This is a genomic window from Paraburkholderia sp. J11-2, from assembly GCF_905220185.1.
Lineage (GTDB): Bacteria > Pseudomonadota > Gammaproteobacteria > Burkholderiales > Burkholderiaceae > Paraburkholderia.
The window spans coordinates 55,871-109,591 of the sequence record NZ_CAJMYY010000030.1 but is presented as its reverse complement, the minus strand read 5'-3'; the positions used below and the strand labels follow the sequence as shown (position 1 = coordinate 109,591).

Sequence of the window (53,721 nt, the reverse complement as noted above, 5' to 3'; positions counted from 1 at the left end):
GGGCTTGCACAGCTACGGCAAGCTGTAACCGAATCGGCCCGCAAGACGAACTAACCGTCGGATGCCTCGTGCTCCGACGGTTTTTTTTCGTCCGCCGGGAAGTTTTCTGCGAATCGCGCGTTTGCCCGCTTGAGGCCATCCAGTCGATCCACTTCGTGCGAGGCACGGCAGGGCGGGTCGGGATACGATCAATGTGCTGGCGGCGCACGCCACGCGAGAAGCAGGAGCTAAGCGATATGTGGACCAAGCGGAGCAGCAGGATCTTGCTCAACGGCGACGACATTCCCGCGAGTGAAATCACGCCGCAAAAGGTGTACGAACAGCGTCGGCGCATTCTGCGGGCGGCGGGTGCGCTCGCGCTCGGTGGCATGGCGGGGCCGTTCGGCGCGACGAGGGCATTCGCCGAATACGCGCCCGGCGACCCGAAGGCGCAGAAGCTCGCCGCGCAAACGAACACGAAGTTCGTCGCACTCGACAAGGTCACGCCCTACAAGGACGTGACGACCTATAACAACTTCTACGAGTTCGGCACGGACAAGGGCGATCCGGCGCAAAACGCGCACACGTTGCGGCCGCGTCCGTGGAAGCTGAGTGTCGAGGGCGAGGTGAAGAACCCGAAGGTCTACGACATCGACGAAATTCTCAAGCTCGCGCCGCTCGAAGAGCGCGTGTACCGCCACCGTTGTGTGGAGGGCTGGTCGATTGTCGTGCCGTGGATCGGTATTTCGCTCTCCGAACTGATCCGCCGTGCGCAGCCCACGGGCAACGCGCGCTACGTGCAGTTCATCACGCTCGCCGACCCCTCGCAAATGCCGGGCCTCGCCGAGCCGATCCTCGACTGGCCGTATTCCGAAGGCCTGCGCATGGACGAGGCGATGAATCCGCTCACGCTGCTCACGGTGGGCCTCTACGGCCAGGTGCTGCCGAACCAGAACGGCGCGCCGGTGCGTGTGATCGTGCCGTGGAAGTACGGCTTCAAGAGCGCGAAGTCGCTGGTGAAGATCCGCTTCGTCGCGAACCAGCCGCCCACGAGCTGGAACAAGTACGCACCGACCGAATACGGCTTTTATTCGAACGTGAACCCGAGCGTCGATCACCCGCGCTGGAGCCAGGCTACGGAGCGGCGCATCGGTGAGGACGGTTTCTTCCAGCCCAAGCGCAAGACGCTCATGTACAACGGCTACGGCGACCTCGTCGCGTCGATGTATCAGGGCATGGATCTGCGCAAGAACTTCTGAGCAAAGCGCTTGATGGAGCGAGAGATGGAATCGACGACGACACCACAGGCCGCCGCGCGCGTGGGGCCGGTTCAGGCGCGTCCTGCGCGCAAGGCGGGGGTGGCGAGCGCGGCGGGCCCGCGCTGGCTGCCGTGGACGAAGGTGGCGGTGTTCGTCGCGGCGTTGTATCCGCTCGCACGCCTCGTGCTGTTCGGCTTCACGGATGGGCTCGGTGCGAATCCGATCGAGTTCATCACGCGTTCCACGGGGCTCTGGACGCTGGTGTTCCTGTGTATCACGCTTACTGTCACGCCGCTGCGCCGCCTGACCGGCTGGAATACGCTGTTGCGCTTTCGACGGATGCTGGGCCTCTTCGCATTCTTCTATGCGACGCTGCACTTCACGACCTACATCTGGTTCGACAAGTGGTTCGATGTCGCGGCGATGTTCAAGGACGTCGGCAAGCGGCCATTCATCACGGTGGGTTTCGCGGCGTTCGTGCTGCTGATTCCGCTTGCCGTGACGTCCACGCGCGCAATGGCACGCCGGCTCGGCCGCCGTTGGCAGACGCTGCATCGGCTCGTCTACGCGATCGGCGTGCTGGCGATCCTGCACTTCTGGTGGATGAAGGCGGGCAAACACGACCTCGTGCTGCCCAAGCTTTACGGCGCGATCATGCTTGTGCTGCTGGGCTGGCGCGCGGGCGCATGGCTGCTTGCGCGATGGCGCGCCTCGCGCCCGGGTGCGGGTGCGGGTGCCGCATAGGCGAACACTCACACCTGAAGACAACAAAAAAGCGACGCCTTGGCGTCGCTTTTTTTGTGGCAGAGCGAACGAAAAGCTCAGTCCGGCAACACGCGCTCACTCGCGAACAACTGCGCCACGTTTTCGCGTTCGCGCGCGAGATGCACGCGCGTGCCGTCGACCATCACTTCGGCCGCGCGCGCACGCGTGTTGTAGTTCGAGCTCATCACGAAGCCGTACGCGCCTGCCGAGCGGATCGCGAGCACGTCGCCCGGTTCGATCGCGAGCGAGCGTGCGCGGCCCAGCCAGTCGCCGCTTTCGCACACCGGGCCGACCACGTCGTAGGTCTGCGGCGCCGACTGGCGTGCAACGACGGGTTCCATCGCGTGATACGCGTCATACATGGCGGGACGTGCGAGGTCGTTCATCGCGGCGTCGACGATCGCGAAGTTCTTTTCCGAGCCCGGCTTCAGGAACTCGACCGTGGTGAGCAGGATGCCCGCATTGCCTACGAGCGAGCGGCCCGGCTCGAAGTACACCTCGCGGGTCTTGCCCGTTTTCGCGCCATACGCCTCGATGCGGTCGAGCACCGTGCGCACGAATTCGCCGATGTCGGGCGGCGTTTCGTCGTCGTAGGTGATGCCGAGGCCGCCGCCCACGTCGATGTGGCGGATGCTCACGCCGTCGGCTTCGATCTGATCGACGAGTTCGAGCAGCTTGTCGATGGCGTCGAGATACGGCGCGATTTCGGTGATCTGCGAGCCGATGTGACAGTCGATCCCGACCACGTCGAGGTGCGCCATGGCTGCGGCGGCGCGATAGGTTGCGCGCGCTTCTTCGAATGCCACGCCGAACTTGTTCGCCTTCAGGCCGGTGGAAATGTACGGATGCGTTTTCGGATCGACGTCGGGGTTCACGCGCAGCGAAACCGGCGCCTTCTTGCCGAGCTTGCCCGCCACATCGTTCAGGCGGTCGAGTTCGGGAATCGATTCGACGTTGAAGCACTTCACGCCCGCTTCGAGCGCTTCGCGCATTTCGCCGGCGGTCTTGCCGACGCCCGAGAACACCACGTCCTGCGCTTTACCGCCTGCCGCGAGCACGCGGGCGAGCTCGCCCGCCGAAACGATGTCGAAGCCCGCGCCTTCGCGCGCGAACACGTTGAGCACGGCGAGGTTGCTGTTCGCTTTGACCGCGACGTGCACCTTGGCGCGGCGGCCGGCGCAGGCGTCGGCGTAGGCGTGCCACGCGGCGGTGAGCGCCGCGCGCGAGTACACATAGAGCGGCGTGCCGTACTGTGCGGCGAGATCGGCGGCCGACACGCCTTCTACGAAGAGCGTACCGTTATCGCGGTGAAAAGCGGACTGGGTCATGCGAGCGTTTTACTGGGTTGGCGTAGCGTCGGAAGCCGTTTGCGGGCTACCGGTCGCGGGTGTGGTGCTGAGTTCGGAGTCGGGGGACAACGAGAGCGGCGTGCCCGAAGTGTCGGGAACGGTGCCGACCGGTGCCGAAGCCGACTCGGGCGCGCTGGCGGGCGTCGCCGCGCCGTTTTCCGGCTGGGCGGTTTCGAAATTGGGCTTGGGCGGAAGCGGCGGCACGTTGGGCATGTAGAGCGCGCCGCGCTGGCCGCAACCTGCGAGCGCGACGGCGCTGATCGCAAAAGCCGCTAGAATCGCGCGGGGCGTCCATGCGCTGGGGGCCGCTGCGCGCGTCCGGGAAATGACACGCATAATTGTCCCTGAATGAATAACCGGTGGAGTTTAGCATGCCAGACAATGACTACCTGAGCCGCGCGGAGGCCGTGCTGGCGGCCGTGGAGCGGGCCGTAGACGATGCCGAAGCGGACATCGAACTCGAACGCAGCGGCAACGTTCTGACGCTCGAATTCGAGAATCGTACGAAGATCATCGTGAATCTGCAGCCGCCGATGCGCGAAATCTGGATCGCGGCGAAGGCTGGCGGTTTCCACTATCGCTTCATCGACGGCGAGTGGCGCGACACGCGCACGGGCACCGAATTCTTCTCGGCGCTCACGGCCTACGCGACGGAGCAGGCGGGCGAGCCGGTGCGGTTCGAGCCGTAAGCGCGCGAGCGTGAGCACGTAAATAAAACGGGCGCCAGTTAAAAGCTGGCGCCCGTTTTTTTCATTGCTTCGGCTCCGGCGAGCTTCAGTGCCCGCGGAACAGATTCATGATGTCTTCCTTTTCCTTCGCGTTCACGTGCTCGGGCGTGGGCGCGGCGTTCGCGGAGTCAGCGCCGCCCGAGCCCGACGCGCCGCTCGCCGAAGCCTCGAGCGCTGCCTGGCTGATGCCGACGGTCGAGACGAAACCGTGCCCCGGCGTGGCGTCGGCGTAGTAAAGCTCGTCGCCGAGCGTGACGACGCCGTCCGGCATCGCCATCTTGTACTCGGGCACGCCATTGAGCGCCTTCTGCATGTAGTCGATCCACACCGGTAGCGCGAGGCCGCCGCCCGTTTCCTTGTCGCCAAGGCTGCGCGGGTTGTCGTAGCCGATCCACGCAATCGCGGCCAGCGTGTGCTGGTAGCCCGCGAACCACGCGTCGCGCGAGTCGTTGGTTGTGCCGGTCTTGCCGCCCAGGTCCGTGCGCTTGAGGACGTTCGACTTCGCGCCCGTGCCGCGCTGCGCCACGCTCTGCAAGAGGCTGTTCATGATGTACGCGTTGCGCGGGTCGATCGCGCGCGGCGCGTTTTGTTCAGCCACGAGCGGCTGCGCCTGGGCGACCACCATGCCGCGCTGGTCGGTGACCTCGGCGATCAGGTACGGATTCACGCGATACCCGCCGTTGGCGAACACCGAGTAGCCGGCGGCCATTTGCAAAGGCGTGACGAGACCCGCGCCGAGCGCCATCGGCAGGTAGGCAGGATGGCGGTCGGCGTCGAAGCCGAAATGCGTGATGTACTGCTGCGCGTACTTCGTGCCGATGTGGTTGAGGATGCGGATCGACACGAGGTTCTTCGACTTCATGAGCGCCGTGCGCATGCTCATGGGGCCGTCGAAACCGCCGCCATAGTTCTTAGGTTCCCACGCCTGACCGCCCGTTTCAGCGGCGCTGAAGAAGAGCGGCGCGTCGTTGATGACGGTCGCCGGCCCGAGCCCCTTGTCGAGCGACGCCGAGTAGATGAACGGCTTGAAGCTCGAACCCGGCTGGCGCCACGCCTGGGTGACGTGGTTGAACTTGTTCTTGTTGAAGTCGAAGCCGCCCACGAGCGCGCGGATCGCGCCGTCCTGCGGCACGATCGAGATGAATGCGCCTTCGATTTGCGGCAACTGCGTGATCGACCACTCGCCTGCATTGTTGCGCGCCAGACGGATGATTGCGCCCGGCCGGATTCTCTGCGACGGCTGGGCTCGCGTGCTCAGCGCGAACTGCGCGAAGCGCAGCCCGTCGCCGGTGATGCTCGTGGTGTTGCCGTCCATGAACGTGGCCCGCACTTCCTTCGGACTGGCCGACGTCACGACGGCTGCCACGAGTTCGCCGTTGTCGGGGTGCTCGACGAGCGCGTCGTCGATGGCCTGCTCGCGCTCGTCGGTATCCGTGGGCAAGTCGATGAACGCCTCGGGCCCGCGATAGCCGTGGCGCCGCTCGTAGTCCATCAGCCCGCGGCGCAGCGCGCGATAGGCGACATCCTGGTCGGCGGAGTCGATGGTCGTGACGACGTTCAGCCCGCGCGTGTACGCCTCCTCGTGGTACTGCGCGTACATCATCTGGCGCACCATTTCCGCGACGTACTCGGCGTGGACGCTGAACTCCTTGCCCTGACCCTTGACCACGAGCGGCTGCTGCGCCGCGTCGTCGTATTGCTGCTGGGTGATGTAGTGCAGCTCGAGCATGCGCTGGAGGATGTACTCCTGGCGTACCTTCGCCCGCTTCGGATTGACTACGGGGTTATAGGCCGACGGCGCCTTTGGAAGCCCTGCCAGCATCGCGCATTCGGCGAGCGTGAGATCTTTCAGATCCTTTCCGAAGTACACGCGCGCGGCGCTCGCGAAACCATACGCGCGCTGTCCCAGATAGATCTGATTCATGTACACCTCGAGAATCTGATCCTTCGAGAGCTTCGACTCGATCTTGTAGGCGAGAAGCATCTCGTAAATCTTGCGCGTGTAGGTCTTTTCGCTCGAAAGGAAGAAATTGCGCGCCACCTGCATGGTGATCGTGCTGGCGCCCTGGGTGGCGTGGCCGTTGGTGAGCGCGACGAATCCCGCGCGCGCGATGCCGGCGAGGTCGACGCCGCCGTGGTCGTAGAAGCGCGCGTCTTCGATGGCCAGAATGGCCTTCTTGAGGTTATCGGGCACGTCCCGGAAATGAACGACATCGCGCCGCTCCTCGCCGAACTCACCGATCAGGACGTGGTCGCGCGTGTAGATGCGCAGCGGCACCTTGGGGCGATAGTCGGTGAGCGCCTCGAGCGACGGGAGGTTGGGCGTGGCGACGACGAGCGCGTAGCCGAGCACCAGCGCCGCGCATACCACGCCCGCGAAGATGAGGCCGAAAAAGGCGATCAGCAGCGTGGCCCACCACGGGCGCTTGCGCCGCCGGGGCGGCTCGGGCGGCGTGGAAGGCGGTACGGACGAAGGAAGCTGATCTTGCATACGAACACCAGAAAAACGGTCCCGCGATTATAGCCGCCGCTCGCCCGCGGGCTTTCGAGATGCTTACATGGACGGCACGCGCGAGCACGCAACCCGCTGTTCCTGACGCTGTTATTCACGCTGCTTCCGATATTGGCACTGTAGTCGCGCCCCTCGCGCGTGGATAGCGCTTACATCGACCGTTGGCCGTTCGGCCGAGTATTCGAGCGCAGCCCCTATTCGCACAATTTCCCCTCGACGAGCTGCGAACGGGTTGCGGCGCGCGCACGTATGGGAGAAATGCGATGGGTTTCGGGAATCCGGTGTTGTTGGGCGCGCGCCGCTTTGCTGCGGGCGTCGATCTGGGCGCGCGAGGCGTCACGCTGGTGGTGTTGAGCCAGCGCATTGTCGGGGCGGGGCCGGTTCGCCTCGAATGGCTGGCGAGCGCACCGCTTGCACGCGAGGCGATGGCCGGCGCGGAGATCGTCGACCGGGCGGCCATCGTCGCCGCGCTTCGCAGTGTGTTTGGCGAGTTGCCGCGCGCCAGCGCCGCGGCGTCGCTGCGTTGCGCCATGGCGATGCCCACGAGCGCGACGCTCATCGCGACTGTGCCGCTCGCACGTCTTGCGCCGGCGGGCGCGGTGGACGAGTCCGGCATTCACGCGGCGCTCGAACCGCTCGTGCTGGCGGAGGCGGAGCGCGTGGCGGGCATGGAGCGCGGCGAGCTGGCGGTCGACTGGAGCGTGCTTCCGGCCACGCCTCGCGGCCACGAAGCGCAGGTGACGATCGCCGCGACGGCACGGCAGCATCTCGAAGCGCGCATCGAATGCGCGGCAATGGCGGGCGTCACGCTGTGCGCCGTCGACGACGAGGCGCACGCCGCGTTACGCGCCATGCGGCACGCGGCGGCATACGAACTGCCGCCGCACGAACCCTGGGTGGCGATCTGGGTCGGCCCAGAAGGCGTGCACGGCTGGTTGCTTGTCGACGACTCGGTCATGCGGCACATGCGCTTTCCTGCGCTAGAGCATGCCGATCTCGTGGAGGCGCTGCGCGACCTCGTCGACGGCGAGCAGCCCGGCTGCGTCCAGGTCGCGGGCGAGCTTGCCATGCTGCGCGGCGTGAACTTCACGCTGGCCGACATTGGCGACGCGCTGGGCGCGCCGGTGCTGCCCTTCGAATGCGGACCGCTAGCCGATATCGAGTGGCCGCTCGCGGCAACGCTTTTGCACGATCCGGCGTGCGCGGTGGCATTCGGACTCGCGTTGCGCGGGGTGGCGGAATGACGCTCGCGCGCGCCGTGCGCGTGCTGCCGGGCCGGGCCATAGGCGGATTCAATCTGCTTCCGTGGCGGCAGCGCGCCATACGCAGGCTGCGTCGCCGGCGCTTGCTCGAATGGGGCGCCGCGGCGCTCGGCGGCTGCGTGTGCTCGCTTGGCATCGTGCTGTGGCAGCACGTCGAATGGCGCGGGCTCGAGGCTCGGCGCGAGGCGCTCGAGCAGCCGCTCGCGCAGTGGCGCGCGCCGCTCGCCGAGGCTCAGCGCCTTGCGCGCGAAAGCGAAGCGCGGCGCGTCGGCGAGCAACAGGCCCGGCAATACGCACGGGCTACGACGCGCTTTTTCGCCCTCGCGGATGCGTTGTCGAGCGATGTGCCGCCTCGTGTCGGCTTGCAGCAGCTCTCGCAATCCGCCGACGAGACCGATCTGCAGGCGAGCGCGGCGGACGAAGCGGCAGCGGCGGCCTGGCTCGGCCGGCTACGCTCGCTGCCAGGTGTAGACGCTGTGAGCGTGCGCGAGCTCAAACGCGGCGCACCCGCTGGAGCCGCACGCGACAGTGCGTCCGCCGCCGAACCGATACGCGTGGCGGCGCATCTCGTCTGGCAAGGCGCGAGCGCTGTGCCGCGCGCTGGCGTACCGCATGCGCGCGAGGCGGCGCGAGCGTCGAGCAGTGCCACGGCGAAGGGGGCGACATGAGCACGCTCTCTGCACACGGCGGTCAGGAACGGGGGCTTGTTTCGGCACAGGCAGGCGTGGGCAACGCGTTGCACGGATGGTCGCCGCTTCATGCGTGGAGCGCGCGCCGCCGGCTGGCTGTCGCGCTAACGATAGCAGTGCTCGCGTTCGCCGCGGCGAGCGGCGCTTGCATCGTCGGAGATCCGCTTGGCGTGCATGCGGCACGCACCGCGCTGAAGGACGCTCAAAAGCGGTACGACGACGCCCGGCAAGTCCTGGCGGGTCTGCCCGCGCTGCGCGAAGCCGCCGCGCGAACGCCTTCATCCGCGCCCCGCGCCGGCAATTCCGCGGACGACATTCGCCGCATCTCGCAACTCGCCGCGCAATCGGGCCTCGTTCTGCATGTACTAGAGCCAGGCGCCGCGGGCGGCGCGCAAACCGAGGCGTTCCGCTCGATCAAGCTGGTCGCACAAGGCAGCTTCGCGCAACTGTACGGGCTGCTCGAAGGGTTGGTGCGCGAGCCGGCACTGACGGCGCCATCCGAGCTGGCCATCCGGCGCACGGGAAGCGCGTTGTCGGTCTCGGCTACGTTGCGTGTGTACGATGCGCTTCCCGCTGTGCCGCTGGCGGCGGCGGCGTCCGAAACGGCGTCTCCCCCGGCGCCGGCTCGCGATCCTTTCGCCCATGCGCCAGCGGCCGGCGGCGCGCAAGACGGGTGGCGCCTCGCGGGCATCCTCCAGGATCGGCAGCGCACTGTCGCGCTCGTGGAAACACCCGAGGGCGTCGTGACTGCGCGGGCGGGCGAGACGATCGGCGATGCTCGCGTGGTGGAAGTCGGGCCGGCGCGGGTCGTCGTCGCGGCAGGTGGGGTGACGCGCGCGCTCGGCTGGGCGGAGGCAGTGAAATGAGCGCGCTAAAGTGGGGCGTTCGTGTCCTCGCCGCGTTGACGGTGAGCGCTGCGGGATATGCTGCATGGGCCGCGGTGCCGTTGCCGCAACCCGCCTGGGCGCGTTCGCCGGTGTCGCTCGCGCGCTACGAAGCACCGCCGTTACCCGATGGGGCGGCCGAGCCCGCAGCAACCCAGTGGATCGCCAATCCGTTCACGGGCGGCGATTCGCCTGCACCGGAAGCCGCGCCCGAAGACCGTTTGCCCACGAACGCAGACGGCGCCCCCGGCGCGACGCCGCCCGTCGCCCGGCCTTCGCGTGAACCCGCTAACGACGCGCCAGCGGCCGCGCCGCTTGAAGGACCGCCCGTACCCATGCACGCGCCGCTGCGCCTTGGCGACGCCTCGACAGCGAACGACGGATTGCCGCCGGATCGGCCGATCACGCTCGATTTCCAGCGCGCCGAGCTGACAGCCGTTCTGCACGCGTTCGCCCAGTTCACGAAGCTCAATATCGTCGCGAGCGAACGTGCGCGAGGCCAGGTGACGCTGCGCCTCGAGCGTGTGCCGTGGCGCACTGCGTTCGACCTGCTGCTGGAGGCGAACGGCCTCGCAATGTCGCGTATCGGCGATGTGATCTGGGTCGCGCCTGCTGCTGAGGTGGCGGCGCGCGAGCGGCAGCGTTACGAGGCACACGCCAGGGCTGCTGAGCTGGAGCCGCTCGCAAGCCGCACGTTCGAGTTGCATTACGCGCGCGCCGAGGATTTGCGCCGGTTCCTGACGGGCTCGGGCACGCAGCGCGCACTGTCAAAGCGCGGCACGGCGGTGGCGGACGCGCGCACGAACCTCCTGTTCGTCACCGACCTGCCGGCGCGGCTCGACCAGATCGGCGAGCTGGTGCGGCGACTCGATGCACCGGCGCGCCAGGTGCTGATCGAGGCGCGTATCGTCGAGGGTGACGAGGGGCTCTCGCGCGAATTGGGCGTGCGTCTTGGCGTGACGCCAGTGAATGGGGACGGCACTCCGGCCCGCGGCGTGACCACAAGAGCGGACGGCACGGTCTACGATCTCGCAGCGGGCCCGATCTCCGGCTTCGAGGCCGCGGGCCTTGGCCTCACGCTGCTGGCTGCGCGCGCCACGCGATTGCTCGACATCCAGCTGAGCGCGCTCGAAGCCGAAGGGCGCGGGCGCGTGGTGTCGAGTCCGCGCGTCGTCACCGCCGACCGCACGAAGGCCGTCGTCGAGCAGGGCACGGAGCTGCCCTATCAGGCCAAGGTCGGGCAAGGCGTGTCGGGCGTGCAGTTTCGGCGCGCAAGCCTGAAACTCGAAGTCGAACCGCAGATCACACCCGATGGCCGCGTGATTCTCGACCTCGACGTGGCGAAGGACAGCGTCGGCGAGCAAACGGCCGCCGGGCCTGCGATCAACACCAAACACGTGCAGACGCGCGTGGAAATCGAGGACGGCGGCACGGTCTCGATCGGCGGCATCGACGCGACGGATGACCGCGAAGATGTGACGCGTGTGCCACTCCTGGGCAAAATACCGGTTCTGGGCGCGCTTTTTTCGCATCGTGCGCACCGGGACAAGCGCAGCGAGCTGGTGGTTTTCATCACGCCGCGTATCGTGGAGTCGAATTGACCCTCATTCGCCGAGCGAGCCCGCCGCACGTGCGCAGGCAGGTGCTTGCGGGGCCGGAACGCCGGGGATGCAGGCTCGACAACGCCGCCGCTTTGCCAGTAAGCTGCGGCACCAACCTTTCGTAGGAAACGCTGCAAGTGCGGGACGCAAACGCCAATGTATTTTTCGTAGGGCTCATGGGCGCCGGCAAGACGACCGTGGGCCGGGCGGTCGCGCGCCGGCTGGAGCGTCCGTTCTTCGACTCCGATCACGAGATCGAGGCGCGCACGGGTGCGCGCATCCCGGTGATCTTCGAGCTCGAAGGCGAAGCGGGCTTTCGCGACCGCGAGGCCCAGGTGATCGAAGAGCTCACGGGCCGCGAAAACATCGTCCTCGCCACGGGCGGCGGCGCCGTGCTGCGGCCTGAAAATCGCGCGGCGCTCAAGGCGCGCGGCTTCGTCGTGTATTTGCGCGCGCATCCGCACGATCTGTGGCTGCGCACGCGGCGCGACAAGAACCGCCCGCTGCTGCAAACCGAAGACCCCAAGGGGCGGCTCGAAGCGCTCTACGAGGTGCGCGACCCGCTTTATCGCGAAGTCGCGGACTTCGTGATCGAAACCGGCCGGCCCTCCGTCAACGGACTCGTCAACATGGTGCTGATGCAGCTCGACATGGCCGGCGTCGCGCGGGCCACGGCGCGCGAGTAGGGCGCAGGTCGCGCGGTATCTCGCAGGCCAGGCAACCCATCGGAAACCCACAAGATTCAGAGCATGATTACCGTCAACGTCGAACTGGGCGACCGCGCCTACCCCATCCATATCGGCTCCGGCCTGATCGGCCAGACGGCGCTCTTCGCGCCCCATATCGCCGGCAAGTCGGTGACGATCGTGACGAACACCGTCGTCGACCCGCTCTATGGCGAGACGCTGCGCGCCGCACTCGCGCCGCTCGGCAAAGACGTCAACACGGTCGTGCTGCCCGACGGCGAGGCGCACAAGAACTGGGAAACGCTCAACGAGATTTTCGACGCGCTGCTCACCTCGCGCGCCGACCGCAAGACCACGCTCATCGCGCTGGGCGGCGGCGTGACGGGCGACATGACGGGCTTCGCCGCCGCCTGCTACATGCGCGGCGTGCCGTTCATCCAGGTGCCGACCACGTTGCTTTCGCAGGTCGACTCGTCGGTGGGCGGCAAAACGGGCATCAATCATCCGCTCGGCAAAAACATGATCGGCGCGTTCTACCAGCCGCAAGCCGTGATCGCCGATATCGGCGCGCTTGCCACGCTGCCGGAGCGCGAACTGGCGGCGGGCATTGCCGAGGTCATCAAGACCGGCGCGATTGCCGACGCCGAATTCTTCGACTGGATCGAAGCCAACGTCGAGGCGCTCAACCGCTGCGAGCCGCAAGCGCTCGCGCACGCGGTCAAGCGCTCGTGCGAGATCAAGGCCTCGGTCGTGGCCGCCGACGAGCGCGAAGGCGGCCTGCGCGCCATCCTCAACTTCGGCCACACATTCGGCCATGCGATCGAGGCCGGGCTCGGCTACGGCGAGTGGCTGCACGGCGAGGCGGTGGGCTGCGGCATGGTGATGGCGGCCGATCTCTCGGTGCGCGTGGGCATGCTGGACGAAGCGTCGCGTGCGCGCCTCGTGCGCGTGGTCGAGGCTGCGAAGCTGCCGGTGCGCGCGCCCGCGCTCGGCGCGGACCGTTACGTCGAACTGATGCAGGTCGACAAGAAGGCCGAGGGCGGGGCGATCAAATTCATCCTGCTCAAGCGCTTTGGCGAGACCCACATCGGCCGCGCGCCCGACGAAGCCGTGCAGGCCACGCTCGCAGCCACGACGCAGAGCTGACACACCGCCGGCGATAACCCCTTGCGGAGGAACGGTGAGCGACACCCGCAGCGATAACCGTAGTGATCCCCGTAGTGATGTCCCTTCTCAAACCGCCGACGCGAGCGCCGCGCTAGTCGCGTCGTTCGAGGCGGGCCTTGCGCCTTACGCGGCGCACGCCTCGCGCTCGCGCGGGCGGCGCTATCCGGAGCCGCCGCCTGCCGCACGCAGCGAATTCCAGCGCGATCGCGACCGCATCGTCCATTCCACGGCGTTTCGCCGCCTCGAATACAAGACCCAGGTCTTCGTGAACCACGAGGGCGATCTCTTTCGCACGCGGCTCACGCACAGCCTGGAAGTCGCGCAGATCGCACGCTCGGTCGCCCGCAACCTGCGCGTGAACGAGGATCTGGTGGAGGCGATCTCGCTCGCGCACGACCTTGGCCATACGCCGTTCGGCCATGCGGGCCAGGACGCGCTCAACGAGTGCATGCGTGAGCACGGCGGCTTCGAACACAATTTGCAGAGCCTCGCGGTCGTGGATGAGCTCGAAGAGCACTACGGCGCGTTCGACGGCCTGAACCTGTGCTTCGAGACACGCGAAGGCATTCTCAAGCACTGCTCGCGTGAGCATGCGCGCCGGCTAGGCGATCTGGGCGAGCGCTTTCTGCTTGGCCGGCAGCCGTCTATCGAAGCGCAGATCGCCAACATCGCCGACGAGATCGCGTACAACAACCACGACGTCGACGACGGTTTGCGTTCCGGCCTGCTCACCATCGAGCAGCTCGCCGAGGTCGAGCTCTGGCAGACGCACTACGACGCCGCGCGCGACGAATATCCGCAGATCGAGGGCCGCCGCCTCGTTCACGAGACGGTGCGGCGCATCATCAACACGCTGATCGTCGATCTGATCGGGCAGACGCGGCGCAATCTCGCCGAATACGCGCCCCAGTCGCTCGACGACGTGCGCGCAGCGCCGCCGCTCGTCGCGCACAGCGAGCGCGTGGCCGCGCAGGCGGCCGCGCTCAAGCGCTTCCTGTACCGCAACCTGTACCGCCACTATCGTGTGATGCGCATGGCCAACAAGGCGCGGCGCGTGGTGAAGGGATTGTTCGATGCGTTCAGCGAAGACCCGCGCCTGTTGCCGCCCCCGTACCAGACGCAGGACGCGGCTTTGCAGCCGCGGCTGATCGCGCATTACATCGCGGGCATGACCGACCGCTATGCCCTGAAGGAGTACCGCCGCCTCTTCGTCGTCGCCGACGACGCTTGAGCGCGCGACGCATCCCACCTTGCTGCCCCTGCCGATTTCGGAGCCCATTTGATCAAGTCCTGGCCGTATCCGCGCGTGGCCGCGCACCGAGGGGGTGGCACGCTCGCGCCCGAAAACACGCTGGCGGGTCTGCGCACCGGCGCGAGCTTCGGCCACAAGCTGGTCGAGTTCGACGCCAAGCTGTCTGCCGACAACGTCGCTTTCCTGCTGCACGACGACACGGTCGAGCGCACGTCGAACGGTCGCGGCGCGGCGGCGCGCATGCGCTATGCAGAGCTTGCCGCGCTGGACGCGGGCAGCTGGCGGGACGCGCGTTTTGCCGGCGAGCCGATGCCAACGCTCGCGCAAGTCGCCGCGTGTTGTCATGAACTGGCGCTTGCGGCGAACGTGGAGATCAAGCCCTGCACGGGCCGCGACGTGGAGACGGGGCGCATCGTCGGCGCTGAAACGGCGCGTCTATGGATGCAGGCGGAGAAAACGGCGCAGGCGGGCATGCCGCCTTTGCTCTCGTCGTTCTCCTATGCGGCTCTCGAAGCGGCGCGCGAGAGCGCGCCGGACCTGCCGCGCGGCCTGCTGTTCGAGCACGTGCCCGCGGACTGGCGCGAGCAGACCGCCGCGCTCGACTGTGTCTCGCTCCACGCGAGCCATCGACACCTGGATGAGGCACTCGTCGAGCGCATCAAATCGGCGGGGCTCTTCATCCTCGCCTATACGGTGAACGACCTCGAGCGCGCGCGCCAGCTCGTGAACTGGGGCGTCGATACGGTCTGCACGGACCGCATCGACCTGATCGGGCCGCACGCGCTCGACGCCTGAGGGGCGCCTGCGGCTAAGCCGGGCGGCCCTGCGCCCGGACCGTCGTTCAGCGGGCGCGTGCGAGCAGCGCGCCGGCCACCAGCGCCACGCCGCCGACGATCGCGATGGCCTGCCACGGGTTGCGGTGCACGTAGTCGTCCGCGCCGGCAATGGCCGCGTCGGTATGTTCGCGCGCGGCGGCGCGCGCCACTTCGAGCCGCTCGCGGGCGGCGTCGAGACGTTTGCGGATGTCGGCGCGCAGCGCGGCGGCATCGGCCTGGGTTCCTTCGCCCAGCGTGTTTTCCAGCTCGGCGAGCAGATCACGCAACTCGTCGGTGATATCGGCGGCGGCACTGCGGCCGCGGCGCGCAATGCGCCGCGCATGGCGGCTCGTGCGCGTCCAGGAATCTCCGAGGGCTTCTCGCGTGTTCGGAAAGGCGCTCATGTATGGCTCCGTCGTTGAAAAGTCACAGGTAAAGGGCTCGCCGCGGTGCGCACGAAAAAAGGCGCGGGAGGGCGAGGACCGGAGTGCAAGTATTGCGCAATTCCGATGCCCGGGACTTGTACGCGCGCAGCAAGCCGGGCGCAAACGCCCGCCAGGCGGGGCTTCGCTCTCTGGTGACAAAACAGGTGATTACGGGGACAGCACGCTTTTTCGCAGAGGCATAGAATCAGGATAAGCCCATGCGAAGGCGGGGAAAATTTGATGGAGACGCGAAGGCGGGAAGGGCGTGGCCGGGTGGAAAACGCCGCCCTTCGCCCGGTGCCGCAGGGGCGAGGCGAAGGGCCGGCGCGAGGTCGTGCGGGGCGCTGGAGCGCGTTAGAAGTTGTAGCCGACCTTCAGGTACGTCACGAGCGGGTTCAGGTGAATCTTCGATTCCGCGACTCGCTGGGTGCCGAGCTGGTTGTTGACCGTCGTGTTGTACGTGGCGGTCACGTTGATCGGAATGTACGAGAGGGAGAAACCGGCGAACCAGTGCTTCGTGAAGTTGTAGTTGAAGCCCAGGTTAAACACGGGTGCCCAGGAACGATCCGTCGAAACGCTGGTCGGACCCCCAAGTACGCCCTGTTCGAAAGCGCCGTTGGTGATGTGAGCGTCGGTGAACCAGGCGTAGGTGACGCCAATGCCGAGGTAAGGACGGAATTTTGCTTCAGGGCTGTTGAAGTAGTACTTGAACAACAGCGCCGGGCTCCACAGCTTCGCCTCGCCGACCTTGCCGAAGCTGCTGAAGGTGCCGCCGCCGGAAATATCGAACTTCGGCGGGATGCCCAGTTCGGCTTCGGCGGCGAAGTGATCGGTAATGTAGTAGCCGATGGAGACGCCCAGGGTGTCGGCCGAGCCGACACTGGCGCCCGTGTTCGGAATGGACATGTTGACGGGCGTGCCGCCTGCGCTGTCGATCTTGAGCGGATCGCTGGTGTCCTGCGGCATGAAGCGGAACCAGCCGGTAGTGACGTAGAACGTATGTGCGGATTGTGCGTGTGCTGCCGTGAAACTGGCGAGCGCGGCGACCCCTGCCAGCGCCTGTTTTAATTTCATATTAATGCTCCTCCATGAAAGGCCCGCTCATTATGAACACAACGTTTGCAACAAACCATACGCGACCGTTAGAGCTTTTTTACTAAGCGCCGCGAGCTTTCCGCCGAAGCCGCATGCCAGCGAGAACTAGCGCTGGTGGGGCCTGGCGGGTCTGCGGGTATTCACCAACGGAACCAGGAAAATCGAGCATGGCACGGCTTGCACGTCTTTATGTTCCCGATCAGCCGCAGCATGTGATCCTGCGCGGACTCGATCAGCAGCCCGCGTTCGTCGATGACCAGGATTACGAACTGTTCATCGACTGCCTGAAGGCCGCGGCGCGCGATCATCATCTGGCGGTTCATGCGTGGGTTTTAATGCCCGGCGCGGTGCAACTGCTCGTCACGCCCTCCGACGAATCCAGCCTGCCTAAGGCAATGCAGGCGGTCGGCCGGCGCTACGTGGCGCATTTCAACCGGCGCTATGCGCGTCGCGGCACGCTCTGGGAGGGGCGCTACCGCGCGACGGTCATCGAGGGCGAGCGCTTCTTCCTGCTGGCGAGCCGCGTCGTCGAGCTCGCGCCAGTGCGCAACCATCTCGTCACGGCGCCCGAGGACTATCGGTGGTCGAGCTACCGCCATCACATCGGTCTCACCGTCGACAGCCTCATCACCGACCATCCCCTGTACTGGGCGCTCGGCAACACGCCGTTCGAGCGTCAGCGCGCGTATCGCGAACTCTGCGAGCAGGCGCTCGACGAACGCGAAACCACGCAGCTCATGCAGGCCACGCTCAAGGGCTGGGTGCTCGGCAGTGACACTTATCGCGATTGGGCGTCGCGCACAGCGAACCGGCGCGTCTCGCCGCTGCCGCGCGGGCGCCCGCGCAAGGTACGCGAAGCGCCCGCCCCTGCGGCGGCTCCAGGCGCAATGGGTGCGGCGGCCACAGCGAGCGCGGCTTCGGCACCTGCGGCCGGATCGGGCGGCGGTGGAGGTGGTGGAGGTGGTGGAGGTGGTGGAGGTGGTGGAGGTGGTGGAGGTGGTGGAGGTGGTGGGCAATCTGTCCCCCATTCACCCTCGCACGCTAGTGTCAATCCGGCCGGCTCGACGTCGGCGCATGGGAGTGGTCACGCCGGGAGTGGTTCAGCTACAACACCGGGTGCAAATCCTGGGGGACCGAGCAGCCATTCCGGTGGTTCGCAGGATTCCGGTGGCGGTGGTTCGGGGGGGCCGAGTTCGGAGCATGAGGAACGGAAGCCGGGCACCGGCACCCACTGATTGCTTTTCGGATCAAGTGTTTACGAGATAAACGGCATCTTCGGATGCCGTTTTCTTTTGCCCCAATTTGATATGGCACCATTAAAAAAATGTGCGAATGCACCAACTCGATAATTGGGGTTCGAACATCACGTTTTATTTGCATCCCCTTGATTCGTCGCGTATATTCGCCTTTCGGCTCTCCTGGGCGCATAACGCGGGAAGCACGTACTACCCCGCGCAACGCCGTACAGCGGTCACGCAAGCGGCGGGAATCAAAGAACACAACGGCTGGCAACAGCCTCACTCTGACGGTGTCCCCATGAACGATCACCAGCAGCGCGCCGCGGTGCCCGCCGCGCAAGGTCTCTATGACCCGCAAAACGAACACGACGCCTGCGGCGTTGGCTTCGTCGCCCATATCAAGGGCAAGAAGAGCCACGAAATCATTCAGCAAGGCCTGAAGATTCTCGAAAACCTCGATCACCGGGGCGCCGTGGGCGCCGATCCGCTGATGGGCGACGGCGCGGGCATCCTGATCCAGATCCCGGACGCGTTCTACCGTGAAGAGATGGCCAAGCAGGGCGTGACGCTGCCGCCGTTCGGCGAGTACGGCGTCGGCATGATCTTCCTGCCGAAGGAACACGCCTCGCGTCTCGCCTGCGAGCAGGAACTCGAGCGCACGGTGCGCGCCGAAGGCCAGGTCGTGCTGGGCTGGCGCGACGTGCCGGTCGACCACACCATGCCGATTTCGCCGACGGTGAAGGCGAGCGAGCCGCTGATCCGTCAGATCTTCATCGGCCGCGGCAAGGACGTGATGGTCACGGACGCGCTCGAGCGCAAGCTGTACATCATCCGCAAGACCGCGAGCCACCGCATTCAGGCGCTCAAGCTCAAGCACGGCAAGGAATACTTCGTGCCGTCGTGCTCGGCGCGCACGGTCGTCTACAAGGGCCTGCTGCTGGCGGGTCAGGTCGGCGTGTACTACCGCGACCTGCAAGATGAGCGCGTCGTCTCGGCACTGGCGCTCGTGCACCAGCGCTTCTCCACGAACACGTTCCCGGCGTGGGAACTGGCTCACCCGTACCGCATGATCGCCCACAACGGTGAAATCAACACCGTGAAGGGCAACGTGAACTGGCTGAACGCCCGTACCGGCGCGATCGCCTCGCACGTGCTCGGCGACGACCTGCCCAAGCTCTGGCCGCTGATCTACCCGGGCCAGTCCGACACCGCTTCGTTCGACAACTGTCTCGAACTGCTGGTGATGGCAGGCTACCCGCTCGTCCACGCGATGATGATGATGATCCCGGAAGCCTGGGAACAGCACACGCTGATGGACGAGAACCGCAAGGCGTTCTACGAATATCACGCCGCGATGATGGAGCCGTGGGACGGCCCCGCTGCGATCGCCTTCACCGACGGCCGTCAGATCGGCGCGACGCTCGACCGTAACGGTCTGCGTCCGGCGCGCTATATCGTCACCGACGACGACCTGGTCATCATGGCGTCGGAAGCCGGCACGCTGCCGATTCCGGAGTCGAAGATCGTCAAGAAGTGGCGCCTGCAGCCGGGCAAGATGTTCCTGATCGACATGGAACACGGCCGCATCATCGACGACAAGGAGCTGAAGGACAACCTCGCCAACGCCAAGCCGTACAAGAGCTGGATCGACGCCGTGCGCATCAAGCTCGACGAGATCGAGCCGAAGGCGGAAGACGTCGCGACCGCGCGCGCCGAAGCAGCCGCGCTGCTCGACCGTCAGCAGGCGTTCGGCTACACGCAGGAAGACCTCAAGTTCCTGATGGCGCCGATGGCGATGTCGGGTGAAGAGGCGGTTGGTTCGATGGGCAACGACTCGCCGCTGGCGGTCATGTCCAACAAGAACAAGACGCTCTACAACTACTTCAAGCAGCTGTTCGCGCAGGTCACGAACCCGCCGATCGACCCGATCCGTGAAAACATGGTGATGTCGCTCGTGTCGTTCATCGGCCCGAAGCCGAACCTGCTCGACACGAACAACATCAACCCGCCGATGCGTCTCGAAGTGTCGCAGCCGGTGCTCGACTTCAAGGACATCGCGAAGATCCGCGCAATCGAGCAGTACACGGGCGGCAAGTTCAGCAGCTACGAGCTGAACATCTGCTATCCGGTGGCCTGGGGCAAGGAAGGCATCGAAGCGCGTCTCGCGTCGCTGTGCGCGGAAGCCGTCGATGCGGTCAAGTCGGGCTACAACATCCTGATCGTGTCGGACCGCCGCGCGGACCGCGACAACGTTGCGATTCCGGCGCTGCTCGCCACCTCGGCGATCCACTCGCACCTCGTGCAGCACGGGCTGCGCACGAGCACGGGTCTCGTCGTGGAAACGGGTTCGGCGCGTGAAACGCACCACTTCGCGCTGCTCGCCGGTTTCGGCGCGGAAGCCGTGCACCCGTACCTCGCCATGGAAACGCTCGCGCAAATGGCGCAGGGCCTGAAGGGCGATCTGTCGGCGGACAAGGCTGTCTACAACTTCACCAAGGCGGTGGGCAAGGGCCTGCTCAAGGTGATGTCGAAGATGGGCATCTCCACGTACATGTCGTACACGGGCGCGCAGATTTTCGAAGCGGTGGGTCTCGCTGACGATCTCATCGCCAAGTACTTCAAGGGCACGGCGTCGAAGGTCGGCGGCATTGGCCTCTTTGAAGTGGCGGAAGAAGCGATCCGTCTGCACCGCGACGCATTCGGCGACAACCCGGTTCTCGCCAACATGCTCGACGCAGGCGGCGAGTACGCCTACCGCGTGCGCGGCGAAGACCACATGTGGACGCCGGACGCGATCGCCAAGCTCCAGCACTCGGCGCGCAGCAACTCGTATCAGACCTACAAGGAATACGCGCACCTGATCAACGATCAGACCAAGCGCCACATGACCTTCCGCGGTCTGTTCGAATTCCGTCTGGACCCGGCGCGCGCGATCTCGATCGACGACGTCGAACCGGCCAAGGAAATCGTCAAGCGCTTTGCGACTGGCGCGATGTCGCTCGGCTCGATTTCGACCGAAGCGCACGCCACGCTCGCCGTCGCGATGAACCGCATCGGCGGCAAGTCGAACACGGGTGAAGGCGGCGAAGACGAGAAGCGCTACCGGAACGAGCTGCGTGGCATTCCGATCAAGAACGGCGACACGATGCGTTCGATCATCGGCGAAGAAGTCATCAAGGACATCCCGCTGAAGGATGGCGACTCGCTGCGCTCGAAGATCAAGCAGGTCGCGTCGGGCCGCTTCGGCGTGTCGGCGGAGTACCTGTCGTCGGCTGACCAGATCCAGATCAAGATGGCGCAGGGCGCGAAGCCGGGCGAAGGCGGTCAGCTGCCGGGTCACAAGGTTTCGGAGTACATCGGCAAGCTGCGTTACTCGGTGCCGGGCGTGGGCCTCATCTCGCCGCCGCCGCACCACGACATCTACTCGATCGAAGACCTGGCGCAGCTCATTCACGATCTGAAGAACGTGAACCCGGTTTCGTCGATCTCGGTGAAGCTGGTGTCGGAAGTGGGCGTGGGCACGGTGGCAGCCGGTGTGGCGAAGGCCAAGGCCGACCACGTCGTGATCGCCGGTCACGACGGCGGCACGGGCGCGTCGCCGCTCTCGTCGCTCAAGCACGCTGGCACGCCGTGGGAACTGGGTCTCGCGGAAACGCAGCAAACCCTGGTGCTGAACCAGCTGCGCGGCCGTATCCGCGTGCAGGCCGACGGTCAGATGAAGACGGGCCGCGACGTGGTGATCGGCGCGCTGCTCGGCGCGGACGAATTCGGCTTTGCGACGGCGCCGCTCGTCGTCCAGGGCTGCATCATGATGCGCAAGTGCCACCTGAACACCTGCCCGGTCGGCGTCGCGACGCAAGATCCGGTGCTGCGCGCGAAGTTCTCGGGCCAGCCTGAGCACGTCGTCAACTTCTTCTTCTTCATCGCTGAAGAAGTGCGCGAAATCATGGCGCAACTCGGTATCCGCAAGTTCGACGACCTGGTCGGCCGCGCGGACCTGCTCGACACGCGCCGTGGCGTGGAACACTGGAAGGCGAAGGGTCTCGACTTCTCGCGCGTGTTCTATCAGCCGCAAGTGGGCGCCGAAGTCGCACGCATGCACGTTGAGTCGCAGGACCACGGTCTGGACCGCGCGCTCGATCACACGCTGATCGAGAAGGCGAAGGCCGCGATCGAAACGGGCGAGCATGTGTCGTTCATTCAGCCGGTGCGCAACGTGAACCGCACGGTCGGCGCGATGCTTTCGGGCGTCGTCGCGAAGAAGTACGGCCACGACGGTCTGCCGGAAGACACGATCCACATCCAGTTGAAGGGTACGGCGGGGCAGAGCTTCGGCGCGTTCCTCGCACGCGGCATCACGCTGGACCTCGTGGGCGACGGCAACGACTACGTCGGCAAGGGCCTCTCGGGCGGCCGCATCATCATCCGTCCGACCAACGACTTCCGCGGCAAGTCCGAAGAAAACATCATCTGCGGCAACACGGTGATGTACGGCGCACTCGAAGGCGAAGCCTTCCTGCGCGGCGTGGCGGGCGAGCGTTTCGCGGTGCGTAACTCGGGCGCGACGGCGGTTGTCGAAGGCACGGGCGACCACGGCTGCGAATACATGACGGGCGGCACGGTGGTCGTGCTCGGCGAAACGGGTCGTAACTTCGCGGCAGGCATGTCGGGCGGTATCGCCTACGTGTACGACGCGGACGGTACCTTCGCCGGCAAGTGCAACAAGTCGATGGTCGCGCTCGACCCGGTCCTGCAACAGGCCGAACAGGAACGCACCGTGGATCGCGCACTGTGGCACACGGGCCAGACCGACGAAGCGCTGCTCAAGGGACTCGTCGAGCGTCACTTCCAGTTCACGGGCTCGCCGCGTGCGAAGGCGCTGCTCGAAAACTGGGATGCGGCGCGACGCCAGTTCGTGAAGGTGTTCCCGACGGAATACAAGCGCGCACTGGGCGAACTCGGCGCGAAGAAGGCAAGCCAGGAAGAACTGGCCGCTTAAGCCGCGACGAAGCGATTCCAAGACGACGAAGCGCCCGCCGCGCGACAAGGTACGCGGCGGCGGGCGCGGTCCCCTCACCGAATAGATAGAGATAGACGAGAACCCTATGGGTAAGGCAACCGGTTTTCTCGAGTTCGAGCGCCAGCATGAGGCGTACGAAGCACCGCTCACGCGCGTGAAGCACTACAAGGAATTCGTGGCGGCGCTCTCCGACGCCGACGCGAAGGTCCAGGGCGCGCGCTGCATGGACTGCGGCATCCCGTTCTGCAACAACGGCTGCCCGGTCAACAACGTCATTCCGGACTTCAACGACCTCGTGTTCCGCCAGGACTGGAAGAGCGCGATCGACGTCCTGCATTCCACGAACAATTTCCCCGAGTTCACGGGCCGCATTTGCCCGGCGCCGTGCGAAGCGGCGTGCACGCTCGGCATCAACGACGATCCCGTCGGCATCAAGTCGATCGAGCACGCGATCATCGACAAGGCCTGGACCGAAGGCTGGGTCGAGCCGCAAGTCGCGAAGCACAAGACGGGCAAGAAGGTTGCCGTGGTCGGTTCGGGCCCGGCAGGCCTCGCTGCCGCGCAGCAACTCGCGCGCGCTGGCCATGACGTGACGGTGTTCGAGAAGAACGACCGCGTCGGCGGCCTGCTGCGCTACGGCATCCCCGACTTCAAGCTGGAAAAGTGGCTGATCGACCGCCGCATGCGCCAGATGGAAGCCGAAGGCGTGACGTTCCGCACCAACGTGTTCATCGGCAAGGGCGAACTGCCTGCCTGGATCGGCAACACGGCGAAGGAAACCATCTCGCCGGACGAGCTGAAGGAACAGTTCGACGCGGTCGTGATCGCGGGCGGTTCGGAAACGCCGCGCGACCTGCCGGTGCCGGGCCGCGAACTCGAAGGCATCTACTACGCCATGGAGTTCCTGCCGCAGCAGAACAAGGTCAACGCCGGCGACAAGCTGCCGAACCAGCTCGTCGCGAAGGGCAAGCACGTCGTGGTGATCGGCGGCGGCGACACGGGCTCCGACTGCGTGGGCACCTCGAACCGTCATGGCGCGAAGAGCGTTACGCAGTTCGAACTGCTGCCGCAGCCGCCCGAGGAAGAGAACAAGCCGCTCGTGTGGCCGTACTGGCCGATCAAGCTGCGCACGTCGTCGTCGCACGAGGAAGGCTGCTCGCGCGACTGGGCGGTCGCGACCAAGCGCCTTGAAGGCAAGAACGGCAAGGTCGAGAAGCTGATCGCCGCGCGTGTGGAGTGGAAGGACGGCAAGATGGTCGAAGTGCCGGGCTCGGAGTTCGAAATGAAGGCCGATCTCGTGCTGCTCGCCATGGGCTTCACGCAGCCGGTTTCGCCGGTGCTCGAAGCATTCGGCGTGGAGAAGGATGCGCGCGGCAACGTGCGTGCCTCGACAGAAGGTGAAAAGGCGTACTACACGTCGGTCGACAAGGTCTTCACCGCCGGCGACATGCGCCGCGGCCAGTCGCTCGTGGTGTGGGCGATCCGCGAAGGCCGTCAATGCGCACGTTCCGTCGATGCCTACCTGATGGGCAGCTCGGAGCTGCCGCGTTAAGGCCGGATCTGGGACCAGAGTAAGCGCTAAAGCGCTAACTCTGGTCGACACGTGAGGGTCGTCAATGCGCACGTTCCGTCGATGCGTATTTGATGGGCAGCTCGGAGCTGCCGCGCTAAATCCGGTGTGCCCCGCAATAGACGGGACACACGGGAGACGGCAGGAGACGCAACGACAGAAGCCGGGCACCCGCGAGGGTGACCCGGCTTTTTTACGTACGCGCCACTCAGGCTGACAGACAGGGTTACCATGACGCGATTGCCCGACCGAACGAGGCCCGCCGATCATGTCCGAAGCCCGCGAGACCGATCGTGACACGCAGCAATGGCGGCGCTGCTTCATCGCGCTTGCGCCCACTGCGGCCTCGCGCGATGCGCTCGCCGCGCTGGACGTGCCGTCCAACGCACGGCGCGTGCCTTACGCCCAGCTCCATCTGACGGTGACGTTCATCGGCGCGATGTCGTTCGACCAGGGCCACGTGCTCTCGCGGCGGCTCGCGGAGCACGCGCTGCTCATTCCGCCCGCGCCGGTCACGCATATCGAATGCTGGCCGGGACGCGCGCATCCGCGCCTCATGGTCGCCGTGCTCGCGATGTCGGACGCATTCACGGCGCTCGACTGGGGCGTGCGCTCGCTAATGGGAGATGTGGGATTACCGCTCGACGCGCGCGCGTTCCGGCCGCACGTGACGCTCGCGCGATTCGCTCGCGACGCCGTGGGCGCGCCGGCGGCAAGCGGCGGCGAAGCGCTGCCGCCGTTGTGCTTCGAGTCGCTGGTGCTGTATTCGAGCACGCTCGCGAAGCAGGGCGCGCGCTACGAGGCGTTGGCGAGCGTTGCGCTCGAGTGAGACGCCGCCGCGCGTTGGCCTGCCTGCCGCCGCTTGGTGGCGACTTATTGACGATACCGCGCGAGCGTCAAACCATCGAGATCGATTTCCGGCGAGCGCTGCGTGACGAGGTCCGCGAGTACGCGGCCCGAGCCCATCGACATCGCCCAGCCGGTCGAGCCGTGCCCGACGTTCAGCCACAGGCCATCGACGCCCGACGTGCCCAAGAGCGGCGCGCCGTCCGGCACCATGGGCCGCCTTCCCACCCAGAATTGCGCCGACGAAGGCGTTGCCGCATGCGGGAACCAGTCGTCGAGCACTTTCATGAGCGTCTGCAGCGCCTGCTCGCGCAGCGTCGCGCGGTGGTCGCCCAGCTCCGCAGTGCCCGCCACGCGCAGGTACGGGCCGAAGCGCGTGATCGCCGTCTTGAGCGATTCGTCCATGAGCGCGGCGCGCGGAGCCTTTTGTTCGTCGACCACGGGCAGCGTGGCTGAATACCCTTTCACCGGATACAGCGGCACGCGCACGCCCAGCGGCGCGACCAGCGCCGCGCTCTCCACGCCCAGCGCGACCACTACGGCGTCCGCGGCGAGCGTGTAGGGCGTATCGTCGGCGGGCTCGTTGCGCTCGGCCGGGCGCAGGACCTCGGCCGGCGCGCGGCGCTGCTCGCGCCGGTCCTTGCGGTTGTTCGCCTTGCGCCGGCCGGGCACCGCCCGCACGCGCACGCCGTTCACCTTGCCGCCTGCGGCTTCGAGCGCGAGCACCTCGGTATCGAACAGAAACGTCACACCGCGCGCTTCGCACACGGAGCGCAGCTCGCGCGTGAAGCGTGCGCAGTCGCCAGCCTCATCTTCCGGGAGATAGACGCCCGCCACCGGTTTCACGCGCGACCATGCGAGCCCCGGCTCGACCTGCGCGCAGGCGGCGGCATCGAGTTCGCGATAGACGATGCCTGCATCGCGCAACACGCCGAGCGCCGGTTGCGCGAGTTCGAGGTCGTACTCGCTGCGAAAGAGCTGCAGATAGCCCTGGCTGCGCCCGTACTCGAACGCGTGCGTGGCGCGAAACGCGTGCAGGCATTCGCGGCTGTAATAGGCGATGCGCTGCATGCGCTGCTTGTTCACGCGAAAGCGCGCGAGATCGCATTCGCGCAGCCAGCGCGCGATCCAGCGCCACTGCGCGGCGTCGAGCGTCGGCCGGAAGATGAGCGGCGAGGTGGGCTTGAGCAGATATTTGATGAGCTTCGCGGGCATGCCCGGCGCGGCCCACGGCGTGACATAGCCGGGCGCGATGACGCCGGCGTTGCCGAAGCTCGTGCCGAGCGCGACGCCCGGCTCCCGTTCGACGACGGTGACGTCGCAGCCTCGTTCGCTCAAATAATACGCAGTAGCGACGCCGATCACACCGGCGCCGAGGACGATCGTTTTCATGCCGGTCGCACAACAGGGGGGGACGTTCGGTATTGCAGCATGTTCGCGCTCATCGTGCAGTGGACTCCGCAGCCGGGCGCTCGCCCGCAGCAGCAGGCACTTCCTCGGTCAGCACTTTGCCCTTCGTTTCCGGCAGACACAGCGCCGCGACGATCACGAGCAGATAGCCTGCGCCGGCCACCACGCCGATCGATTTCACGAGCGAGGTAGTTTGCGCGAACACACCCACCAGAATGGGGAAAAACGAGCCGAGGCCGCGCCCGAGGTTGTAGCAGAAGCCTTGGCCCGAGCCGCGGATCGCGTTCGGGTACAGCTCGGAGAGATACGCGCCCACGCCCGCGAAAATGCCTTGCACGACGATGCCGAGCGGAAAGCCGAGCAGGAGCATGGCGGTGTCGGTAATGGGCAGCATCGTATAGGCCATGCCGAGCGCAAACGAGCCGATGGCGAACAGGACGAACGAGGCGCGCCGGCCGATCTTGTCGCAGAGAATCGCGCCGACGATATAGCCCGTGAACGAGCCGACGATCAGCACGATCAGATAGCCGCTCGTGTTGAACACCGAGAGGTGGCGCACCGTCTTGAGGTAGGTGGGCAGCCACGTGGTGATCGCGTAGTAGCCGCCGAGCATGCCGGTGCACAGCGCACTGCCGAGCACGGTGGTGGCCAGATGCGCGGGCGAAAAGATCTGCATGAAGTGGCTGTGCGTCGCGCCGCTTTCGCGCGCGCGGCGCGTGGCGACGAACACGTCGGGGTCGCTCACGTTGCGGCGCACGTAGAGAATCCACAGCGCCGGCAAGATGCCGATCCAGAAACACGCGCGCCATGCGTATTCCTCGGGGAGCAGGGCGAAGAAGGCCCAATAGAGGATGGCGGCCGCGCCCCAGCCGACCGACCAGCTGCTCTGCACCGTGCCCACGGCCTTGGCGCGATGCTGCGGCGAGCGGATCGTTTCGGCCATCATCATCGTGACGACCGTCCATTCGCCGCCAAAGCCGATGCCTTGAAGCGTGCGCGTGGCGAGCAGTTGCCAGAACGAATGCGTGAAGCCGGAGAGGCAGGTGAAGACCGCGAAGGTGGCGATGGTCCACTGCAGCACGCGCACGCGGCCGTAGCGGTCGGCGAGGATGCCCGCGAGCCAGCCACCGATTGCCGAAGAGATCAGCGAGCTGGTCGCGATCATGCCGGCCTCGCTCTTGGTCATGCCCCAGGTCGCGATGAGCGTGGGGATCAGGAACGAGTAGATCATGAAGTCGAACGCGTCGACGGCGTAGCCGCCGAAACCCGCGTAGAGCGTGCGCCGCTCGCGCCCGTTCAACTCGGTGAACCATTGAAAGTAGCCCATCGCGTGTCTTCCCCCATATTTGTTGTGCGCGCAACGAGCTGCGTGAGCGGCGTGTGCGGCGCTTGCGACCCGGCTGGCGCAAACGCCCTGGGTGGCGGGTGCGCTCGACGCTGGCGGGCTGCGCGGTGCAACGCCGCCCGTCTCCGGTGTGCTGGATGGGTATTTTACGGTGCGAAAGCGTACTGAGGCGAGGGGCAATTTGGGGCGCCCGCTATCGTCTTGTACCGATGTTTAGTTCGATAGCAAGCGAACGATGGCGCGCGAGGGCCGCACGGCGCTACAACGTGAGCCCGCCATCGACGTGGATCACCTGGCCCGTGATGTGGCGCGCGGCGTCTGAAAGCAGGAAGGCGATGAGTTCGGCGACATCGGCGGGGTCGGCCACGTGGCCGAGCGGCGTTTCCTGCGCCGCGCGCTCCCACACCGGCGCGTTTTCTGGCGTGGGGCCTTTGTCCTTGCGCGTATAGCCGGGCGCGACGCAGTTCACGGTCACACCGTGCGGCGCCAGCTCCGCGGCGGCGGTTTTCGCCAGCGACTCGAGCGCGGCCTTCGCGGCGGCAGTCGCGGCGAACGGCGCGCCGGCGCGGTAGCGGTGCGCGACGAACGAACTGAGCGCGACCACGCGGGCGCGCGCCGAGCGTTCCAGCGCCGGCTGCGCGCGTTGCACGAGCGCAGCGAACGCGGCGGGCATGGCCGCGAACGCGCCTTCGAGCGATGCGGCGTCGAGCGCGGCGAGCGTCTGGCGCTGTGCATGCCCGGCGTTGGCCACGATCTGGTCGAGCGCGCCGAAGTGCGCAAGCGTGGCATCAACGAGTGCCGCTGCGTTGCCGCGCTCCGCGAGATCACCGCAGGTTGTGGCGCAGATCGCGCCCCGTTGCTCACAAACCGCCATGACGGTCATGAGACGGGCACGCGACGCCTCGTCCGCGCCGCGCGCATGCAGCATCAACGAAACATCTGGCGCTGCGATGCGACGCGCGAGCGCCGCACCGATACCCGAGCCCGCGCCCGTGATCAGGACGACGCGCGCCGCGCTCGCGCTCACGCGGCAACCCGCTCTTCAGGCATACGCTCGATCTCGAGCGTTTCGTGGTGGTACGCCGCAAGCGACTCGCGGTGCGCGACGCTCACGATCGCTGCCTTCGGCAGGCGCTCCACGAACAGCTTGTAGAGACGGCTTTCGTTATCGGGGTCGAGCGCGCTCGTTGCTTCGTCGAGGAACAGATAATCCGGTTTGTGCAGCAGCACGCGCGCGCCCGCAAGGCGTTGCTGCTCGCCCGGCGAGAGCACGCGCGACCAGTGCGCCGATTCGCCGAGACGATCCGCATATTCTTCGAGGCGGCAGGCGCGCAGCGCGTCGCGGCAGTCCTCGTCGCTATAGTCGTCGGCGGGCGAGGGGTAGGTGAGCGCCGCCTTGAGCGTGCCGATGGGCAGATAGCTCTGCTGCGGGATGAACATCATGCGTGCATCGACAGGCGCGTCGATCGAGCCTTCGCCGAACGGCCAGAGGCCCGCGAGCGCGCGCATGAGCGTGCTCTTGCCTGCGCCCGAGGGGCCGCGCACGAGCCAGCGCGAACCCGGCTTGATGGCGATGTCGCGCACTTCGGAAAGCGGCATGCCGTTGGGCAGCGCGAGCTTGAGGTGCTCGGTGGCGAGTTCGTTGCTGTCGATGAAGTGCAGGTTGATGCCGCCGTGCTCGGTGGCGGGCGAGACCGATTCCTTCAGTCGCGGCGAGTGCACCACACGCACGAATTCGCGCAGACGATTCACGGTGGCGCGCCATTCGACCAGCGTGGAGTAACTGTTGATGAACCACGAGAACGAATCGCTCACGGTGCCGAACGCCTGCGAGATCTGCATGAGCACGCCGAACGTGAAGGCGCCCGCGAAGTAGCGAGGCGCGGCCACGACGAGCGGGAAGATGATGGCGATCTGGCCGTAGAAGCTCAGCACGAAGGTCAGGCGCTTCGTGTACTTCATCACGCGCCACCAGTTGTCGCGGATGTGCTGGAAGAGGCCTTGCGCGTTGCCGCGCTCGGTGTCCATGCCGTCGTAGAGCGCGATCTGCTCGGCGTTCTCGCGCAGGCGGATCAGGCCGAAGCGGAAGTCCGCCTCCACCTTTTGTTGCTGGTAGTTGATCGACACGAGCGGGTGGCCGACCTTCTGGATCACGACCGAGCCGAACACGGCGTAGAGCGCGGCGGCCCAGACCATGTAGCCCGGAATCGCGAGCGGCGTGCCGCCCAGCGTGATCGTGAGCGCACCCGCGAGCGTCCACAGGATCGTGATGAACGAGATCAACGTGACGACCGTGGAGAGCAGGTCGAGCGTGAGCGAAAGCGTGGTCGTGGCGAACGACTGGAGGTCGTCGCTGATCCGCTGGTCGGGGTTATCGGCGAGGCGGTCGCGCTCGATGCGGTAGAACGCGCCCTTGCCGAGCCAATCGCTCAGAAAGCGCGTGGTGAGCCACTGGCGCCAGCGAAACCCGAGCATCTGGCGCAGATACCGGCCATACACCGCGAGGATGATGAAGCCGAACGCCAGTTCGGTGAAGGTCATCAACAGAGGCGGAAAGCGCTTGACGTCCTTGGCCTGCAACGCGTTGTAGAACTCCGCGCTCCAGCCGTTGAGCCGCACGTTGATCCACACGACGAGCAGGTTCATCACGATGATCGCGACGAGCAGCCCCCAGGCGATCCAGCGTTCCTCGGAGACCCAGTAGGGCTTGATCAGGCTCCACGCGGTGATCTTCTGGTGCTCGTTCTGATCGGGCGTGGCGCGGGCAGGTTGATTGGTCATGTGCATCCTGAAGGTGTGGCCGCCCGTTGGGGGCATGCGCTGCATGCCGCATGGCGGCTGCGGTGCAGCGATTTTTGCAGCGATTCTGTCGCCGGGCGCTTAAGTGAGTCTTAATGGGCAAAAAGCGGAGACAAAAGCGCACGCCGGCGCCGCCGTAGCGTGGCGGTCATTGTCTCACCGCGCGGGCTCGTGAGGCGAAAGCGGCGGGCTCAGGCCATTGTGCCAGAGCAGGCGTCCCGCTCCGCCGAGGTTTGCGGGCCGCGCGCCTTTTGTGGTCTAATCGACCTTGACGAAACAGGGGTGCTTCACCGGTATGCGGGGCATGCCGTACTGAGGCTGAGAGAGACCCTTCGCACCCGATCCGGGTAATACCGGCGCGGGAAGTTTCCAGAAAGTCTTACCGGAGCGCCCAGCATTTGCAGGGGCGCCAGGATTCCCGCCGGGCTGCGCTTTGGGCGCACGGGTTCGTACGAATTCCTTATCGGGACGTACGGGCCGTCTGCGCCGCATAGCCTCCACGGTCGGCCTTGCCAGCCGGTTTCGTCCTTGGGTACGTCTGCTGCTGCCGTACGGAAAGGATACGATGACCGCCTATTCTCTTTGTTCCCCGATTTTTATCGCGTTCGCGCTGCGTGACGGAGCGCCGTCATGAGTCGCGCTCATCACCGTAGTGCGGGCAGCGTGCCCGACTTCGCCGTGCTCGGCGGCGGTTTGAGCGGCCGGCTCGTCGCATGGCGGCTCGCCGGCTCCGGCCATCGCGTCGCGCTCTACGAGCGTGGCGGCCCCGAAGGCGGCGAGGCCGCGGCTTGGGTCGCGGCGGCCATGCTCGCGCCGCTCGCGGAGGCCGCCGTTGCTGAATTGCTCATCACCGAGCTTGGTGTCGCGTCGCTCGAAACCTGGCCGCGCATCCTGGCCGAGTTGCCGGAGCCCGTGTTCTTCCAGCGCAATGGCACGCTCGTGGTCTGGCATACCGCCGATCGCACCGAAGCCCCGCTCTTCGAGCGCCGCGTGCGCGCCAACGCGCCGCGTTCGCTGGCCGACGCGAACTTCGTCGCGCTCGCCGGCGCGCAGCTCGACGCCGCCGAACCGGCGCTCGCCGGGCGCTTCGCGCGCGGCTGGCTGCTCGAAGGCGAGGGTCAGCTCGACAATCGCCAGGCGTTGGCCGCGCTGGCGGCGGGGCTGGCCGAGCGCGGCGTGCAAACGCACTGGCACACCACGGTCGACGAGGCTAATCCGCCGCCTGCGCGCGTGACGATCGACTGTCGCGGGCTAGGCGCCAAACCTGTGCTGCCGGGTTTGCGCGGCATTCGCGGCGAGGTCGCGCGCGTGCACGCGCCGGGCATCACGCTCACGCGCCCCGTGCGGCTCTTGCATCCGCGCTATCCGCTCTATATCGCGCCCAAGGAAAACGACGTCTTCGTGATCGGCGCGACCGAGATCGAAGGCGAGGACCGTTCGCCCGTGAGCGTGCGCTCGGCGCTCGAGCTGCTGAGCGCGGCGTTTGCGGTGCATCCGGCGTTCGGCGAGGCGCGCATCCTCGAGTTGAACACGCAGTGCCGCCCGACGCTGCCCGACCACCGCCCGGCTCTTATTTGGGACGGCAAGACCACGCTGCGCGTGAACGGTCTCTACCGTCACGGCTTCATGATCGCGCCGGAAGTCGCCGACGAAGCCGCGCGCATTGCCCAAGCGCTGCTCGATGCGCGCGTGAACGACGCCGAGTCCTTCGAGTCGCTGCGCCGCGCGTCGCGCTGGAGCGAGATGCTGCACGCGCAGGGCGCACACGAGCCGGCGTGACGCATCGCCAGAATCAAACCGTAGTCTGAGAACGTATTTGCCATGGACATTCATATCAACCAGAAGCCGATCACGCTGCCCGAGGGCGCGACGGTCGCCGATGCGCTCGCCGCATTTGGCGCGCGTCCGCCGTTCGCCGTCGCGCTGAATGGCGATTTCGTGGCGCGCGCCCAGCATGGCGCGCGCGCGCTCCAGGCGGGCGACCGCCTCGACGTCGTGAGCCCCGTGGCCGGCGGCTGAGCCTCGCTCGCCCAGGCCGCCGGTCGCGCGCATCGCATGTATCGCGAGCGCTTTCACGACACCGCCCAAGGATTCCAACCCATGACCACCACTCCCACCGCCGACGCGCTCACGCTCTACGGCGAAACCTTCGCGAGCCGCGTGCTGCTTGGCACGTCGCGCTATCCGTCGCTGCAGTCGCTCGCCGATTCGATGGCGGCCGCGCGCCCCGGCATGATCACCGTTGCGCTGCGCCGCCAAATGAACGAGGGCACCGCCGAAGCGGGCTTTTTCGATCTGCTCAAGCGCCAAGGCGTGCCGCTCCTGCCGAACACGGCTGGCTGCCTCACCGTCAACGAGGCGGTCACGACCGCGCACATGGCGCGCGAAGTCTTCGAAACCGACTGGATCAAGCTCGAACTGATCGGCGACGACTACACGCTGCAGCCCGACCCGGTCGGCCTGATCGAGGCCGCGGCGCGCCTCGTGAAGGATGGCTTCAAGGTGCTGCCGTACTGCACCGAGGACCTCGTGATCGGCCGCCGTCTGCTCGACGCGGGCTGCGAAGCGCTCATGCCATGGGGCGCGCCGATCGGCACCGGCAAGGGCGTGATCAATCCGTACGGCCTGCGCGTGCTGCGCGAGCGCTTGCCCGATGTGCCGCTGATCGTCGATGCGGGTCTCGGCGTGCCGTCGCATGCCTGCCAGGTGATGGAGTGGGGCTTCGATGGCGTGCTGCTCAATACGGCCGTTTCGCAGGCCACGCACCCCGAGGCGATGGCGCGTGCGTTCGCGCTGGGCGTCGAGGCGGGGCGCGCCGCGTTTCTCGCCGGGCCGATGGCCGAGCGCGAGGCGGCGGTTGCGAGCACGCCCGTGGTCGGCATGCCTTTCTGGCACCAGGATGGAGACAAGCGATGACTGAAACGCTGCGACTGCAGGACCGCGAACTGTTCTGGCCGCCCGCCGACGAACTCACCGAAACGGCGGAGCGCATTCGCGCGCGCCTCGGCGACTGGCAGCCCACGCATGCGCCGTGGCGCATCTGTCTCACGCCGCCTGACGCGCCCAACGGCGGCGATCTCATCATCGTCACCGACGCGGCGCCGCACCTGACCCACATCGCGCGCTGGATGACCGACGGCGCGGGCGTGATCGAAGCCGCCGGCGAGAACCCGAAGGCCGCTCGCGCCACGCTGCATCTGGGCGGCGAGCGCTACGCGCTCGAAGGCGAGCTGGCGGAAGACTGGATCCCCGCGCTGGCGGCGTTCCTCGACTGCGGGTTCGACCCGCACGACGCGCTCGTGCTCGCGCTCGCCTGGCGCGACGGCGACGAAGAGCAGGCCGACGCCTGGCCCGTCGACATCAAGCGCTTTCCGCGCGTGCTGGGCCTGCCTGCCGCGCCCGCGCAGCCGTTCGCGCCGTGCCCGGCGAAGCTCGGCCTGTATCCGGTCTTGCCCACCGCCGACTGGGTCGAGCGCGTGCTCGACTACGGCGTGAAGACAGCGCAACTGCGCAGCAAGCAACCGAAATCCCCGGCGCTCACGAGCGAAATCGAGCGCTGCGTCGCGGCGGGCCGCAAGCACGACGCGCAGCTTTTCATCAACGATCACTGGCAGGAGGCCGTCGCGGCCGGCGCCTACGGCGTGCACCTCGGCCAGGAAGACCTGCGCGAAGCCGACCTCGGCGCGATCGCGGCGGCAGGCGTGCGTCTTGGCCTGTCGACGCACGGCTACTTCGAAATGCTCACGGCGCTCCATTTCCGTCCGAGCTACCTCGCGTGTGGCGCCGTCTTCGCCACCACGACCAAGGCGATGCCCACGGCGCCCCAAGGCCTCGCGCGTCTCGCCCGCTATGTGAAGCTGCTGGACGGCGTCGTGCCGATGGTGGCCATTGGCGGCATCGACGGCAATGTGCTGCCGGAAGTGCTCGCCACGGGCGCGGGCAGCGCGGCGGTGGTGCGCGCCGTGACCGAGGCGGCCGATCCGGCTGCCGCGGTTGCTGCATTGCGCAACGCGTTTACGCAATAATGGTCCGCCCTGGCTTGGAGGCTGCGCCGCGTGCGCACCCTCCGGCCAGGGGGCCGCAACCCGCAGTGTCGGGTGGCGCGGCTTACATCAACGGATCAGGGTGCGTCACGGCAGGTTTTACACGATGGCCCTATAATCCCGCCTTCGTGTAAATGGACAGTCAGCCACGTGCCCTCAACCTCTGAGACCCTACTGGAACTGCGCGACGTCGACTTCGGCTACGGCGATCGGCTCGTCCTGTCCGGCCTGAACATGCGCTTCCCGCGCGGTCAGGTGGTGGCAGTCATGGGCGGTTCCGGTGGCGGAAAAACGACAGTGCTGCGCTTGATCGGCGGCCTCGTTCGCGCCCAGCGCGGCCAGGTGCTGTTCGGCGGGCAGGACGTCGGCGCGCAATCGCGCGACGGCCTCTACGCCCTGCGCCGCAAGATGGGCATGCTCTTCCAGTTCGGCGCGCTCTTCACCGACATGTCGGTATTCGAGAACGTGGCTTTCGCGCTGCGCGAGCACACCGATCTTCCCGAAGAGCTGATCCGCGACCTCGTGCTCATGAAGCTCAACGCCGTCGGCCTGCGCGGCGCGCGCGACCTCGCGCCGTCGGAAATCTCGGGTGGCATGGCGCGCCGCGTCGCGCTCGCCCGCGCCATCGCGCTCGACCCCGAACTCATGATGTACGACGAGCCGTTCGCGGGTCTCGACCCGATTTCGCTCGGCATCACCGCGAACCTCATCCGCACGCTCAACGACGCGCTCGGCGCGACCTCGATCCTCGTCACGCACGACGTGCCCGAGTCGTTCGCGATCGCCGACTACGTGTATTTCATGGCGAACGGCCGGGTGCAGGCGCAGGGCACGCCCGACGAACTGCGCGCCTCGACCGATCCGATCGTGCGCCAGTTCATCGACGGCGCGCCGGACGGCCCGTTCCGGTTCCATTACCCGTCGAACCATCCGCTCGCAGCGGACTTCGGCATCGGCGGAGGCCACTCATGATCGGCGCCATCAGCTCGATCGGGCGCACGGTGCTCGAGACCATCGCGCGCGCAGGGCATGCCACGCGTTTTTTCGTGCGCCTCGTTCTCGAATTCTTCCCGCTGCTGCGCCGGCCACGCCTTGTCACGAAGCAGATCCACTTCGTCGGTAATTATTCGCTGTTGATCATTGCCGTGTCGGGCCTTTTCGTGGGCTTCGTGCTTGGCCTGCAGGGCTACTACACGCTCAACCGCTACGGCTCCGAGCAGGCGCTCGGGCTGCTGGTCGCGCTCTCGCTCGTGCGTGAACTCGGGCCCGTCGTCACCGCGCTGTTGTTCGCGGGCCGCGCAGGCACCTCGCTTACGGCCGAGATCGGCCTCATGAAAGCGGGCGAACAGCTCACCGCCATGGAAATGATGGCCGTGGACCCCGTGCGCGTGGTGGTCGCGCCGCGCATGTGGGCGGGCGTGATCGCCATGCCGATCCTCGCGGCTATCTTCAGCGCGGTCGGCATTCTGGGCGGCTACGTGGTCGGCGTGCTGCTGATCGGCGTGGACGCCGGCGCGTTCTGGTCGCAAATGCAGGGCGGCGTGGACGTCTGGGCAGACGTGGGCAACGGCGTGATGAAGAGCATCGTGTTCGGCTTCGCCGTGACCTTCACCGCGCTCTATCAGGGCTACGAGGCGAAGCCCACGCCTGAAGGCGTGTCGCGCGCGACCACGAAGACGGTCGTGTACGCGTCGCTCGCGGTGCTCGGCCTCGACTTCCTGCTCACCGCGCTGATGTTCAGCTAAAGACGCCGGGCAGTGACCCGGCCGCGCGGCGCGCGTATCGGCGTCGCCGCAACGGATTCTCATTGGGATGACGATGAAAAAGAATGCTCTCGACTTTTGGGTCGGCCTGTTTGTGGTGCTGGGCTTTATCGCGCTGCTGTTCCTTGCGCTGAAGGCCGGCAACATGAGTTCGCTGTCGTTCCAGTCCACCTACCCGGTGAAGCTCAAGTTCGACAATATCGGCGGACTCAAGCCGCGTGCGCCGGTGAAGAGCGCCGGCGTGACCGTGGGCCGCGTGGCTTCGATCGGCTTCGACTCCAACACCTACCAGGCGCTGGTGACGATCAACCTCGACCAGCAGTACCAGTTTCCGAAGGACACGTCGGCGAAGATCCTGACGTCCGGCCTGCTCGGCGAGCAGTACATCGGACTCGAGCCGGGCGGCGACTCGGAAATGCTCAAGGCCGGCGACACCATCTCGATGACGCAATCAGCCATCGTGCTCGAAAACCTGATCGGCCAGTTCCTCTATAGCAAGGCGGCCGATTCGGGCGCCGCCAAGCCGTCCAGCGGCGCGAGCACGGATGCGGCGCCTGCTGCGGCACCCGCGCCGGCCCCGGCATCCGTACCGGCACCGGCGGCTTCGGCGGCCCAATAAGAAGGAGAACAAGAATGACGACCATACGCATGCGCGCCATTACGATTGGCGTCGCAGCGCTTGCACTCGGGGGCTGTTCGACGGTGCAGACGCCGTCCAAGGACGATCCGTGGGAAGGCTTCAACCGCACGATCTACACGTTCAACGACAAGGTTGACACGTACGCGCTCAAGCCGGTGGCGCAGGGCTATGTGAAGGTCACGCCGCAGCCTGTGCGTGACAGCGTGACGAACTTCTTCGCGAACATTGGTGACGTTTACAACGCGGCGAACAACTTCCTGCAGTTGAAGATCACCGACGGTGTCGAGGACATCATGCGGATCGTGATCAACACGGTCTTCGGCCTGGGCGGCCTGTTCGACGTCGCGACGCTCGCGAAGCTGCCCAAGCACAACCAGGACTTCGGTCTCACGCTCGGTCATTATGGCGTGCCGCCGGGCCCGTACCTCGTGCTGCCGCTGTTCGGTCCGAGCACGGTGCGTGACGGCGTGGGCCTCGTGCCCAACTACTTTATCAATCCGCTCACCTACGTGGATCCGGCCGCGCTCTCGTGGGGCCTCTACGGCCTGAACGTGGTGAGCACGCGCGCCAATCTGCTGGGCGCGAGCGATTTGCTCGAAGGCGCGGCGATCGACAAGTATTCGTTCATCCGCAACGCCTATTTGCAGCGCCGCCGCTATCTGCTGTCGGATGGCCGTGCGTCTGACAACAATCTGCCGGATTACGGCGATGGCGCGCCGCTGCCGAAGTACGACGACACCGACGAAGGCGCGGCGCCTGGCGCGGCGGCGCCCGCGTCGGGCGCGGCTACCGGTGCCGCGGTTCCCGCTTCGGGCACCCGTGCGGCTACGCCGAACGCGGCGAGCATGGCGCCCGCGTACCCCAACGGCGAGACGACCGCTCCGGCCACGCCGGAAAGTCCGGCCGGTGCCTCGGCGCCGGTGGGCGCGTCGGGAACCACCGTGCCCGGCGACCAGATGATCCCGCCTGCGCGCATCGGCTTCCCGGGCATGCTGCGTCTGCGTTGAGCGCCGCGCTCCGGCCGGACGTTGCGCAATGCACCGCCTCGCCGGAGCGTTCGTCTGGCATAAACGTCTGACGTAACAAGCAGAAACGCTTGTCGCACTTTGCTGTCAGTTTTTGACATAGCGAGATACAACTCGCGTGCTATCGTTGGCTCCAACGGGGCGATGTCCCCCAACTAGCAGGACTGGATATGAAAAAATTCTTTCTGTACCCGTTTTTCGCCATGTTTTTTTCGTTTGCCGGCGGCGCGTTCGCTCAAACGGTCGACACCAGCAATCCCGACGCGATGATCCAGACGGTCACGCAGCAGGTCATGAGCCAGATCAAGGGTGACAAGTCCATCCAGTCCGGCGACATCAGCAAGATCACGCAGCTCGTCAACGAAAAGATCCTGCCGTACACCGACTTCCGCCGCACCACGCAGCTCGCGATGGGCCGCAACTGGCGCACCGCCACGCCGGAGCAGCAGCAACAGGTCATCGAGCAGTTCAAGACGCTGCTCATCCGCACGTACTCGGGCGCGCTCGCCCAGGTGCGCGACCAGGAGATCCAGTACAAGCCGTTCCGCGCGAACCCGGACGACACCGACGTCGTGGTCCGTTCGACGGTCGTGAACGGCGGCCAGCCGATCGAGCTCGACTATCGCCTGTACAAGACGCCGCAAGGCTGGCGCGTGTATGACATCAACGTGCTTGGCGCATGGCTCATCCAGGCGTACCAGCAGCAGTTCCAGGAGAAGATCCAGCAAGGCGGCGTGGACGGCCTGATCCAGTTCCTCACGCAGCGTAACCAGCAACTCGCATCGGGCAAGGCGACCTCGTGAGCGAGCGCTTCGCCACCGGCGCAAACCTGACCCATGAGAGCGCGAAGGCCGCGCTCTCGGCCGGGTTTGCGCAAATCTCAGCGGGCGCAACCGCCGTGGACTGCGCCGCGCTCACCCAGTTCGATTCGTCGGCGCTCGCCGTGCTGATCGCCTGGCAGCGTGCCGCGCATGAGCGCGGCGCTTCGCTTGCCGTGCTCAATTTGCCCCCCGCGCTCGCGTCTCTCGCGCGCGCCTACGGCGTCGATTCGCTCCTCGACGAGCGACATTGACCCGCGTCGCCTGGCCGGACGATTGTGTTCGAGCGGCATATCGCCACACTGCTGCCGCACAGCCAGGCTGACGCACTTCCCCCTCCAGGGCCAGGCCGTGCTTTCCGACTTGGCCTATAATCAACCGTTTTTTGGGCGCTGCCTCGGCGCAAAAAGCACGGCTTGGCAGGTAAAAAGCGTGCACTGAGACAGCAAAGCCGGCCTCGTAAGCCGTCCCCAATTCCGGTCTTCCCCGCAGCATTGATGCACTCTTGAGCCGCGCCGTTCGCAAACGGGCGGCGTATTAGTCATGCCAGCCATAGAAATCCGTAACGTCAAGAAGCGCTACAAATCGCTTCAGGCGCTCAAGGGCGTCAGCTTCACGGTCGAAGACGGCGAGTTCTTCGGGCTGCTCGGTCCGAACGGCGCGGGCAAGACGACGCTCATCAGCATTCTTGCCGGCCTCGCGCGCGCAGACGAGGGCTCGATCGCCGTGCGCGGTCACGATGTCGTCGCCGACTACCGCAACGCACGCCGCAATCTGGGCGTCGTGCCGCAGGAACTGGTGTTCGATCCGTTCTTCACCGTGCGCGAGACGCTGCGCATCCAGTCCGGCTACTTCGGTCTGCGCAATAACGACGCGTGGATCGACGAAGTCATGGCCAATCTCGACCTCACCGAGAAAGCCGACGTGAACATGCGCGCGCTGTCGGGCGGCATGAAGCGCCGCGTGCTGGTTGCGCAGGCGCTCGTGCATCGTCCGCCCGTGATCGTGCTCGACGAGCCCACCGCCGGCGTGGACGTGGAACTGCGCCAGACGCTCTGGAAGTTCATCGCGCGCCTGAACCGCGAAGGGCACACCATCGTGCTCACCACGCACTATCTCGAAGAAGCCGAGCAGTTGTGCGACCGCATCGCCATGCTGCGGCGCGGCGAGATGGTCGCGCTCGAGCGCACGACGGCGCTGCTGCAGCGCTTCGCGGGCACGCAGCTTTTCCTGCGTTTCTCGGAAGGCGTGCTGCCGAGCGATCTGCGTGCGCTCGAAGTCGATCCGTCCAACGCCAGCGCACACCAGCACCTGCTGCGCCTCGCGAGTTACGACGACGTGGAGCGCATTCTCGCGAAGTGCCGCGCGAACGGCTGCAAGCTCGAAGAAGTGGAAGTGCGCAAGGCCGATCTGGAGGATGTCTTTGTGCAGGTGATGAACGGTCCTGAAGTGCTCGAGGGTCTCGCATGAGCGGTTTCCGTACGCTGTTCTACAAGGAAGTGCTGCGCTTCTGGAAGGTCGCTTTCCAGACCGTGCTCGCACCCGTCATTACCGCGCTGCTCTATCTCACGATCTTCGGCCACGCGCTGCGCGGCCACGTGGAGGTGTACCCGGGCGTGGAGTACACGAGCTTCCTGATTCCCGGCCTCGTGATGATGAGCGTGCTGCAGAACGCCTTCGCGAATAGCTCGTCGTCGCTGATCCAGTCGAAGATCACGGGCAATCTCGTATTCGTTCTATTGCCGCCGCTCGCCGCATGGGAGATGTTTGGAGCCTACGTGCTCGCCTCGATCGTGCGCGGCCTCGCCGTTGGCGCGGGCGTGTTCGTCGTGACGATCTGGTTCATTCCGATGAGCTTCGCCGCACCGTTCTACATCATCGCTTTCGCGGTGCTCGGCTCGGCCATCCTCGGCACGCTCGGCCTGATCGCCGGGATCTGGGCGGAGAAGTTCGACCAGCTCGCGGCGTTTCAGAACTTTCTCATCATGCCGCTCACGTTTCTTTCGGGCGTGTTTTATTCGACGCATACGCTGCCGCCCGTGTGGCGCGAGGTGTCGCGGCTCAATCCGTTCTTCTACATGATCGATGGCTTTCGCTTTGGGTTCTTCGGCCTGTCCGATATCAATCCGCTCGTGAGCCTTTCGATCGTTTTCGTGTTTTTCGTGGCGCTTGCCACGCTCGCCATGCGTTTGCTCGCGAGCGGGTACAAGCTGCGTCACTAAGCAGGAGCCATACTCATGTTGCCGACTCCGGAACAGATCAAGCAGTACATCTCGGCAGGGCTCGCGTGCGAGCACCTCGAAGTCGAAGGCGATGGCCAGCACTTCTTCGCGACGATCGTCTCCTCAGCATTCGACGGCAAGCGCTTGATCCAGCGCCATCAGCTCGTCTACGCGGCGCTCGGCGACCGCATGCGCGAGGAAATTCACGCGCTCAGCATGAAGACGCTCACGCCCGCCGAATGGCAGAACGCATAATCTGGAATCTCAGTGCGAATTACCCAGGACAAAGACGCCGCCGCGAGCGGCGCAGCTCAACATCAAGCGACCCAGCAAGCCGGCCGCACCGATCAGGAAACCTCAGGCATGGATAAACTCGTCATCGTCGGCGGGCAGAAGCTCGCAGGGGAAGTGGTTGTTTCCGGTGCGAAGAATGCGGCGCTGCCCATCCTCTGCGCAGGCCTTCTGAGCGCCGAGCCCGTTCATCTCGACAACGTGCCTGACCTTCAGGACGTGCGCACCACGCTCAAGCTGCTCAATCAGATGGGCGTGCGCACCGAGCAGGACGGCCACCGCGTGCAGCTCGACGCCTCGAAGGTGAACAACCTCGTGGCGCCGTACGAGCTCGTGAAGACCATGCGCGCGTCGATCCTCGTGCTCGGGCCGCTCGTCGCGCGCTTTGGCGAGGCGAAGGTGTCGCTGCCGGGCGGCTGCGCGATCGGCGCGCGCCCCGTGGACCAGCACATCAAGGGCCTGCAGGCAATGGGCGCCGAGATCAACATCGAGCACGGCTTCATCGAGGCGCGCGCGAAGCGCCTGAAGGGCGCGCGCATCGTCACCGACATGATCACGGTCACCGGCACGGAAAACCTGCTGATGGCCGCCGTGCTCGCCGAGGGCGAAACGGTGATCGAAAACGCCGCGCGCGAACCCGAAGTGGGCGACCTCGCGCACCTGCTCGTGGCAATGGGCGCGAAGATCGAAGGCATCGGCACCGACCGCCTCGTCATTCAGGGCGTGGACAAGCTCCACGGCGCGCACCACACGGTCATTCCCGACCGGATCGAAGCGGGCACGTTCCTGTGCGCGGTCGCGGCCGCGGGCGGCGACGTCACGCTGCGTCACGTGCGTCCGCACATTCTCGATGCCGTCACCGACAAGCTGCGCGAAGCGGGCGTGACGATCGAAGAGGGCGACGACTGGATGCGCGTGCGCATGCACGAGCGCGCGCGTGCCGTGAACCTGCGCACGTCCGAATACCCGGCGTTCCCGACCGACATGCAGGCGCAGTTCATGGCGCTCAACACGATCGCGGACGGCACCTCGCAGGTCGTCGAGACGATCTTCGAGAACCGCTTCATGCACGTGCAGGAACTGAACCGCCTCGGCGCTCACATCACGATCGACGGCAAGACGGCGCTCGTCGCCGGCGTCGAAAAGCTCTCGGGCGCGAAGGTGATGGCAACCGACCTGCGCGCTTCGGCAAGCCTCGTGATCGCAGGCCTGTGCGCCGACGGCGAAACGCTGATCGACCGCATCTATCACCTCGACCGCGGCTATGACCGCATGGAGGCGAAGCTCACGAAGATCGGCGCGAACGTGAAGCGGATCAAGGGGAGTGCGGCATGAGCACCGTCGAGTCCAAGCCCACGCCAGCGGCCGCGGCCAGCGCGCCGCTGACGCTTGCGCTCTCGAAGGGCCGCATCTTCGAAGAGACGATGCCGCTGCTCGCCGCGGCCGGCGTGCATGTGACCGAAGACCCGGAAACCTCGCGCAAGCTGATCCTGCCGACCACCGACCCGAACCTGCGCGTGATCATCGTGCGCGCCACCGACGTGCCCACCTACGTGGAGTACGGTGCGGCCGACTTTGGCGTGGCGGGCAAGGACGTGCTCAACGAGCACGGCGGCGGCGGGCTGTATCAGCCGATCGATCTCGACATCGCGCGCTGCCGTCTTTCGGTGGCCGTGAAGGCGGGCTTTGATTACGCGAATGCGGTGCGCCAGGGCGCGCGCCTGCGCGTGGCGACCAAGTACACGGAAGCCGCGCGCGAGCACTTCGCGGCCAAGGGCGTGCACGTCGACCTCATCAAGCTGTACGGCTCGATGGAACTCGCGCCGCTCGTGGGTCTCGCGGATGCGATTGTCGACCTCGTCAGCACGGGCGGCACGCTGCGCGCGAACAATCTGGTCGAGGTGGAAGAGATCATGGAGATCTCGTCGCGCCTCGTCGTGAATCAGGCGGCGCTCAAGCTCAAGCGCGCCGCGCTGCGGCCCATCATCGACGCGTTCGAACGCGCGTCGCGCGGCGCGCAGTCGGCCTGAACAGGCTGGCCGAGTCGAAAGCAACGAGCACTAAGGGCAGGCGCAATGACGCGCCGCCTCGCGCGCGGCGCATCTCAAAAGGCGTGGCGCGCACAACGTAACGGATGGATACCAGCATGGCTATCACGATGCGCAAACTCGATTCCAGCGCCGAAGGCTTCAAGAAGGCGCTGCACGCGGTGCTCGCCTTCGAGGCGAGCGAGGACGAGGCCATCGAGCGCTCCGTCGCGCAGATTCTGGCCGATGTGAAGGCGCGCGGCGACGCCGCCGTGCTCGACTACACGAACCGCTTCGACCGCCTCACCGCGACGAGCGTCGCAGCGCTCGAACTGCCGTTTTCCGAACTCGAAGCGGCGCTGGAGAGCCTCGAGCCCAAGCAGCGCGCGGCGCTCGAAGCGGCGGCGGCGCGCGTGCGCGGCTACCACGAGAAGCAGCGCATCGAGTGCGGCTCGCATAGCTGGCAGTACACCGAAGCGGATGGCACGGTGCTCGGCCAAAAGGTCACGCCGCTCGACCGCGTAGGCCTTTATGTTCCTGGCGGCAAGGCCGCGTATCCGTCGTCCGTGCTGATGAATGCGATTCCCGCGCGGGTGGCGGGCGTGCGCGAAATCATCATGGTCGTGCCCACGCCCGACGGCGTGAAGAACCCGCTCGTGCTGGCGGCGGCGCTGCTCGGCGGCGTCGATCGTGTGTTCACGATCGGCGGTGCGCAGGCCGTGGCCGCGCTCGCGTACGGCACGAACACGATTCCGCCCGTCGACAAGATCTGCGGGCCGGGCAACGCCTACGTCGCTTCGGCCAAGCGCCGCGTGTTCGGCACGGTTGGCATCGACATGATCGCGGGCCCCTCGGAAATCCTCGTGATCTGCGACGGCACGACCGATCCGCGCTGGGTGGCCATGGACCTGTTCTCGCAGGCCGAGCACGACGAGCTCGCGCAGTCCATCTTGCTGTGCCCGGACGAAGGCTTCATCAAGCGCGTGGAAGACGCCATCGCCGAATTGCTGCCCAGCATGCCGCGCGCCGAAGTCATTGCCACGTCGCTCACGAACCGCGGCGCGCTCGTGAAGGTGCGCGACATGGCGGAGGCCTGCGCCATCGCCAACGAGATCGCGCCGGAGCACCTCGAAATCTCGGCGCTGGAGCCGCAGAAGTGGGGCGCCGAAATTCGCCACGCGGGCGCGATCTTCCTTGGCCGCTACACGAGCGAAAGCCTCGGCGACTACTGCGCTGGGCCGAATCACGTGCTGCCTACGTCTCGTACCGCACGTTTCTCCTCGCCGCTCGGCGTCTATGATTTCATCAAGCGTTCGAGCCTCATCGAAGTCAGCGCGGAAGGCGCGCAGACGCTCGGTGAGATTGCGGCCGAACTCGCCTATGGCGAAGGCCTGCAAGCGCACGCGCGCAGCGCCGAATTTCGCATGAAGCCGGTGTGAAGCACGCCTCACAACTTGCAGAAGCGGGTTGAATGAGCCGCCGCGCGGCATGGAGACGTTGCGCGACGACAGGCCCCGCAAGTGTGCGGGTGCCGCAGTTTGCACCCGCCGTTCGACCCGTAGTGACCCACACGCAGCAGAGACCACGACGATAACCAGGGCCGCCGGCTTGCCGAGCGGTCCGTGCCGGCGGCCTCGCTTTTCGCGAGCCGCTTTTCGACATGACGACACCACAAGACATCATCCGTCGCGACGTGCTCGCGATGACGAGTTACCCCGTGCCCGACGCTTCCGGTTTTGTGAAGCTCGATGCGATGGAGAACCCGTTTGCACTGCCCGCCGACCTTGCAGAGCAACTGGGCGAACGCCTCGCGGCAGTCGCGCTGAACCGCTATCCCGCGCCGCGTCCCGAAGCGCTGATCGCCAAGCTCAAGCAGGTCATGCGCGTGCCGGCCGACTGCGACGTCCTGCTCGGCAACGGCTCGGACGAGATCATCAGCATGGTGACCACGGCGTGCGCGAAGCCGGGCGCGAAAGTGCTGGCGCCGGTGCCGGGCTTCGTCATGTATGCGATGTCGGCGAAGTTCGCGCAGGTCGAGTTCGTCGGCGTGCCGCTCAAGGCGGACTTCACGCTCGACCTCGAGGCGACGCTCGCGGCTATCGCGGAGCACACGCCGGCCGTAATCTGGCTGGCGTATCCGAACAACCCGACGGGCACGCTGTTCGCCGACGCCGACATCGAGCGCGTGATCGCGGCCGCTGCGACGGCGAAGAGCCTCGTGGTGATCGACGAGGCCTACCAGCCGTTCGCGATGCAAAGCTGGATGCCGCGCGTGGGCGAGTTCGACAACGTGGTCGTAATGCGCACGATGTCGAAGCTTGGGCTCGCAGGCATACGCCTCGGCTATCTGGCCGGGCGTCCGACGTGGCTCAACGAGTTCGACAAGGTGCGTCCGCCGTACAACGTGAACGTGCTCACGCAGGCGGCCGCAGATCTGTTGCTCGACCATGTGGATGTGCTCGACGCGCAGGCCGCGCAATTGCGCGCACAGCGTGCAGCGCTCGCGTCCGAAGTGGCGAAACTTCCGGGCGCCCAGGTGTTCGAAAGCGCGGGCAATTTCCTGCTCGTGCGCGTGCCCGACGCGGCCGCGGTTTTTGACACGCTGCTGTCTGCCCGGATTCTGATCAAAAACGTGGGTAAAATGCACCCATTGCTTGCGAACTGTGTGCGCCTGACCGTCGGCACCCCCGACGAAAACGCACAATTGCTCGCTGCCCTGAAGCTCGTGCTCCGTTAAGCCGAAGCTTCGTTCTCCCACTCTCCTGTTACGGGCTGTTTGAAGGAAATTGCCATGCGCGTCGCGCAAGTCGTTCGCAACACCAGCGAAACGCAAATCCGCGTGAAACTCAATCTGGACGGCACCGGCGAGCAAAAGCTCGCGACCGGCGTGCCGTTTCTCGACCATATGCTCGACCAGATCGCACGACACGGTCTGATCGATCTGGAAGTCGAGGCGCATGGCGACACGCATATCGACGACCACCATACGGTGGAAGACGTCGGCATCACGCTCGGCCAGGCGGTGGCGCAGGCCATTGGCGACAAGAAGGGCATTCGCCGCTACGGTCACGCCTACGTGCCGCTCGACGAGGCGCTCTCGCGCGTCGTGATCGACTTCTCGGGCCGTCCGGGCCTCGAATTCCACGTGCCGTTCACGCGCGCGCGCATCGGCACGTTCGATGTCGACCTGTCGATCGAATTCTTCCGCGGCTTCGTGAACCACGCCGGCGTGACGCTGCACATCGACAATCTGCGCGGTCTCAACGCGCACCATCAGATGGAAACCGTGTTCAAGGCATTCGGCCGCGCGCTGCGCCAGGCCGCCGAACTGGACGAACGTCAGGCGGGCAAGATTCCGTCGACGAAGGGCAGCCTCTAAGGGGCGCCTTGCACCGACCAGCAGGCGGGCAGCGCCGCGCGGAAGGCGCAGGCGCATGCAGCATGCGCGCCACATTAGCCGTTCGGCTTATGGGCTTGCGCGCGCCAGGTGGCGTACATTGACGGCTTCGAAGGCAGATCAGGGCACATCGCGGCGCACTGGCGCCCACACAGCCAAGGGCAGGGCCTGCTGAGCAGGCCGGATTCGAGATGAAAACTTCAATTGCGATTGTGGATTATGGGATGGGCAACCTGCGTTCGGTGGCCCAGGCGCTGAGGCAGGCCGCACCGGAAGCCGACGTGGCTATCGTCGAGCGCCCCGAAGCGATCCGCGCGGCCGACCGCGTGGTGCTGCCGGGTCAGGGCGCGATGCCCGACTGCATGCGCAGCCTGGCGGAGTCGGGCCTGCAGGACGCCGTGCTCGAAGCCTCGCGCACGAAGCCGCTCATGGGCGTATGCGTGGGCGAGCAAATGCTGTTCGACTGGAGCGCGGAAGGCGACACGAAGGGCCTGGGCCTGTTGCCCGGCAAGGTCGTGCGCTTCGATCTGGAAGGCCAGTTGCAGGACGACGGCTCGCGCTTCAAGGTCCCGCAAATGGGCTGGAACCGCGTGCGCCAGGCGCGCGCCCACGCCCTGTGGGACGGCGTGCCCGACGAAAGCTTCTTTTACTTCGTGCACAGCTACTATGTGGTTCCGGCGGATGCGGCGCACACCGTGGGCGAAACGCCGTACGGCGCGGCCTTTACCTCGGCAGTGGCGCGGGATAACATCTTCGCCACCCAATTCCACCCGGAAAAGAGCGCCGCTGCGGGCTTGCGCGTCTATCGCAACTTCGTCCACTGGAACCCCTGAATTCCTGCGGCGCTGACGCTCGCAGCCGCCTTCGCGCACGAGCGCCGCGGCATACGACTTGCGTCAGCAAGGCCGCCGAAAGAGTTGTACTAAACTAGCGAAACGGCGTCGGATCGGGCCTTTTTTCCGCCGGCGCCGCAGACTTCAACCCCATTCCCAGACACACCCGAAGCTATGCTGCTGATTCCGGCCATCGATCTCAAAGACGGTCACTGCGTGCGCCTCAAACAAGGCGATATGGACCAGGCGACGATTTTCTCCGAGGAACCGGCGGCTATGGCCCGACATTGGGTCGAGCGCGGCGCGCGGCGCCTGCACCTCGTCGACCTGAACGGCGCGTTTGCCGGCAAGCCGAAGAACGAAGACGCGATTCGCGAGATCATCCGCGAAGTCGGCGACGAGATCCCCGTGCAGCTCGGCGGCGGCATCCGCGACCTCGACACCATCGAGCGTTATCTCGACGACGGCCTGTCCTATGTGATCATCGGCACCGCCGCCGTGAAGAATCCGGGCTTCCTCCAGGAAGCGTGCACGGCATTCGGGGGCCATATCATCGTCGGCCTCGACGCGAAAGACGGCAAAGTCGCGACCGACGGCTGGAGCAAGCTCACGGGCCACGAAGTCGTGGACCTCGCGCGCAAGTTCGAGGACTACGGCGTCGAGTCGATTATCTACACCGACATCGGCCGTGACGGCATGCTTCAGGGCATCAACATCGAAGCGACGGTGCGCCTCGCGCGTGCGGTGAAGATTCCGATCATCGCGAGCGGCGGTCTTTCCAACCTCGGCGACATCGACGCACTGTGCGAAGTCGAGGACGAAGGCGTGGAAGGCGTGATCTGCGGTCGCGCGATCTACTCGGGCGACCTCGATTTCGCCGCCGCGCAAACGCGCGCAGACAGCCTGCGCGAATCGGACGACGCGTAACGCGTCGAACGCCGGCCTCCGTAACGGGAGGCCTTTTGTTTTTGGTGCTGCGCCGCCATCTCCATTGGGACTGGCGCCCGCGCGGGATAATTTCGCCTAAAGGCGCAAGGCAAGCCGCAAAGCGCGCGACAATGGGCTGCGTGCCAGGCCCCAACCGGGGTCGGCAGCGTCCTCGCGAAAGTCGCTCGCCGCACTCACACCGACTCGCAACTTCGGCAAGATCATGGCTCTACCCAAACGCATCATCCCCTGCCTCGACGTGACCGCCGGGCGCGTCGTGAAGGGCGTCAATTTCGTCGAACTGCGCGACGCGGGAGACCCCGTCGAAATCGCGCGCCGCTACGACGACCAGGGCGCCGACGAACTGACGTTTCTCGACATCACCGCGACCTCCGACCAGCGCGACCTGATCCTGCCGATCATCGAGGCGGTGGCTTCGCAGGTCTTCATTCCGCTCACCGTCGGCGGCGGCGTGCGTGCCGTGGCGGACGTGCGGCGCCTGCTCAACGCCGGGGCGGACAAGGTCAGCATGAACTCGTCGGCCGTCGCCAATCCGCAGCTTGTGCGCGATTCCGCCGACAAATACGGCTCGCAGTGCATCGTCGTCGCCATCGACGCGAAGCGGACGTCCGCGCCGGGCGAACCCGCGCGCTGGGAAGTGTTCACGCACGGTGGCCGCAAGGCCACGGGCATCGACGCCGTGGAATGGGCGCGCAAGATGGCCGAGCTGGGCGCGGGCGAAATCCTGCTCACGAGCATGGACCGCGACGGCACGAAGAGCGGCTTCGACCTCGCCCTCACGAGCGCGGTGTCCGACGCTGTGCCGATTCCCGTGATCGCCTCGGGCGGCGTGGGCGGCCTGCAGGACCTCGCAGACGGCATCGTCAAGGGCCGTGCCGACGCCGTGCTGGCGGCGAGCATCTTCCACTACGGCGAGCACACGGTGGGCGAGGCGAAGCGCTTCATGGCCGACCAGGGCATCTCGGTGAGGATGTGACGCGATGAGCAACGAACCAACCAACGACCTTGCCAACGCCAACTGGCTCGACAAGGTCAACTGGGACGCGAGCGGCCTCGTGCCGGTGATCGCGCAGGAAGCCACCACCGGCGACGTGCTGATGTTCGCCTGGATGAACCGCGAAGCGCTCGCCAAGACGGTGGAGCTGCGCCGCGCCGTGTACTTCTCGCGCTCGCGCCAGCGCCTGTGGTTCAAGGGCGAGGAGTCGGGCCACGTGCAGCACGTGCGCGACATCCGCCTCGACTGCGACGAAGACGTCGTGCTGCTCAAGGTCGAGCAGGTGTCGGGCATCGCGTGCCACACGGGCCGCCACTCGTGCTTTTTCCAGCAATTCGAAGGCACCGTCGACGAAGGCCGCTGGGTCGCCGCCGACCCTGTGCTGAAAGACCCCGAACACATCTACAAATGACGCAACTGAACACCAACGACACCCTGCTGCGCCTCGCAGCGGTGATCGACAGCCGCAAAGGCGGCGATCCGGACGCCTCCTACGTCGCGCGCCTGTTTCACAAGGGCGACGACGCAGTGCTCAAGAAGGTCGGCGAAGAAGCAACGGAAGTCGTGCTGGCCGCGAAGGACGTGCGCCAGGGCGGCGCACCGAAGGCGCTGGTCGGCGAGATGGCCGACCTGTGGTTCCATTGCCTCGTCACGCTCTCGCATTTCGATCTGAGTCCCGCCGACGTGCTCGCGGAACTGGAACGCCGCGAGGGTCTTTCGGGTCTTGAGGAAAAGGCGCTGCGCAAGAGCCGCGAGCGCGAAGAGAACGGCGACTGAGGCTGGCGCGCAGCGCAACCCACCCCACGTTCTGCATGGGACCGGAGTAACCGCTAAAGCGCTAACTCTGGATCGACAGGAGATGAACGACATGTCCACGTCTGGCGACTATCCGCCCCCTTCGTACCGCAACGGCGTTGACGCGGACCGTTTGCGCAGCCTGCGCACTTTCACGCACGTGCTGTACGCGCTCTACGCGGTGTACTGGCTCACCGGCGGCATTTCGGTGCTGGTGGCCATCATCCTCAATTACCTCAAGCGCGACGAAGCGCTCGGCACGCCCTACGAGCAGCACTTCACCTGGCAAATCCGCACGTTCTGGCTTGGCCTCGCCGGCCATCTGATCGGCGGCGTGCTCATCTTCGTGCTGGTCGGCATTCCAATTTTGTGGGCTGTCGCAATCTGGACGTTGTACCGTATCATCAAAGGCTGGCTGTACTTGTACGACAACAAGCCGCTGCACAATCCGCGCGCCTGGTTTTGAGGGCAGCCGGGTGCGTGTGCGGCGCTGCTCACCAGGAGCACCATGAGTCACGACCGCAGCACCTGTCTTTTCTGCAAGATCGCCGATGGCCAGATTCCCAGCACCCGGGTGTATGAAGACGACGAATTCGTCGCCTTCCGCGACATCCGGCCCGCAGCCGAAACGCACGTCCTCGTCATTCCGCGCCAGCATATTTCCACCCTTGCCGACTGCGGTGAAAACGACGCACCGCTGCTTGGTAGAATGTTTGTATTGGTCGCGCGGCTCGCCAAGGAGCTGGGCGTCTCGTACACGGGCGGCGACACCGGATTTCGCACGGTCGTGAATACGGGGCCGGGCGGCGGGCAGGAGGTCTACCATCTGCACGCGCATTTGCTGGCCGGGCCGCGTCCGTGGCACCGCATGGGCTGAGTGCCGAGGGCGGTGAAAGTCGGTATAAATGATGGATGGCGTGGGGCGAACCCCGCGTTTTGCTAAAGGGTCGCACGCCACGTCGGTGCAACATCAAACAGGCACAATTTATCGCGTCGCGCACATCGCGCGGCGACGGGGTTAAGGAGAGAGTGAATCATGGGTTCGTTGAGCATTTGGCACTGGCTGATCGTCTTGTTGATCGTTGCGCTCGTCTTCGGCACCAAGAAGCTGCGCAATATCGGTAGCGATCTGGGCGGTGCGGTAAAGGGTTTCAAGGAAGGCATGCGCGAGAGCGAAGGCGCCGACGCGCCAAAGCGTGAGCTGCCGGCCGACGGCGGCGCAGTCGACGTCGAAGCCAAGGACAAGACGCAGCGCTCGAACGACTACCGCTAAAACGCGTGGCGGCCTTTTTCTCGCCGCCACCTGTTTTCCAGCTTGAATCCCGCTCGTGACCACAGCTTGTGACTAACAAGACAGCCAAGGCTGACGGAAAACTCCATTCATGCTCGATCTCGGTTTAACCAAGATGGCGCTGATCGGCGTCGTCGCGCTGGTCGTTCTCGGACCGGAGCGGCTGCCGCGTGTCGCACGCACGGCGGGCGCGCTGTTCGGGCGCGCGCAGCGTTATATCAACGACGTCAAGGCGGAAGTCACGCGCGAGATCGAACTCGACGAGTTGCGCCGCATGAAGACCGAGTTCGAGGAGGCGGCGCAGAACGTCGAAAAGAACGTTCAGGACAACCTGCGCAAGCATGAAACCGAGTTGAACGACGCCTGGAACGCGGGCACGTCGGTGTCGCCGAGCATCGCGGGCGGCGCAGATCCTGCCAGTCTGGAAGGCGCTGCGGCCAACGTGATGGACGGCACCGCAACGCAATCGGGATGGCGCTCCGGCAACGCGGGCGCGAGCGGTGCGAAGCGCAAGAACTGGCGCGTGAAGCAAAGCGCCGCGCCTGTCTGGTACAAACGCGCCACGCTGCGCCGTACGCGAGTGCAATCCGGCGCTGCGCGCGTGGCACAGCACACGCCGGCAAGCCTGCGCCGGCCCACGCGGTTCTTCTGACGCGGATTCGCATTTGCGCACGACCATTTCCAACAGAGGGCCGGTGTGAGCGACCCCCAGCAAAAACTGGACGAAGGCTCCGAAGAGACCTTCATTTCCCATCTCGTCGAACTGCGCGACCGCATTATTCGCGCGGGCCTTGCCGTGATCGTCGTGTTCATCGGGCTCGTGTACTGGGCGCCCGATATATTCCGTCTGCTTGCGCGTCCGCTCATGCAGAACCTGCCGCGCGACGGCAAGATGATCGTCACCGACGTGACCGGCTCGTTCTTCGTGCCCATGAAGGTCACGATGCTCGTGGCCTTCGTGATCGCGCTGCCGGTCGTGCTCTACCAGATCTGGGCGTTCGTCGCTCCCGGCCTTTACCAGCACGAAAAGAAGCTCGTCGCGCCGCTCGTGGCGAGCAGCTACACGCTCTTCCTGTGCGGCATGGCGTTCGCGTATTTCGTGGTGTTCCCGACCATCTTCCGCGTAATGGCGCATTACAACGCGCCACTTGGCGCGGAGATGACGACCGATATCGACAATTACCTGAGTTTCGTGCTCACCATGTTCATTGCGTTCGGCGTGACCTTCGAGGTGCCGATCATCGTGGTGCTGCTCGTGCGCATGGGCGTGGTCACCGTGAAGAAGCTCAAGCAGGTCCGGCCCTACGTGATCGTTGGCGCGTTCATCGTCGCGGCCGTCGTGACGCCGCCGGACGTGTTCTCGCAGCTCATTCTCGCGTTGCCGCTCATCGTGCTGTACGAGCTGGGCATCATCGCGGCGCGTATCTTCATTGGCACCGGCGAGAAGAAACCCGCGGACGAGAGTCAGCCGGCGAGCTAACCTCGCTGGCGCTGCGCAGAAAACCGCAGGCAAACGAAAAGGCCGCGAACTTGAGTTCGCGGCCTTTTCGCATTCTGGAAACGGGCAGGGCGCGACGCCCGGCCTGTGACGGATCAGCCCCCGTCGTCGTCGCCTTCGCCGTCTTCCTGGGCCGGCTGCTTCGGCGGCGGCGGGCGCTTGCCGATCAGCACGTCGAGATCCATGTCCTTGTTCTTGCGCACGAGGTGGATCTTCGCGTCGGTGCCCGGTTTGATCTGCGCGATCACGTTCAGAAGGCGTGTGGTGTCCGTGATGGCCTCGCCGTTCACCGAGGTCAGAACGTCGCCGGGCTTAATGCCGGCCTTGTCGGCGGGGCCGCCCTGCAGCACGCCTGCGACGATCGCGCCAGACTTCTCCTTGAGCCCAAACGAGTCGGCGATCTCGGGCGTCACGTCCTGCGGTTCTACGCCGATCCAGCC

General features: G+C 66.0%; 52 protein-coding genes, 2 pseudogenes and 1 riboswitch (1 of these 55 running past the window's edge). Of the genes and pseudogenes, 44 read left to right on the top strand and 10 right to left on the bottom strand.

Annotated features, from left to right (window positions below; translation table 11 throughout):
* Positions 1-236 precede the first annotated feature (236 nt).
* Together msrP and msrQ are read left to right on the top strand one after the other, a co-directional pair.
* Positions 237-1,238 (top strand): protein-methionine-sulfoxide reductase catalytic subunit MsrP, encoded by a 1,002-nt coding sequence (gene msrP, locus U5A57_RS33300; RefSeq protein ID WP_321915921.1) that lies wholly within the window; start codon positions 237-239, stop codon positions 1,236-1,238.
* A 12-nt stretch (positions 1,239-1,250) separates the two neighbouring features.
* Positions 1,251-1,982 carry a protein-methionine-sulfoxide reductase heme-binding subunit MsrQ gene (gene msrQ / locus U5A57_RS33295; protein WP_415774687.1) on the top strand — a complete coding sequence of 244 codons (732 nt, stop codon included), beginning with the start codon at positions 1,251-1,253 and terminating at the stop codon, positions 1,980-1,982.
* 77 nt (positions 1,983-2,059) lie between these two features.
* Here the strand turns inward: msrQ and lysA are convergent, their stop codons facing one another.
* Positions 2,060-3,331 (bottom strand): diaminopimelate decarboxylase, encoded by a 1,272-nt coding sequence (lysA, locus tag U5A57_RS33290; RefSeq protein WP_321915919.1) that lies wholly within the window; start codon positions 3,329-3,331, stop codon positions 2,060-2,062.
* On the opposite strand from lysA, the gene U5A57_RS33285 reads away from it, so the two are divergent.
* The gene (locus U5A57_RS33285; RefSeq protein ID WP_321915924.1) at positions 3,330-3,569 is read left to right on the top strand and encodes a hypothetical protein; all 240 of its coding nucleotides are present in this window, start codon (positions 3,330-3,332) and stop codon (positions 3,567-3,569) included. The two genes, lysA and U5A57_RS33285, sit on opposite strands and share 2 nt — an antisense overlap.
* A 20-nt stretch (positions 3,570-3,589) precedes the next feature.
* Here the strand turns inward: U5A57_RS33285 and U5A57_RS33280 are convergent.
* Positions 3,590-3,688 (bottom strand): annotated as a pseudogene (locus tag U5A57_RS33280) (hypothetical protein); the annotation flags it as partial.
* Positions 3,689-3,723: 35 nt separating this feature from the next.
* On the opposite strand from U5A57_RS33280, the gene cyaY reads away from it, so the two are divergent.
* Positions 3,724-4,041: an iron donor protein CyaY gene (gene cyaY, locus U5A57_RS33275; RefSeq protein ID WP_321915918.1), complete on the top strand. Its 318-nt coding sequence runs from the start codon at positions 3,724-3,726 to the stop codon at positions 4,039-4,041.
* Positions 4,042-4,126: 85 nt separating this feature from the next.
* On the opposite strand, the gene U5A57_RS33270 is transcribed toward cyaY, so the two are convergent.
* Positions 4,127-6,571 carry a penicillin-binding protein 1A gene (locus U5A57_RS33270; RefSeq protein WP_321915917.1) on the bottom strand — a complete coding sequence of 815 codons (2,445 nt, stop codon included), beginning with the start codon at positions 6,569-6,571 and terminating at the stop codon, positions 4,127-4,129.
* A gap of 284 nt (positions 6,572-6,855) precedes the next feature.
* Here U5A57_RS33270 and pilM point away from each other — a divergent pair, with 284 nt between their 5' ends.
* The 8 genes from pilM to ugpQ all read left to right on the top strand — a co-directional run bounded on the left by pilM (position 6,856) and on the right by ugpQ (position 14,928).
* Entirely contained in the window at positions 6,856-7,836 is a 981-nt protein-coding gene (pilM, locus tag U5A57_RS33265) for a type IV pilus biogenesis protein PilM (RefSeq protein WP_321915916.1), read from the top strand.
* Positions 7,833-8,522 carry a PilN domain-containing protein gene (locus U5A57_RS33260; protein WP_321915915.1) on the top strand — a complete coding sequence of 230 codons (690 nt, stop codon included), beginning with the start codon at positions 7,833-7,835 and terminating at the stop codon, positions 8,520-8,522. The genes pilM and U5A57_RS33260 overlap by 4 nt, the downstream gene beginning before the upstream one ends.
* The gene (locus U5A57_RS33255) at positions 8,519-9,409 is read left to right on the top strand and encodes a hypothetical protein (RefSeq protein ID WP_321915914.1); all 891 of its coding nucleotides are present in this window, start codon (positions 8,519-8,521) and stop codon (positions 9,407-9,409) included. Before U5A57_RS33260 ends, U5A57_RS33255 begins: the two co-directional genes overlap by 4 nt.
* On the top strand, positions 9,406-11,028 hold the full coding sequence (gene pilQ / locus U5A57_RS33250) for a type IV pilus secretin PilQ (protein ID WP_321915913.1): 1,623 nt from the start codon (positions 9,406-9,408) through the stop codon (positions 11,026-11,028). The genes U5A57_RS33255 and pilQ overlap by 4 nt, the downstream gene beginning before the upstream one ends.
* A 131-nt stretch (positions 11,029-11,159) precedes the next feature.
* Complete coding sequence (gene aroK, locus U5A57_RS33245; protein ID WP_321915923.1) at positions 11,160-11,714, top strand: shikimate kinase AroK; 555 nt, start codon at positions 11,160-11,162, stop codon at positions 11,712-11,714.
* A 63-nt stretch (positions 11,715-11,777) separates the two neighbouring features.
* The gene (aroB, locus tag U5A57_RS33240; RefSeq protein ID WP_321915912.1) at positions 11,778-12,860 is read left to right on the top strand and encodes a 3-dehydroquinate synthase; all 1,083 of its coding nucleotides are present in this window, start codon (positions 11,778-11,780) and stop codon (positions 12,858-12,860) included.
* 34 nt (positions 12,861-12,894) lie between these two features.
* Positions 12,895-14,112 (top strand): deoxyguanosinetriphosphate triphosphohydrolase, encoded by a 1,218-nt coding sequence (locus U5A57_RS33235; RefSeq protein ID WP_415774347.1) that lies wholly within the window; start codon positions 12,895-12,897, stop codon positions 14,110-14,112.
* A gap of 51 nt (positions 14,113-14,163) precedes the next feature.
* Positions 14,164-14,928 carry a glycerophosphodiester phosphodiesterase gene (gene ugpQ / locus U5A57_RS33230; protein WP_415774689.1) on the top strand — a complete coding sequence of 255 codons (765 nt, stop codon included), beginning with the start codon at positions 14,164-14,166 and terminating at the stop codon, positions 14,926-14,928.
* A 46-nt stretch (positions 14,929-14,974) separates the two neighbouring features.
* Here ugpQ and U5A57_RS33225 read toward each other — a convergent pair whose 3' ends face one another.
* Positions 14,975-15,352: a glycine zipper domain-containing protein gene (locus U5A57_RS33225; RefSeq protein ID WP_321915910.1), complete on the bottom strand. Its 378-nt coding sequence runs from the start codon at positions 15,350-15,352 to the stop codon at positions 14,975-14,977.
* Between the two features lie 375 nt (positions 15,353-15,727).
* Positions 15,728-16,447, bottom strand: a complete 720-nt coding sequence (locus U5A57_RS33220) for an OmpW/AlkL family protein (protein ID WP_321915909.1) — start codon at positions 16,445-16,447, stop codon at positions 15,728-15,730.
* Between the two features lie 188 nt (positions 16,448-16,635).
* Between U5A57_RS33220 and U5A57_RS33215 the strand changes: the two are divergent.
* From U5A57_RS33215 to thpR, 4 genes and pseudogenes are all read left to right on the top strand, one after another.
* A pseudogene (locus tag U5A57_RS33215) lies at positions 16,636-17,337 on the top strand (transposase); the annotation flags it as partial.
* 667 nt (positions 17,338-18,004) lie between these two features.
* A complete protein-coding gene (locus U5A57_RS33210; protein WP_321915908.1) occupies positions 18,005-22,705 on the top strand; it encodes a glutamate synthase-related protein in 4,701 nt (1,566 codons plus the stop codon).
* 106 nt (positions 22,706-22,811) lie between these two features.
* A complete protein-coding gene (locus U5A57_RS33205) occupies positions 22,812-24,278 on the top strand; it encodes a glutamate synthase subunit beta (RefSeq protein WP_321915907.1) in 1,467 nt (488 codons plus the stop codon).
* 286 nt (positions 24,279-24,564) lie between these two features.
* Complete coding sequence (thpR, locus tag U5A57_RS33200; protein ID WP_321915906.1) at positions 24,565-25,125, top strand: RNA 2',3'-cyclic phosphodiesterase; 561 nt, start codon at positions 24,565-24,567, stop codon at positions 25,123-25,125.
* A gap of 44 nt (positions 25,126-25,169) precedes the next feature.
* Here thpR and U5A57_RS33195 read toward each other — a convergent pair whose 3' ends face one another.
* The 4 genes from U5A57_RS33195 to U5A57_RS33180 form a co-directional block, all read right to left on the bottom strand.
* Positions 25,170-26,534 (bottom strand): D-amino acid dehydrogenase, encoded by a 1,365-nt coding sequence (locus U5A57_RS33195; RefSeq protein ID WP_321915905.1) that lies wholly within the window; start codon positions 26,532-26,534, stop codon positions 25,170-25,172.
* A gap of 49 nt (positions 26,535-26,583) precedes the next feature.
* Positions 26,584-27,879 carry an MFS transporter gene (locus tag U5A57_RS33190; protein WP_321915904.1) on the bottom strand — a complete coding sequence of 432 codons (1,296 nt, stop codon included), beginning with the start codon at positions 27,877-27,879 and terminating at the stop codon, positions 26,584-26,586.
* A gap of 277 nt (positions 27,880-28,156) precedes the next feature.
* Complete coding sequence (locus U5A57_RS33185) at positions 28,157-28,924, bottom strand: SDR family NAD(P)-dependent oxidoreductase (RefSeq protein WP_321915903.1); 768 nt, start codon at positions 28,922-28,924, stop codon at positions 28,157-28,159.
* The gene (locus tag U5A57_RS33180; protein ID WP_321915902.1) at positions 28,921-30,678 is read right to left on the bottom strand and encodes an ABC transporter ATP-binding protein/permease; all 1,758 of its coding nucleotides are present in this window, start codon (positions 30,676-30,678) and stop codon (positions 28,921-28,923) included. The genes U5A57_RS33185 and U5A57_RS33180 overlap by 4 nt, the downstream gene beginning before the upstream one ends.
* A gap of 286 nt (positions 30,679-30,964) precedes the next feature.
* A riboswitch (TPP riboswitch) is annotated at positions 30,965-31,078 on the top strand.
* Between the two features lie 248 nt (positions 31,079-31,326).
* Here U5A57_RS33180 and U5A57_RS33175 point away from each other — a divergent pair.
* From U5A57_RS33175 to tatC, 28 genes are all read left to right on the top strand, one after another.
* Positions 31,327-32,475: an FAD-dependent oxidoreductase gene (locus U5A57_RS33175; protein ID WP_321915901.1), complete on the top strand. Its 1,149-nt coding sequence runs from the start codon at positions 31,327-31,329 to the stop codon at positions 32,473-32,475.
* A 42-nt stretch (positions 32,476-32,517) separates the two neighbouring features.
* The gene (gene thiS / locus U5A57_RS33170) at positions 32,518-32,715 is read left to right on the top strand and encodes a sulfur carrier protein ThiS (RefSeq protein WP_028213309.1); all 198 of its coding nucleotides are present in this window, start codon (positions 32,518-32,520) and stop codon (positions 32,713-32,715) included.
* Positions 32,716-32,796: 81 nt separating this feature from the next.
* Positions 32,797-33,612, top strand: coding sequence for a thiazole synthase (locus U5A57_RS33165; protein ID WP_321915900.1), 816 nt, complete (start codon positions 32,797-32,799; stop codon positions 33,610-33,612).
* Positions 33,609-34,721 (top strand): thiamine phosphate synthase, encoded by a 1,113-nt coding sequence (gene thiE / locus U5A57_RS33160; protein ID WP_321915899.1) that lies wholly within the window; start codon positions 33,609-33,611, stop codon positions 34,719-34,721. Before U5A57_RS33165 ends, thiE begins: the two co-directional genes overlap by 4 nt.
* 168 nt (positions 34,722-34,889) lie before the next feature.
* On the top strand, positions 34,890-35,711 hold the full coding sequence (locus U5A57_RS33155) for an ABC transporter ATP-binding protein (protein WP_321915898.1): 822 nt from the start codon (positions 34,890-34,892) through the stop codon (positions 35,709-35,711).
* Positions 35,708-36,484, top strand: a complete 777-nt coding sequence (mlaE, locus tag U5A57_RS33150; RefSeq protein ID WP_321915897.1) for a lipid asymmetry maintenance ABC transporter permease subunit MlaE — start codon at positions 35,708-35,710, stop codon at positions 36,482-36,484. Before U5A57_RS33155 ends, mlaE begins: the two co-directional genes overlap by 4 nt.
* A gap of 73 nt (positions 36,485-36,557) precedes the next feature.
* The gene (mlaD, locus tag U5A57_RS33145) at positions 36,558-37,121 is read left to right on the top strand and encodes an outer membrane lipid asymmetry maintenance protein MlaD (protein WP_321915896.1); all 564 of its coding nucleotides are present in this window, start codon (positions 36,558-36,560) and stop codon (positions 37,119-37,121) included.
* 14 nt (positions 37,122-37,135) lie between these two features.
* A complete protein-coding gene (locus tag U5A57_RS33140; protein ID WP_321915895.1) occupies positions 37,136-38,149 on the top strand; it encodes a VacJ family lipoprotein in 1,014 nt (337 codons plus the stop codon).
* Positions 38,150-38,337: 188 nt separating this feature from the next.
* Complete coding sequence (locus U5A57_RS33135) at positions 38,338-38,970, top strand: ABC transporter substrate-binding protein (RefSeq protein WP_321915894.1); 633 nt, start codon at positions 38,338-38,340, stop codon at positions 38,968-38,970.
* Positions 38,967-39,239 carry a lipid asymmetry maintenance protein MlaB gene (locus U5A57_RS33130; protein ID WP_321915893.1) on the top strand — a complete coding sequence of 91 codons (273 nt, stop codon included), beginning with the start codon at positions 38,967-38,969 and terminating at the stop codon, positions 39,237-39,239. Before U5A57_RS33135 ends, U5A57_RS33130 begins: the two co-directional genes overlap by 4 nt.
* Positions 39,240-39,528: 289 nt before the next feature.
* Positions 39,529-40,455, top strand: a complete 927-nt coding sequence (locus tag U5A57_RS33125) for an ABC transporter ATP-binding protein (RefSeq protein WP_321915892.1) — start codon at positions 39,529-39,531, stop codon at positions 40,453-40,455.
* On the top strand, positions 40,452-41,207 hold the full coding sequence (locus U5A57_RS33120; RefSeq protein WP_321915891.1) for an ABC transporter permease: 756 nt from the start codon (positions 40,452-40,454) through the stop codon (positions 41,205-41,207). Before U5A57_RS33125 ends, U5A57_RS33120 begins: the two co-directional genes overlap by 4 nt.
* Positions 41,208-41,222: 15 nt before the next feature.
* Positions 41,223-41,462 carry a BolA family protein gene (locus tag U5A57_RS33115; protein ID WP_028206568.1) on the top strand — a complete coding sequence of 80 codons (240 nt, stop codon included), beginning with the start codon at positions 41,223-41,225 and terminating at the stop codon, positions 41,460-41,462.
* 108 nt (positions 41,463-41,570) lie between these two features.
* Entirely contained in the window at positions 41,571-42,833 is a 1,263-nt protein-coding gene (gene murA, locus U5A57_RS33110; RefSeq protein ID WP_321915890.1) for a UDP-N-acetylglucosamine 1-carboxyvinyltransferase, read from the top strand.
* Positions 42,830-43,528 carry an ATP phosphoribosyltransferase gene (hisG, locus tag U5A57_RS33105; RefSeq protein ID WP_321915889.1) on the top strand — a complete coding sequence of 233 codons (699 nt, stop codon included), beginning with the start codon at positions 42,830-42,832 and terminating at the stop codon, positions 43,526-43,528. Before murA ends, hisG begins: the two co-directional genes overlap by 4 nt.
* A 116-nt stretch (positions 43,529-43,644) precedes the next feature.
* Positions 43,645-44,964, top strand: a complete 1,320-nt coding sequence (gene hisD, locus U5A57_RS33100) for a histidinol dehydrogenase (RefSeq protein ID WP_321915888.1) — start codon at positions 43,645-43,647, stop codon at positions 44,962-44,964.
* Between the two features lie 221 nt (positions 44,965-45,185).
* Complete coding sequence (gene hisC, locus U5A57_RS33095) at positions 45,186-46,262, top strand: histidinol-phosphate transaminase (RefSeq protein WP_321915887.1); 1,077 nt, start codon at positions 45,186-45,188, stop codon at positions 46,260-46,262.
* Between the two features lie 54 nt (positions 46,263-46,316).
* Positions 46,317-46,904 carry an imidazoleglycerol-phosphate dehydratase HisB gene (hisB, locus tag U5A57_RS33090; RefSeq protein ID WP_028218451.1) on the top strand — a complete coding sequence of 196 codons (588 nt, stop codon included), beginning with the start codon at positions 46,317-46,319 and terminating at the stop codon, positions 46,902-46,904.
* 209 nt (positions 46,905-47,113) lie between these two features.
* Positions 47,114-47,755 carry an imidazole glycerol phosphate synthase subunit HisH gene (hisH, locus tag U5A57_RS33085; RefSeq protein ID WP_158758746.1) on the top strand — a complete coding sequence of 214 codons (642 nt, stop codon included), beginning with the start codon at positions 47,114-47,116 and terminating at the stop codon, positions 47,753-47,755.
* Positions 47,756-47,929: 174 nt separating this feature from the next.
* Positions 47,930-48,682 carry a 1-(5-phosphoribosyl)-5-[(5-phosphoribosylamino)methylideneamino]imidazole-4-carboxamide isomerase gene (hisA, locus tag U5A57_RS33080; RefSeq protein WP_069268257.1) on the top strand — a complete coding sequence of 251 codons (753 nt, stop codon included), beginning with the start codon at positions 47,930-47,932 and terminating at the stop codon, positions 48,680-48,682.
* Between the two features lie 223 nt (positions 48,683-48,905).
* The gene (gene hisF / locus U5A57_RS33075) at positions 48,906-49,679 is read left to right on the top strand and encodes an imidazole glycerol phosphate synthase subunit HisF (protein ID WP_321915886.1); all 774 of its coding nucleotides are present in this window, start codon (positions 48,906-48,908) and stop codon (positions 49,677-49,679) included.
* A gap of 4 nt (positions 49,680-49,683) precedes the next feature.
* A complete protein-coding gene (gene hisI, locus U5A57_RS33070; RefSeq protein WP_321915885.1) occupies positions 49,684-50,109 on the top strand; it encodes a phosphoribosyl-AMP cyclohydrolase in 426 nt (141 codons plus the stop codon).
* Complete coding sequence (locus U5A57_RS33065; protein WP_110388464.1) at positions 50,106-50,474, top strand: phosphoribosyl-ATP diphosphatase; 369 nt, start codon at positions 50,106-50,108, stop codon at positions 50,472-50,474. The genes hisI and U5A57_RS33065 overlap by 4 nt, the downstream gene beginning before the upstream one ends.
* Before the next feature lie 91 nt (positions 50,475-50,565).
* Positions 50,566-50,958 (top strand): DUF4870 family protein, encoded by a 393-nt coding sequence (locus U5A57_RS33060; protein WP_028206579.1) that lies wholly within the window; start codon positions 50,566-50,568, stop codon positions 50,956-50,958.
* A gap of 42 nt (positions 50,959-51,000) precedes the next feature.
* On the top strand, positions 51,001-51,369 hold the full coding sequence (locus U5A57_RS33055; protein ID WP_321915884.1) for a histidine triad nucleotide-binding protein: 369 nt from the start codon (positions 51,001-51,003) through the stop codon (positions 51,367-51,369).
* A 159-nt stretch (positions 51,370-51,528) separates the two neighbouring features.
* Positions 51,529-51,765 carry a Sec-independent protein translocase subunit TatA gene (tatA, locus tag U5A57_RS33050; RefSeq protein WP_321915883.1) on the top strand — a complete coding sequence of 79 codons (237 nt, stop codon included), beginning with the start codon at positions 51,529-51,531 and terminating at the stop codon, positions 51,763-51,765.
* 109 nt (positions 51,766-51,874) lie between these two features.
* Positions 51,875-52,435 (top strand): Sec-independent protein translocase protein TatB, encoded by a 561-nt coding sequence (gene tatB, locus U5A57_RS33045; RefSeq protein ID WP_321915882.1) that lies wholly within the window; start codon positions 51,875-51,877, stop codon positions 52,433-52,435.
* Between the two features lie 45 nt (positions 52,436-52,480).
* Positions 52,481-53,263: a twin-arginine translocase subunit TatC gene (tatC, locus tag U5A57_RS33040; protein WP_321915881.1), complete on the top strand. Its 783-nt coding sequence runs from the start codon at positions 52,481-52,483 to the stop codon at positions 53,261-53,263.
* A 113-nt stretch (positions 53,264-53,376) separates the two neighbouring features.
* On the opposite strand, the gene U5A57_RS33035 is transcribed toward tatC, so the two are convergent.
* A protein-coding gene (locus U5A57_RS33035) for a Do family serine endopeptidase (RefSeq protein WP_321915880.1) crosses the window boundary here: on the bottom strand, positions 53,377-53,721 show its end. It continues 873 nt past the right edge of the window; 345 of the gene's 1,218 nt are visible here — the last part of the coding sequence; the start codon falls outside the window, past its right edge; its stop codon occupies positions 53,377-53,379.

Bases quoted from the DNA above. Each gene is read 5' to 3' on its own strand.
- msrP (WP_321915921.1), top strand. From the start codon at position 237: ATGTGGACCAAGCGGAGCAGCAGGATCTTGCTCAACGGCGACGACATT.
- msrQ (WP_415774687.1), top strand. From the start codon at position 1,251: ATGGAGCGAGAGATGGAATCGACGACGACACCACAGGCCGCCGCGCGC.
- U5A57_RS33285 (WP_321915924.1), top strand. From the start codon at position 3,330: ATGCGAGCGTTTTACTGGGTTGGCGTAGCGTCGGAAGCCGTTTGCGGG.
- lysA (WP_321915919.1), bottom strand. From the start codon at position 3,331: ATGACCCAGTCCGCTTTTCACCGCGATAACGGTACGCTCTTCGTAGAA.
- cyaY (WP_321915918.1), top strand. From the start codon at position 3,724: ATGCCAGACAATGACTACCTGAGCCGCGCGGAGGCCGTGCTGGCGGCC.
- U5A57_RS33270 (WP_321915917.1), bottom strand. From the start codon at position 6,571: ATGCAAGATCAGCTTCCTTCGTCCGTACCGCCTTCCACGCCGCCCGAG.
- pilM (WP_321915916.1), top strand. From the start codon at position 6,856: ATGGGTTTCGGGAATCCGGTGTTGTTGGGCGCGCGCCGCTTTGCTGCG.
- U5A57_RS33260 (WP_321915915.1), top strand. From the start codon at position 7,833: ATGACGCTCGCGCGCGCCGTGCGCGTGCTGCCGGGCCGGGCCATAGGC.
- U5A57_RS33255 (WP_321915914.1), top strand. From the start codon at position 8,519: ATGAGCACGCTCTCTGCACACGGCGGTCAGGAACGGGGGCTTGTTTCG.
- pilQ (WP_321915913.1), top strand. From the start codon at position 9,406: ATGAGCGCGCTAAAGTGGGGCGTTCGTGTCCTCGCCGCGTTGACGGTG.
- aroB (WP_321915912.1), top strand. From the start codon at position 11,778: ATGATTACCGTCAACGTCGAACTGGGCGACCGCGCCTACCCCATCCAT.
- U5A57_RS33225 (WP_321915910.1), bottom strand. From the start codon at position 15,352: ATGAGCGCCTTTCCGAACACGCGAGAAGCCCTCGGAGATTCCTGGACG.
- U5A57_RS33220 (WP_321915909.1), bottom strand. From the start codon at position 16,447: ATGAAATTAAAACAGGCGCTGGCAGGGGTCGCCGCGCTCGCCAGTTTC.
- U5A57_RS33210 (WP_321915908.1), top strand. From the start codon at position 18,005: ATGAACGATCACCAGCAGCGCGCCGCGGTGCCCGCCGCGCAAGGTCTC.
- U5A57_RS33205 (WP_321915907.1), top strand. From the start codon at position 22,812: ATGGGTAAGGCAACCGGTTTTCTCGAGTTCGAGCGCCAGCATGAGGCG.
- thpR (WP_321915906.1), top strand. From the start codon at position 24,565: ATGTCCGAAGCCCGCGAGACCGATCGTGACACGCAGCAATGGCGGCGC.
- U5A57_RS33195 (WP_321915905.1), bottom strand. From the start codon at position 26,534: ATGAAAACGATCGTCCTCGGCGCCGGTGTGATCGGCGTCGCTACTGCG.
- U5A57_RS33190 (WP_321915904.1), bottom strand. From the start codon at position 27,879: ATGGGCTACTTTCAATGGTTCACCGAGTTGAACGGGCGCGAGCGGCGC.
- U5A57_RS33180 (WP_321915902.1), bottom strand. From the start codon at position 30,678: ATGACCAATCAACCTGCCCGCGCCACGCCCGATCAGAACGAGCACCAG.
- U5A57_RS33175 (WP_321915901.1), top strand. From the start codon at position 31,327: ATGAGTCGCGCTCATCACCGTAGTGCGGGCAGCGTGCCCGACTTCGCC.
- thiS (WP_028213309.1), top strand. From the start codon at position 32,518: ATGGACATTCATATCAACCAGAAGCCGATCACGCTGCCCGAGGGCGCG.
- U5A57_RS33165 (WP_321915900.1), top strand. From the start codon at position 32,797: ATGACCACCACTCCCACCGCCGACGCGCTCACGCTCTACGGCGAAACC.
- thiE (WP_321915899.1), top strand. From the start codon at position 33,609: ATGACTGAAACGCTGCGACTGCAGGACCGCGAACTGTTCTGGCCGCCC.
- mlaE (WP_321915897.1), top strand. From the start codon at position 35,708: ATGATCGGCGCCATCAGCTCGATCGGGCGCACGGTGCTCGAGACCATC.
- mlaD (WP_321915896.1), top strand. From the start codon at position 36,558: ATGAAAAAGAATGCTCTCGACTTTTGGGTCGGCCTGTTTGTGGTGCTG.
- U5A57_RS33140 (WP_321915895.1), top strand. From the start codon at position 37,136: ATGACGACCATACGCATGCGCGCCATTACGATTGGCGTCGCAGCGCTT.
- U5A57_RS33135 (WP_321915894.1), top strand. From the start codon at position 38,338: ATGAAAAAATTCTTTCTGTACCCGTTTTTCGCCATGTTTTTTTCGTTT.
- U5A57_RS33125 (WP_321915892.1), top strand. From the start codon at position 39,529: ATGCCAGCCATAGAAATCCGTAACGTCAAGAAGCGCTACAAATCGCTT.
- U5A57_RS33120 (WP_321915891.1), top strand. From the start codon at position 40,452: ATGAGCGGTTTCCGTACGCTGTTCTACAAGGAAGTGCTGCGCTTCTGG.
- U5A57_RS33115 (WP_028206568.1), top strand. From the start codon at position 41,223: ATGTTGCCGACTCCGGAACAGATCAAGCAGTACATCTCGGCAGGGCTC.
- murA (WP_321915890.1), top strand. From the start codon at position 41,571: ATGGATAAACTCGTCATCGTCGGCGGGCAGAAGCTCGCAGGGGAAGTG.
- hisG (WP_321915889.1), top strand. From the start codon at position 42,830: ATGAGCACCGTCGAGTCCAAGCCCACGCCAGCGGCCGCGGCCAGCGCG.
- hisD (WP_321915888.1), top strand. From the start codon at position 43,645: ATGGCTATCACGATGCGCAAACTCGATTCCAGCGCCGAAGGCTTCAAG.
- hisC (WP_321915887.1), top strand. From the start codon at position 45,186: ATGACGACACCACAAGACATCATCCGTCGCGACGTGCTCGCGATGACG.
- hisB (WP_028218451.1), top strand. From the start codon at position 46,317: ATGCGCGTCGCGCAAGTCGTTCGCAACACCAGCGAAACGCAAATCCGC.
- hisH (WP_158758746.1), top strand. From the start codon at position 47,114: ATGAAAACTTCAATTGCGATTGTGGATTATGGGATGGGCAACCTGCGT.
- hisA (WP_069268257.1), top strand. From the start codon at position 47,930: ATGCTGCTGATTCCGGCCATCGATCTCAAAGACGGTCACTGCGTGCGC.
- hisF (WP_321915886.1), top strand. From the start codon at position 48,906: ATGGCTCTACCCAAACGCATCATCCCCTGCCTCGACGTGACCGCCGGG.
- hisI (WP_321915885.1), top strand. From the start codon at position 49,684: ATGAGCAACGAACCAACCAACGACCTTGCCAACGCCAACTGGCTCGAC.
- U5A57_RS33065 (WP_110388464.1), top strand. From the start codon at position 50,106: ATGACGCAACTGAACACCAACGACACCCTGCTGCGCCTCGCAGCGGTG.
- U5A57_RS33060 (WP_028206579.1), top strand. From the start codon at position 50,566: ATGTCCACGTCTGGCGACTATCCGCCCCCTTCGTACCGCAACGGCGTT.
- U5A57_RS33055 (WP_321915884.1), top strand. From the start codon at position 51,001: ATGAGTCACGACCGCAGCACCTGTCTTTTCTGCAAGATCGCCGATGGC.
- tatA (WP_321915883.1), top strand. From the start codon at position 51,529: ATGGGTTCGTTGAGCATTTGGCACTGGCTGATCGTCTTGTTGATCGTT.
- tatB (WP_321915882.1), top strand. From the start codon at position 51,875: ATGCTCGATCTCGGTTTAACCAAGATGGCGCTGATCGGCGTCGTCGCG.